Source organism: Gemmatimonadales bacterium, assembly GCA_036265815.1.
In the GTDB taxonomy this organism is placed as follows: domain Bacteria; phylum Gemmatimonadota; class Gemmatimonadetes; order Gemmatimonadales; family GWC2-71-9; genus CAVVWJ01.
The window spans coordinates 1-55,486 of the sequence record DATAOI010000062.1 but is presented as its reverse complement, the minus strand read 5'-3'; the positions used below and the strand labels follow the sequence as shown (position 1 = coordinate 55,486).

General features: G+C 68.1%; 57 protein-coding genes and 4 tRNA genes. 42 read left to right on the top strand and 19 right to left on the bottom strand.

The genetic code is table 11. The features are described from left to right. The first annotated feature begins 129 nt into the window (after positions 1-129). A complete protein-coding gene (locus VHR41_14025) occupies positions 130-633 on the top strand; it encodes a phosphoribosyltransferase family protein (protein ID HEX3235311.1) in 504 nt (167 codons plus the stop codon). Between the two features lie 66 nt (positions 634-699). Then, complete coding sequence (locus tag VHR41_14020; GenBank protein HEX3235310.1) at positions 700-1,755, top strand: DUF4097 family beta strand repeat-containing protein; 1,056 nt, start codon at positions 700-702, stop codon at positions 1,753-1,755. On the opposite strand, the gene VHR41_14015 is transcribed toward VHR41_14020, so the two are convergent. Genes VHR41_14015 through VHR41_14005 form a run of 3 tightly spaced genes read right to left on the bottom strand, consistent with a single transcriptional unit; the run spans position 1,730 to position 5,127 of the window. After that, the gene (locus tag VHR41_14015; GenBank protein HEX3235309.1) at positions 1,730-2,308 is read right to left on the bottom strand and encodes a V4R domain-containing protein; all 579 of its coding nucleotides are present in this window, start codon (positions 2,306-2,308) and stop codon (positions 1,730-1,732) included. The two genes, VHR41_14020 and VHR41_14015, sit on opposite strands and share 26 nt — an antisense overlap. Positions 2,309-2,335: 27 nt before the next feature. Then, complete coding sequence (ligA, locus tag VHR41_14010; protein ID HEX3235308.1) at positions 2,336-4,351, bottom strand: NAD-dependent DNA ligase LigA; 2,016 nt, start codon at positions 4,349-4,351, stop codon at positions 2,336-2,338. Continuing rightward, the gene (locus VHR41_14005; protein HEX3235307.1) at positions 4,348-5,127 is read right to left on the bottom strand and encodes a GAF domain-containing protein; all 780 of its coding nucleotides are present in this window, start codon (positions 5,125-5,127) and stop codon (positions 4,348-4,350) included. Before VHR41_14005 ends, ligA begins: the two co-directional genes overlap by 4 nt. Before the next feature lie 178 nt (positions 5,128-5,305). Between VHR41_14005 and VHR41_14000 the strand changes: the two genes are divergently transcribed. Then, complete coding sequence (locus tag VHR41_14000) at positions 5,306-5,620, top strand: YtxH domain-containing protein (protein ID HEX3235306.1); 315 nt, start codon at positions 5,306-5,308, stop codon at positions 5,618-5,620. On the opposite strand, the gene VHR41_13995 is transcribed toward VHR41_14000, so the two are convergent. Then, positions 5,617-6,429, bottom strand: a complete 813-nt coding sequence (locus VHR41_13995) for a tetratricopeptide repeat protein (GenBank protein ID HEX3235305.1) — start codon at positions 6,427-6,429, stop codon at positions 5,617-5,619. The genes VHR41_14000 and VHR41_13995 overlap by 4 nt on opposite strands. A gap of 30 nt (positions 6,430-6,459) precedes the next feature. Between VHR41_13995 and VHR41_13990 the strand changes: the two genes are divergently transcribed. The 3 genes from VHR41_13990 (at position 6,460) to VHR41_13980 (ending at position 9,233) form a co-directional block, all read left to right on the top strand. Continuing rightward, positions 6,460-7,794: a thymidine phosphorylase gene (locus tag VHR41_13990; GenBank protein HEX3235304.1), complete on the top strand. Its 1,335-nt coding sequence runs from the start codon at positions 6,460-6,462 to the stop codon at positions 7,792-7,794. 1 nt (position 7,795) lies between these two features. Continuing rightward, positions 7,796-8,050 carry a hypothetical protein gene (locus VHR41_13985; protein ID HEX3235303.1) on the top strand — a complete coding sequence of 85 codons (255 nt, stop codon included), beginning with the start codon at positions 7,796-7,798 and terminating at the stop codon, positions 8,048-8,050. A gap of 406 nt (positions 8,051-8,456) precedes the next feature. Then, positions 8,457-9,233, top strand: coding sequence for a hypothetical protein (locus tag VHR41_13980; protein HEX3235302.1), 777 nt, complete (start codon positions 8,457-8,459; stop codon positions 9,231-9,233). Between the two features lie 22 nt (positions 9,234-9,255). Here VHR41_13980 and VHR41_13975 read toward each other — a convergent pair whose 3' ends face one another. The 8 genes from VHR41_13975 to VHR41_13940 form a co-directional block, all read right to left on the bottom strand. Continuing rightward, positions 9,256-9,816, bottom strand: coding sequence for a dihydrofolate reductase family protein (locus tag VHR41_13975; protein ID HEX3235301.1), 561 nt, complete (start codon positions 9,814-9,816; stop codon positions 9,256-9,258). Between the two features lie 2 nt (positions 9,817-9,818). Continuing rightward, positions 9,819-10,307 carry an SRPBCC family protein gene (locus VHR41_13970; protein ID HEX3235300.1) on the bottom strand — a complete coding sequence of 163 codons (489 nt, stop codon included), beginning with the start codon at positions 10,305-10,307 and terminating at the stop codon, positions 9,819-9,821. Beyond that, on the bottom strand, positions 10,307-10,645 hold the full coding sequence (locus VHR41_13965) for a metalloregulator ArsR/SmtB family transcription factor (GenBank protein ID HEX3235299.1): 339 nt from the start codon (positions 10,643-10,645) through the stop codon (positions 10,307-10,309). Before VHR41_13965 ends, VHR41_13970 begins: the two co-directional genes overlap by 1 nt. A 112-nt stretch (positions 10,646-10,757) precedes the next feature. After that, positions 10,758-12,701, bottom strand: a complete 1,944-nt coding sequence (gyrB, locus tag VHR41_13960) for a DNA topoisomerase (ATP-hydrolyzing) subunit B (GenBank protein ID HEX3235298.1) — start codon at positions 12,699-12,701, stop codon at positions 10,758-10,760. A 12-nt stretch (positions 12,702-12,713) separates the two neighbouring features. After that, a complete protein-coding gene (locus tag VHR41_13955; GenBank protein HEX3235297.1) occupies positions 12,714-13,034 on the bottom strand; it encodes a DUF721 domain-containing protein in 321 nt (106 codons plus the stop codon). Further along, a complete protein-coding gene (recF, locus tag VHR41_13950) occupies positions 13,031-14,104 on the bottom strand; it encodes a DNA replication and repair protein RecF (protein HEX3235296.1) in 1,074 nt (357 codons plus the stop codon). Before recF ends, VHR41_13955 begins: the two co-directional genes overlap by 4 nt. Further along, positions 14,104-14,544 carry a hypothetical protein gene (locus tag VHR41_13945; protein HEX3235295.1) on the bottom strand — a complete coding sequence of 147 codons (441 nt, stop codon included), beginning with the start codon at positions 14,542-14,544 and terminating at the stop codon, positions 14,104-14,106. The genes recF and VHR41_13945 overlap by 1 nt, the downstream gene beginning before the upstream one ends. Next, positions 14,541-15,323, bottom strand: a complete 783-nt coding sequence (locus tag VHR41_13940; GenBank protein ID HEX3235294.1) for an enoyl-CoA hydratase-related protein — start codon at positions 15,321-15,323, stop codon at positions 14,541-14,543. The genes VHR41_13945 and VHR41_13940 overlap by 4 nt, the downstream gene beginning before the upstream one ends. 117 nt (positions 15,324-15,440) lie before the next feature. Here VHR41_13940 and mtnA point away from each other — a divergent pair, with 117 nt between their 5' ends. From mtnA to VHR41_13910, 6 genes are all read left to right on the top strand, one after another. Beyond that, a complete protein-coding gene (mtnA, locus tag VHR41_13935) occupies positions 15,441-16,454 on the top strand; it encodes an S-methyl-5-thioribose-1-phosphate isomerase (protein HEX3235293.1) in 1,014 nt (337 codons plus the stop codon). A 16-nt stretch (positions 16,455-16,470) separates the two neighbouring features. After that, complete coding sequence (gene glpK, locus VHR41_13930; protein HEX3235292.1) at positions 16,471-17,970, top strand: glycerol kinase GlpK; 1,500 nt, start codon at positions 16,471-16,473, stop codon at positions 17,968-17,970. 79 nt (positions 17,971-18,049) lie between these two features. Further along, positions 18,050-18,463 carry a cytochrome c maturation protein CcmE gene (locus VHR41_13925; GenBank protein HEX3235291.1) on the top strand — a complete coding sequence of 138 codons (414 nt, stop codon included), beginning with the start codon at positions 18,050-18,052 and terminating at the stop codon, positions 18,461-18,463. A 10-nt stretch (positions 18,464-18,473) separates the two neighbouring features. Beyond that, the gene (locus VHR41_13920) at positions 18,474-20,513 is read left to right on the top strand and encodes a heme lyase CcmF/NrfE family subunit (GenBank protein ID HEX3235290.1); all 2,040 of its coding nucleotides are present in this window, start codon (positions 18,474-18,476) and stop codon (positions 20,511-20,513) included. Next, on the top strand, positions 20,510-21,163 hold the full coding sequence (locus tag VHR41_13915; protein HEX3235289.1) for a cytochrome c-type biogenesis protein CcmH: 654 nt from the start codon (positions 20,510-20,512) through the stop codon (positions 21,161-21,163). Before VHR41_13920 ends, VHR41_13915 begins: the two co-directional genes overlap by 4 nt. Further along, positions 21,163-21,732: a zinc ribbon domain-containing protein gene (locus tag VHR41_13910; GenBank protein ID HEX3235288.1), complete on the top strand. Its 570-nt coding sequence runs from the start codon at positions 21,163-21,165 to the stop codon at positions 21,730-21,732. The genes VHR41_13915 and VHR41_13910 overlap by 1 nt, the downstream gene beginning before the upstream one ends. Before the next feature lie 62 nt (positions 21,733-21,794). On the opposite strand, the gene VHR41_13905 is transcribed toward VHR41_13910, so the two are convergent. Together VHR41_13905 and VHR41_13900 are read right to left on the bottom strand one after the other, a co-directional pair. Further along, positions 21,795-22,400 carry a hypothetical protein gene (locus tag VHR41_13905; GenBank protein HEX3235287.1) on the bottom strand — a complete coding sequence of 202 codons (606 nt, stop codon included), beginning with the start codon at positions 22,398-22,400 and terminating at the stop codon, positions 21,795-21,797. A 5-nt stretch (positions 22,401-22,405) separates the two neighbouring features. Next, the gene (locus VHR41_13900) at positions 22,406-23,611 is read right to left on the bottom strand and encodes a hypothetical protein (protein ID HEX3235286.1); all 1,206 of its coding nucleotides are present in this window, start codon (positions 23,609-23,611) and stop codon (positions 22,406-22,408) included. Between the two features lie 203 nt (positions 23,612-23,814). On the opposite strand from VHR41_13900, the gene VHR41_13895 reads away from it, so the two are divergent. After that, entirely contained in the window at positions 23,815-24,399 is a 585-nt protein-coding gene (locus VHR41_13895) for a hypothetical protein (GenBank protein HEX3235285.1), read from the top strand. Between the two features lie 15 nt (positions 24,400-24,414). Here VHR41_13895 and VHR41_13890 read toward each other — a convergent pair whose 3' ends face one another. Genes VHR41_13890 through VHR41_13875 form a run of 4 tightly spaced genes read right to left on the bottom strand, consistent with a single transcriptional unit; the run spans position 24,415 to position 28,043 of the window. Beyond that, a complete protein-coding gene (locus tag VHR41_13890; GenBank protein ID HEX3235284.1) occupies positions 24,415-26,127 on the bottom strand; it encodes a hypothetical protein in 1,713 nt (570 codons plus the stop codon). Then, on the bottom strand, positions 26,120-26,878 hold the full coding sequence (locus VHR41_13885; protein ID HEX3235283.1) for an ABC transporter ATP-binding protein: 759 nt from the start codon (positions 26,876-26,878) through the stop codon (positions 26,120-26,122). The genes VHR41_13890 and VHR41_13885 overlap by 8 nt, the downstream gene beginning before the upstream one ends. Further along, entirely contained in the window at positions 26,875-27,372 is a 498-nt protein-coding gene (locus tag VHR41_13880) for a macro domain-containing protein (protein HEX3235282.1), read from the bottom strand. Before VHR41_13880 ends, VHR41_13885 begins: the two co-directional genes overlap by 4 nt. Beyond that, a complete protein-coding gene (locus tag VHR41_13875) occupies positions 27,369-28,043 on the bottom strand; it encodes a tetratricopeptide repeat protein (protein ID HEX3235281.1) in 675 nt (224 codons plus the stop codon). Before VHR41_13875 ends, VHR41_13880 begins: the two co-directional genes overlap by 4 nt. 144 nt (positions 28,044-28,187) lie before the next feature. Here VHR41_13875 and uvrA point away from each other — a divergent pair, with 144 nt between their 5' ends. Next, positions 28,188-31,031, top strand: coding sequence for an excinuclease ABC subunit UvrA (gene uvrA, locus VHR41_13870; protein HEX3235280.1), 2,844 nt, complete (start codon positions 28,188-28,190; stop codon positions 31,029-31,031). A 30-nt stretch (positions 31,032-31,061) separates the two neighbouring features. Here uvrA and VHR41_13865 read toward each other — a convergent pair whose 3' ends face one another. Beyond that, positions 31,062-31,859: a sulfocyanin-like copper-binding protein gene (locus VHR41_13865; protein ID HEX3235279.1), complete on the bottom strand. Its 798-nt coding sequence runs from the start codon at positions 31,857-31,859 to the stop codon at positions 31,062-31,064. 155 nt (positions 31,860-32,014) lie between these two features. Between VHR41_13865 and VHR41_13860 the strand changes: the two genes are divergently transcribed. From VHR41_13860 to rpoC, 28 genes are all read left to right on the top strand, one after another. Beyond that, positions 32,015-34,306 (top strand): S9 family peptidase, encoded by a 2,292-nt coding sequence (locus VHR41_13860; GenBank protein ID HEX3235278.1) that lies wholly within the window; start codon positions 32,015-32,017, stop codon positions 34,304-34,306. Between the two features lie 52 nt (positions 34,307-34,358). Further along, positions 34,359-34,574: a hypothetical protein gene (locus VHR41_13855; protein HEX3235277.1), complete on the top strand. Its 216-nt coding sequence runs from the start codon at positions 34,359-34,361 to the stop codon at positions 34,572-34,574. Between the two features lie 112 nt (positions 34,575-34,686). Continuing rightward, positions 34,687-34,938, top strand: a complete 252-nt coding sequence (locus VHR41_13850) for a hypothetical protein (GenBank protein ID HEX3235276.1) — start codon at positions 34,687-34,689, stop codon at positions 34,936-34,938. 32 nt (positions 34,939-34,970) lie between these two features. Further along, complete coding sequence (locus tag VHR41_13845; GenBank protein HEX3235275.1) at positions 34,971-35,267, top strand: hypothetical protein; 297 nt, start codon at positions 34,971-34,973, stop codon at positions 35,265-35,267. 42 nt (positions 35,268-35,309) lie between these two features. Then, positions 35,310-35,570 (top strand): hypothetical protein, encoded by a 261-nt coding sequence (locus VHR41_13840; protein ID HEX3235274.1) that lies wholly within the window; start codon positions 35,310-35,312, stop codon positions 35,568-35,570. Further along, positions 35,567-35,962: a hypothetical protein gene (locus VHR41_13835; GenBank protein HEX3235273.1), complete on the top strand. Its 396-nt coding sequence runs from the start codon at positions 35,567-35,569 to the stop codon at positions 35,960-35,962. Before VHR41_13840 ends, VHR41_13835 begins: the two co-directional genes overlap by 4 nt. A gap of 6 nt (positions 35,963-35,968) precedes the next feature. After that, positions 35,969-36,742 (top strand): PspA/IM30 family protein, encoded by a 774-nt coding sequence (locus VHR41_13830; GenBank protein ID HEX3235272.1) that lies wholly within the window; start codon positions 35,969-35,971, stop codon positions 36,740-36,742. Further along, positions 36,742-37,863 (top strand): AI-2E family transporter, encoded by a 1,122-nt coding sequence (locus VHR41_13825; GenBank protein HEX3235271.1) that lies wholly within the window; start codon positions 36,742-36,744, stop codon positions 37,861-37,863. The genes VHR41_13830 and VHR41_13825 overlap by 1 nt, the downstream gene beginning before the upstream one ends. A gap of 4 nt (positions 37,864-37,867) precedes the next feature. Next, entirely contained in the window at positions 37,868-38,944 is a 1,077-nt protein-coding gene (locus VHR41_13820) for a DUF1611 domain-containing protein (protein HEX3235270.1), read from the top strand. After that, a complete protein-coding gene (locus tag VHR41_13815) occupies positions 38,944-40,065 on the top strand; it encodes a DUF2157 domain-containing protein (protein ID HEX3235269.1) in 1,122 nt (373 codons plus the stop codon). The genes VHR41_13820 and VHR41_13815 overlap by 1 nt, the downstream gene beginning before the upstream one ends. Next, positions 40,062-40,556, top strand: coding sequence for a hypothetical protein (locus VHR41_13810; GenBank protein ID HEX3235268.1), 495 nt, complete (start codon positions 40,062-40,064; stop codon positions 40,554-40,556). The genes VHR41_13815 and VHR41_13810 overlap by 4 nt, the downstream gene beginning before the upstream one ends. 283 nt (positions 40,557-40,839) lie before the next feature. Beyond that, the gene (locus tag VHR41_13805; protein ID HEX3235267.1) at positions 40,840-41,088 is read left to right on the top strand and encodes a hypothetical protein; all 249 of its coding nucleotides are present in this window, start codon (positions 40,840-40,842) and stop codon (positions 41,086-41,088) included. A gap of 65 nt (positions 41,089-41,153) precedes the next feature. Beyond that, positions 41,154-42,098 (top strand): mechanosensitive ion channel family protein, encoded by a 945-nt coding sequence (locus VHR41_13800; protein HEX3235266.1) that lies wholly within the window; start codon positions 41,154-41,156, stop codon positions 42,096-42,098. Further along, a complete protein-coding gene (gene cysS / locus VHR41_13795; protein ID HEX3235265.1) occupies positions 42,095-43,603 on the top strand; it encodes a cysteine--tRNA ligase in 1,509 nt (502 codons plus the stop codon). Before VHR41_13800 ends, cysS begins: the two co-directional genes overlap by 4 nt. A 71-nt stretch (positions 43,604-43,674) precedes the next feature. Further along, positions 43,675-43,747, top strand: a tRNA-Thr gene (locus VHR41_13790). A 94-nt stretch (positions 43,748-43,841) separates the two neighbouring features. Further along, positions 43,842-43,926: transfer RNA gene (locus VHR41_13785), tRNA-Tyr, on the top strand. A gap of 62 nt (positions 43,927-43,988) precedes the next feature. After that, a tRNA-Gly gene (locus tag VHR41_13780) sits at positions 43,989-44,061 on the top strand. A 52-nt stretch (positions 44,062-44,113) separates the two neighbouring features. Beyond that, a tRNA-Thr gene (locus VHR41_13775) sits at positions 44,114-44,186 on the top strand. A 79-nt stretch (positions 44,187-44,265) separates the two neighbouring features. After that, positions 44,266-45,459, top strand: a complete 1,194-nt coding sequence (gene tuf / locus VHR41_13770) for an elongation factor Tu (protein ID HEX3235264.1) — start codon at positions 44,266-44,268, stop codon at positions 45,457-45,459. Positions 45,460-45,469: 10 nt separating this feature from the next. After that, the gene (gene rpmG / locus VHR41_13765; GenBank protein HEX3235263.1) at positions 45,470-45,622 is read left to right on the top strand and encodes a 50S ribosomal protein L33; all 153 of its coding nucleotides are present in this window, start codon (positions 45,470-45,472) and stop codon (positions 45,620-45,622) included. Between the two features lie 2 nt (positions 45,623-45,624). Beyond that, positions 45,625-45,870: a preprotein translocase subunit SecE gene (gene secE, locus VHR41_13760; GenBank protein ID HEX3235262.1), complete on the top strand. Its 246-nt coding sequence runs from the start codon at positions 45,625-45,627 to the stop codon at positions 45,868-45,870. A 4-nt stretch (positions 45,871-45,874) separates the two neighbouring features. After that, positions 45,875-46,417: a transcription termination/antitermination protein NusG gene (nusG, locus tag VHR41_13755; protein HEX3235261.1), complete on the top strand. Its 543-nt coding sequence runs from the start codon at positions 45,875-45,877 to the stop codon at positions 46,415-46,417. An 84-nt stretch (positions 46,418-46,501) separates the two neighbouring features. Continuing rightward, the gene (gene rplK / locus VHR41_13750) at positions 46,502-46,927 is read left to right on the top strand and encodes a 50S ribosomal protein L11 (protein HEX3235260.1); all 426 of its coding nucleotides are present in this window, start codon (positions 46,502-46,504) and stop codon (positions 46,925-46,927) included. Beyond that, complete coding sequence (gene rplA, locus VHR41_13745; protein ID HEX3235259.1) at positions 46,927-47,616, top strand: 50S ribosomal protein L1; 690 nt, start codon at positions 46,927-46,929, stop codon at positions 47,614-47,616. The genes rplK and rplA overlap by 1 nt, the downstream gene beginning before the upstream one ends. Then, positions 47,613-48,101: a 50S ribosomal protein L10 gene (rplJ, locus tag VHR41_13740; protein ID HEX3235258.1), complete on the top strand. Its 489-nt coding sequence runs from the start codon at positions 47,613-47,615 to the stop codon at positions 48,099-48,101. Before rplA ends, rplJ begins: the two co-directional genes overlap by 4 nt. An 18-nt stretch (positions 48,102-48,119) precedes the next feature. Continuing rightward, the gene (rplL, locus tag VHR41_13735) at positions 48,120-48,506 is read left to right on the top strand and encodes a 50S ribosomal protein L7/L12 (GenBank protein ID HEX3235257.1); all 387 of its coding nucleotides are present in this window, start codon (positions 48,120-48,122) and stop codon (positions 48,504-48,506) included. Between the two features lie 211 nt (positions 48,507-48,717). Beyond that, entirely contained in the window at positions 48,718-53,199 is a 4,482-nt protein-coding gene (rpoB, locus tag VHR41_13730; GenBank protein ID HEX3235256.1) for a DNA-directed RNA polymerase subunit beta, read from the top strand. Between the two features lie 11 nt (positions 53,200-53,210). After that, the coding region (gene rpoC, locus VHR41_13725) for a DNA-directed RNA polymerase subunit beta' (protein HEX3235255.1) at positions 53,211-55,486 on the top strand (2,276 nt) is incomplete at its 3' end.

The following is a 55,486-nucleotide window of genomic DNA, read 5'->3' as shown; positions in this document are numbered from 1 at the left end:
CAAACGGGCACAACGCCTTGGGCTGCCGCAAAGATAGTCCTCGTGGGCGACGGCCGCAACGCATCGTGGACTCGGTTGCCCGGCTGCCATAAGCGGCGTAGGTTGGGGATGTCCCGTCCGGAGGTCCCCATGCGCCGTCCCACGCCGGCCGGTCCCAAAGGCGTGCTCGAGGTCGACTGGCCGTTCTTCGGCGAGCTCTGCCGTGCCCTCGCGCTTCGAGTGGCCCACCAGTACCAGCCCGAGATCGTGCTCGGCATCGCCAAGGCCGGCGTCATTCCGGGCGTGGTGGTCGCCTCCATCCTGCAGTGCGAGTTCAGCTCCATGGCCGTCACCCGGCGGGAAGCGGGGGCGCAACCGGTGCTGGTCTCGGGTCCGCCGCCCACCATCCGAGGGCGGCGCGTGTTGATCGTGGACGAGACCTGCGATACCGGCAGCACCATGAAGCTCGCCCTCCACGAGGTCCGGGCGCTCAAGCCGGCCGAGGTCCTGACCGCGGTGTCCTTCAAGACCGGCGAGTACACCCCCGACTTTCATGCCTTCGAGAGCGAGAGCTTCATCATTCTGCCCTGGGACCGAGAGATCATCCAGGACGGGGAGCTGGTCGTTCGACCGGATTACGCCGCGCGACTCTAGGAAGCGCTGCAACCTTCTCGCCCGCGGCGCCGTCTAACGGCGGTCCCCTCCCGAGGAGTGCAGCCGATGCGGCTCGTCGCCATCCTTCCGTTTCTCATCGCAGCCCCCGCCATGCTCAGCGCCCAACAGGAACGCCACTCCATCGAGGGCGACAACGTCGCCATCTACAACCTGGTCGGTGAGGTGAGTGTCGAAGCCGGCCAGGGCTCGGTGGTGGTCCAGGTGACCCGGGGCGGCAGCGCGGCCGGCCAGCTCCGGGTCGAGCAGGGTGAGATCGATGATCGCCAGACTCTCCGGGTCATCTATCCGTCCAACCATATCACCTATGGCAAGCAGGGCAGCGGCTCCACCCAACTCGAGGTGCGGGACGACGGCACCTTCGGAGACGAGCACGGCCGGTACGAGCACGAGCACACCCACGGCCGGCGAGTCACCATCGAGGATCGGGGCGGCGGGCTCGACGCCCACGCCGATCTCCGGATCACGGTGCCGGCCGGGCAGCAGGTCGCCATTCACCTGGCGGTAGGCACCGTCACCCTCGCCAACGTAAACGGCCGTATCTCGGTCGACGCGCACAGCGCACCGGTGACGGCCACAGGGGCCAAGGGAGAGTTGAGCCTGGATGTCGGCTCCGGCACCGTGCGGGCCAGTCAGATCGAGGGAGACCTCATGGTGGACACCGGGTCGGGATCGGTCGAGGTGTCCCGTTATCACGGCAGGACGCTCTCGGTGGATACCGGGTCGGGAGACGTAACGGGCACCGAGCTGGAGGCCGCGGAACTCTCGATCGATACCGGGTCGGGGAGCATCCGGCTTACCGGGGTCACGGCGCCCGAGGTGTCGCTGGAGACGGGAAGCGGCTCGGTGAACACCGATCTCCACCGCGAGATTCACACGTTGAGCGTGGAGACCGGCTCCGGCAACATCGCCATTACGGCGCCGCCGACGTTGAGCGCCAGGGTGGAGATCCAGACAGCGAGCGGCGACATCGAGAGCGACTTCCCGCTGACGGTCACCCGCCGAGCCCGGGATCACGTCGAGGGACAGATCGGTGACGGGAAGGGGTCGATCGCGATCGAGACTGGGTCGGGCGGAGTCAGGCTGCTGAAGAGCTCGCAGTGAGCCCGAGCGCGTCGGCGTAGCCCGAGCCCTGGGCCATGCGGTCGTACAGGGCGCTCAAGGTTTCGGGAGCGCCCGCGAGGAACCGGCAGCGGGCATCACCCCGGGATCGGCACTCCACCTCCATAACCGCCACCAGGCCATCCGACAGTCTTCCGAGAAAGTCCGCCAGCAGTCCGCAGGTCAGATGGCACGAGGGGAACTCACCGCGGCTCTCATCCGAGGCCTCCGCCCACTCGGCGGAGTCGAGGGCCAGAACCGCCGGGCCCAGCGGAGTGACGGCGAGCGCACCCCATCCCTGCTCGCTGAAGAACTCGGAGAGCACCTCGCTCAGAAACTGCACGTCGAGGTCGCCCGCGTGCTCCACGCCGCGGGCGGCCACCAGCCAGTCACCGAACTCGCGAAACAACTCCTCCCCGCCCGCGAATCCTGCCTCCTGCAGGTAGCCGGCCGCCTGGAGGCCGGTATCGCGCTCCAGTGCCGTGCGAAGCTGATGAATCACTCGGCGGCCGAGTCGAAGCCCCGGGTGGTGCGGCCTGGGTGGCTGGGTGCTCATGGGTGACCGGGTTGAAGGTGCTGCATCTTAGGCCGTGCGCCCGAGTCGACGCAAGAGCTCCGCCTCATCGATGATCTCGATCTCCAACGCCTTGGCCTTCTCCAGCTTGCCACCCGCCTCCTCTCCGGCCACCACGGCGTCGGTCCGCTTGCTCACGCTGCCGGCCACACGGCCGCCGGCCGCCTCGATGAGCTCGATGGCTCGAGCCCGCGAGAGCGTCGGCAAGCTGCCGGTGAGCACCAGCGTCTTGCCCGCGAGCGCCCCGTCCGCGTCGTGCGCCCGCGGCTCCGCGAACGTGAGGCCGGACGCCTCCAGCCGCTGCAACAGCCGCCGGTTGCGTGGCTCCCGAAAGAAGGCCGCCACCGCCTCGGCGATGGCAGGGCCCACTCCGGGGGCGGCGTTGATGGTCTCCTCCGAGGCCTCCATCAACGCGTGCATGGTGCCGAACCGGCGGGCCAGCAACACCGCCACGGTCTTGCCGACGTGCCGGATACCCAGGGCGAACAGCAGAGACGACAGGGGTCGCGCCTTGGAGGCCGCGATGGCCGCCACCAGCTGCTCGGCGGACTGGCTGGCGAAGCGGTCGAGTTCGACCAGCTGCTCGGCGGTCAGATCGTAGAGATCGGCGACGTTTTCGATCAACTTGGCGTCGAGGAGCTGCCGCACCCGCTCGTAGCCAAGGCCGCGGATGTCCATCGCATCCCGGGATGCGTAGTGGACGATTCCCTCCAGCACCCGGCCGGGACAGGATACGTTGGGGCAGAAGCGCATGGCCTCGTCGGCGGGATGCTCCACCTCGGTGTTGCAGGCGGGGCAGCGGTCCGGCATGGTGAAGGCCCGCTCGCCGCCGGTCCGGCGCTCGATGAGTGGCCGCACGACCTGGGGGATCACCTCGCCGGCGCGGATCACCTCGACCCAGTCGCCGATGCGGATGTCCTTCTGGGCGATCAGCTCCTCGTTGTGCAGCGTGGCGCTGCTCACGGTGACCCCGGTGATCACCACCGGCTCCAGCGCCGCCCAGGGGTTGAGCGCGCCGGTGCGGCCGACGTTGATCAGAATGTCGTTCAGGCGGGTGACGGCGACTTCGGGCGCGAACTTCCGCGCGATGGCCCAGCGCGGCTCCCGCGCGCCGATGGTGCCGAGCTCGGCGTGCAGGGCGAGCCGGTTCACCTTGACGACCACGCCGTCGGCCTGAAAGGGCAGGGTGGGGATCAGCTCCTCGTAGCCCACCACCTTGGCCTGGACCTCGTCGAGCGTCTCACAGCGCTCGCGGTGCTCCTCCACCTGGAAGCCCCACGTCTGCAGCAGGTCCAGCAGCTCCCAGTGGGTCCGGGCGCTCAGCCGGCCCTCCATCGGCTCCGCCGCAAAGGCGAACATCCGGAGCCGCCGCTTCCGCACCAGCGCCGGATCCAGTTGGCGCAGCCCACCCGCCGCGGCGTTCCGGGGGTTGGCGAAGAGCAGCTCGCCGCCACGCTCGCGCTCCTGGTTCACCCGCTTGAACCCGGCGTACGGCATGTAGACTTCCCCCCGCACTTCCATGGCGCGGGGCCAGCCGGTGCCCTTGAGCGTGAGCGGAATGTCGGAGATGGTGCGGAGGTTGGCCGTGATGTTCTCCCCGATGACCCCATTCCCCCGAGTGGCGCCGACGGTGAGTCGGCCCTCCTCGTAGGTGAGGCTCACGGCGGCGCCGTCGATCTTCACTTCCGTGGTGTATCCTGCCTGGCGCACCTCGGGCAGCATCCGGGCGTTGCGCTCCTCCCAGGCGGTCAGCTCCTCGGGAGAGAAGGCATTGGCCAGCGAGAGCATCGGTTTGCGGTGGGTGAACTTGGGCAGCGCGCTCGCCAGCGGCGCGCCGACCCGCTGGGTGGGGCTGTCCGGACTCTGCAGCTCGGGGTGGGCCTGCTCCAGCGCCTGTAGCTCGCGGAACAGTCGATCGTATTCCGCGTCGGAGATCTCCGGGGCATCGATGACGTAGTAGGCGTGGTTGGCCCGATCGATCTGCTCCCGCAGCCGGGCCGCCTGCTCTGCCGCACTCCGACTCACCGCGAAGCGACCTCCTGGCCGAGCACCGCCTGCGCCACCCCGACCAGCCGCTCGATCTCGTCCGACGCGCTCACGCCCAGCTCGAGCTCGTCTTCCGGGCCGCTTCGGCGGGGATATCCGGCCAGGAGGCGGCGCATGAACTCGATCAGGGCGGCCTGCTCGTGCTCCCGCCGGCGTTGCGCGTCGCCCTCGCCCTGGCGCTGGCGCATCCGGTCGAAACGGTGGGCGTTCCTGAGGGCCTTCGCGGTCAGGTTGGCCACCACCTGGCAGAACGCCAGGTCATCGGCGGAGAAGGCCGGACCGTCGCGGAAGGTGCGGAGGAAGATCGCGCCGATCGCCGCGCCCCGCCACGTGATCGGAATGACGGTGATGGTCTTGACCTTGCGCGCGGCCAGCGCCCATCGAGCCGAGCCGAGCGACGGATCGGTCGAGGCATCGGCGATGAACACGGTCTCACCGGTCTGCAGGGCGCGCCGGAGCTCGGGGTAGCGGTCGAGATCCACCACGTAGTTGCGGATGCCGGGGTCCTCGTAGCTCGCCACCAGACGCACGCTGCGGCCACCGCGCTCCGCCAGGAAAATGGAGCAGCGGTCGAGGCCGAAGGTCTCGCCCAGCCGCAGCGTGACCGAGCGCACGATGTCGCCGAACTGCAGCGAGCCACCGATATCCTGCAGGATCTCGACTACCGCCAGCAGGTGCTTCCGCTCCTGCTCCAGCGCATTCAGCCGGGCCTGCAGCCGTTCGACCTCATCGATCGCCGTAGCTGCCGTCGTCATGGGAGGCATCCTGAAGGAATAGGTTAGCTGATAATAAGCCGCCGGCCCGCCGGGGAAAGTGGGTGAAGCAAGCTGCAGGGTGGCTGTCAAAAGTCTATGGTGTCTCGATGGTTGACGGCCTCCCCGATGTCTGTAGCTTGCAGGCAAGGTGCGCGCCCACATCCCCGGAGGGTGGACCATGGCAGCGGACGAGAGCGGCTTCGAGGAAGGAAACGAGCAGGAGCAGGGGCCCACAGGTGGTGGCCTGGGCGGCTTCGCCGTCGGCGTGATCTTCGGTGCCTTTCTGGGAGCCGGCATCGCGCTGCTCTTCGCGCCGGAGCGCGGGGACAAGACCCGCCGGAGACTCCGGCACCGGCTGCGCAGCCTGCGGGATGAGGCGGGAGACCAGCTGGAGCGCGCCGGCAAGCGGAGCGGGCGGGAGTTGCTCCGCCACCGCCGGCGGCTCGAGGCGGGCGTAGAGCGGGCCGTGTCGCGGGCTCGGGACGTACTCTAGGCGCCGGCTCGGGGCCGGCTCGAGTCCTTCCTGGCGATCCGCATGCTCAAGGCTGCGGCTTCCCGTTTGTAGACGCTGTCCATGATCTCCCGGTCCGGCAGGGCGGCCACCGCATCGAGCTGGGCCCTCGCCTCGGCATATCGCTTCCGGTCCACGTAGATCTCCGCCAGCTCCAACCGGTGGTAGAGGCGCTTGGGATCCAGCTCCACGGCTTTTTCCATGTTGGAGATGGCTCCCTCCCAGGAGGCCCGCTTGAAGACGCCCGCGCCGAGGAAGCTCCTGGCAAAGAACCGGCTGAAGCCCGAGAGCCGCATGATCTCGGCGTTCCACCGTCCCAGGATGTGATAGGCTCCGTCGTGCCGGGGGTTGAGCTGGATGGCCCGCTCGGCCTCGTCCCGGATCACCACAGCCCGGCGAATCCGGTCCTTCTTTCCCATCGTGAGCGAGGCGCGGCCGATCGAGGCGGCGAGAGCGAAGTGGCCGTCCGCCCCGTTCGAATCGGCTGCTACTGCGCGGCGGGCATGGCGTTCGGCCTCCGCATAGAGAGAGTCACGCTTGGGGCTCTTGATGCTGTCGGGGATCTGCTCGCCCTCATCGAGGAGCACCAGGGCGGCGCGCCAGTTGGCCTCGTAGTCGGTCGAATCGAGTGCCAGCGCGGCCTGGAAGTGGGCCAGTCCGGTCCGGAGATCGTGGGCGTGCACGGCGGCGGTGCCCATCGCCAGGTGGGCCGCCACGTCCTGCGCCTCCGCCGATCCTGTGGCCAGGGCCGTCGATATGAGACCGAACACTATGCGCAACGACTTGGGCACACGGCGATCCACGGTATCGGGTGATCCCGAATGGTGATCCCTTCCCTCATCGAGCACAAGCGCGACGGTGGCGCGCTCAGCCCGGAGCAGTGGGCTGAGCTGATCGCCCGGTACACCGCGGGCGAAGTGCCTGACTACCAGATGGCCGCACTCCTGATGGCGGTGGTCTGGCGGGGACTCGCCCCGGCGGAGCTGGCGGCGCTCACCGACGCGATGATCGCGTCCGGCGACCGGCTGCGTTTCGATGGATTCGAGCGGCCACTGGTGGACAAGCACTCCACCGGCGGCGTGGGCGACAAGGTCTCCCTGCTCCTGGCGCCGATGGTGGCGAGCTGCGGGGTCGGCGTGCCCATGATGTCGGGTCGGGGCCTCGGTCATACCGGAGGAACCCTGGACAAGCTGGAGTCCATCCCCGGCTTCCGGACCGCCCTCTCGCTGCGGGAGGCCCGGGCCCAAGTCGAGCGGATCGGATGCGCCATGCTGGGGCAGACGCCCGAGATCGCGCCGGCCGACAAGCGGCTCTACGCGCTCCGGGACGTGACCGGCACGGTCGAATCGATCCCGCTCATCGCCGCCAGCATCATGTCGAAGAAGCTCGCCGAGGGGCTCACCGGACTGGTGCTCGACGTCAAGACCGGAAGCGGGGCATTCATGCCCCAGCCGGAGCGGGCCGCGGAGCTGGCCCGCACCATGATCGAGCTGGGCGAGGTGCGCGGCTGTCCCACCGTGGCGCTGCTCACCGCCATGGATCGCCCTTTGGGCCGCGCCTGCGGCAACGCGCTCGAGGTGGAGGAGTCGATCCAGGGGCTCCGCGGGGACGGGCCCGAGGACCTCATGGAGGTCACCTACGCGCTGGGGGCCGAGATGCTGCTGTTGGTGGGCGCGGCCGCCGATCTGGGGGACGCGCGGCGGCGGCTGCGGGACGCCGTCGATTCGGGTCGTGCACTGGAGACCTTCGCCCGCATCATCGAGGCCCAGGGCGGCAATCCAGCCGTGCTGGAGGACCCCGGCATCCTACCACAGGCCCGGGCGGTGGAAGTGTTTCGGGCTCCGCGGAGCGGCGTCGTCTCGGCGGTCGAGCCGCGGCGGATCGGGCGGGCCATCGTGGAGCTGGGCGGCGGGCGGCGGACCGTCGAGGATGAGATCGATCCCGCGGTGGGCTTCGTGATCACCGTCAAGCCGGGCGACCCGGTGAAGGCCGGCGAGCCGGTGGCCTCGGTGTTCGCCGGCGACGAGCGCGGGATCGCTGGCGGACTCGCCGCGCTGACCGAGGCCATCACCATCGGGGGGGAGCCCAAGCGGTGCCCGCTCATCTCCCACCGGATCACCCGGGCCGGCGTGGAGACGCTCCGGCCGGGGAGCTGACGTGCCGATCGTGAGCGGCCCGGTGGGCACCATCCTGGTGGCCTGCGCGGTGCTGGCCTCCGTGGTCGTTTGGCTGGCGCGCCGCCGCCGCTATCCCGGTCCGCGGCGGCTGCCGGAGGACGACCAGATCGACCGCGAGGCACTGGAGGCGGCCGAGCGCGAAGTGCGCGATCTGGACGCGACCCGTCGTCCGGATCAGGGCTTCGAGGGCGACGAGTGGGGACCCGGCGTACCCCGGCCCCGGGTCCGACGCTGACCGGCCCAACACTTCGGGAGCCCAGGCGTATATGACTTGGAAGCCAGGGCACGTCGAACATTCTCAGCTGCGCAGGAACGCACCATTCATCCCCACGCTCTTGGATACCCTGCCACTGGCAGCACCTGGGTTTTCGGCCTCGGCGCACCGGGGCAGCGTGACTCCCGGATAATGACGGCGGACCCGCGCGCGACTCTCGACATGATGCCGGGTGGGCCGGGTGGACCGCCGGACGGGCCTCCGCCACGATGAAGCGCCCGCACCCCGGCCGAGCCGAGGTGCGGCTGGCCCAACTGTTTCACCCCCCTCTCCGTATTCGGTGCATCGACATCCGGACAGCACGTCCGCATCGCGCATTCAAGACGCGGTATCGACCCACGCAACACCGAGTACTGGAGAAGTGGAAATGGAAAAGCTGATCGACAACGACGATGAACCGGTGGGACGGGTGCTCACCCGGCGGGACGCGATCCTGCTGCTGGGAGGGCTCGGGGCGGGAGGGCTGCTGTGGCTGGCCGGGTGCTCGGGCAGCGACACCACGGGCATCAGCGATACCGGAAACGGCGGCGGCTCACTCGACTGCGCGGTGAAGCCGGCGTTGACCGAGGGCCCATACTACGTCGACGAGAACCTGACTCGGTCGGACATCCGGGCCGACAGCTCCACTGGCACGCTGCAGGACGGGGCGCTGCTGGCGCTGACCTTCAACGTCTCCTGGATCGGCTCCAATGCGTGCAGCCGGCTGGCTGGGGCCATCGTCGACGTGTGGCACTGCAACGCGCTCGGAGTGTACTCGGATACGCAGGACCCCGGCTTCAACACGGTGGGGCAGGATTGGCTGCGCGGCAACCAGCTCACCGATGCCAGCGGGGTCGCCAGCTTCACCACTATCGTCCCCGGCTGGTACTCGGGCCGGGCCACCCACATCCACTTCAAGATCCGTTCGGCCGCCTCGGCCAGCTCCACGTACGAGTTCACCTCGCAGCTCTTCTTCGACGAGAGCTTTCTCACGGCGCTGTACACCGGACAGGCGCCCTACACCACGAAGGGAGACAGTGGCCGCTTGCGCAACGCGAGCGACGGGATCTACAACCAGGGCGGCTCGGAGCTGCTGCTCAGCACCACGGCGATCGGGAGCGGGTACGCCGCGGCGATCAACATCGGGCTGGATCTGAGCGCCTGAGTGGCGCTCAGACATCGGGCGGCTAGGCGGCCTCCTCGATCGGCGCGTAGCGGAGGACCACGGCTCCCGTCTTCAGCGCACGGGACTCGAGCAGCTGGAGCTTCTGGCCCTCCACACCGGGCTTGAAGAGCGGCTGGCCCTTGCCGAGCACGATCGGCGCGATACAGATGCGATACTCGTCGAACAGGCCGCGCCGCATCAATGAGGCGGACAGCCTGGCGCTGCCGAAGACGAAGAGATCCTTGCCGGACTCACGCTTGAGCTCCGCGACCGCGTCGCCCGCGTCGCCCTTCACCAGCCGGGTGTTGTTCCAATGCGCCGCGTCGAGCGTCTTGGAGAAGACCACCTTGGGTACCGCGTTCATGAGGTTGGCGATCTCGCCGGTGGCAGTCGACCAGTAGTCGGCCATCCCCTGATACGTGGTACGGCCGAAGAGCAGGGCGCCGACCTCGTGTAGCTGATCGGTCGAGAACCCCTCCAGCTCCTCGCCCCAGGCGGTGTTGTGGAACTCGAGGTCCCACGGCTCCGCCCCCTCGAAGTAGCCATCCAGGGTCTGCAGATTCCACATCACGAGCTTGCTCATGGTCATCGCCCTCCCGAGGCGAGGCTCTGGACATAGGTCGCCAGCCGTCCCAGCGTCTGCTTGCCCCCCTCGATCGCTCCGTACCGCTCGACGACCTCGTCACGCTGCCTCTTGGTGTTGAAGACCGATCGCAGCGTGACCTCCGTGTTCTGCCCTTTCTCGGTGAGGGTGATCGTCCCCACGAACGAGTCTGGGTCCCCTGCCCGCGTGCCGTGCAAGAGCACGATGCGCTCCGGCGGTACGATCTCGCGCCACTCGATCCAGTTCGGGTAGTCGGTGCCGTCGGGACCGTGCATGATGAAGTCCCACGTTCCGCCGGGACGAAACTCGAACGAGCGCGTCGTGGTGGTGAATCCATTCGGCCCCCACCAGCGTGCCAGGTGCTGCGCGGAGGTGTAGGCCTCGAACACCAGAGCTCGAGGTCCCTCGATCGTGCGCGAGACGACGATCTCGCGGTCTGCGTCGGGCCGCATATTTGTGGCGGATGGCATCACTCGGTCTCCCTCTCCTGAAGCGCTTTCACGTAGGCGTTGAGTCGGTCGAAGCTTTCGTTCCAGAACTGCTCGAATCCGCCAACCCACGCGTGGATCGGCTCGAGCCCCTTCGCGTTCAGCGTGTAGAGCCGCTGCTGTCCCGCCCCGCGCACCGTCACGAGCCCCACCTCTCGGAGCACCCGGAGATGCTTGGAGGTCCGTGGCTGGGTGACGTCGAGAGCGCCCGCGAGCTCGTTCACCGAGCGCTCCCCATCCCTCAGCAGGGTGAGGATGCGTCGGCGCTGAGGCTCGGCGATCGCGTTGAAGGTGTCCGAGGTGGTCGCGGCTCGTGCCATGGCCGCAATATATTCCGATATGGGAATACAGCAAGGGCCCGTCGCAAGCCCAAAACGAAGCGGGCGCCATCCCGGCGCCCGCTTCCAGAAAACCTTTGCTCCGGCAGGCGGCCTAGACGTCCAGGTTGCTGACGTACCTCGCGTTCCGTTCGATGAACTGGCGGCGCGGCTCCACGGCGTCGCCCATGAGCTCGTCGAAGAGCTCCGAGGCCGTCGCGGCATCCTCCATGGTGACCCGCAGGATGGTGCGGGAGGCGGGGTCCATGGTCGTGCGCCAGAGCTGCTCCGGGTTCATCTCGCCCAGCCCCTTGTAGCGCTGAATGTTGATGGAGCCCTTCCCCTCGCCGTTGGTCATCCGCTTGGCGTATTCGTCGCGCTCGACGTCGGTGTAGGCGTAGAACTCCTCCTTGCCCTTGGCCACCCGGTAGAGGGGGGGCTGCGCGATGTACACGTAGCCCGCCTCGATCAGCTCCTGCATCTGCCGGAAGAAGAAGGTGAGCAGCAGCGTCCGGATGTGGGCGCCGTCGACATCGGCGTCGGTCATCAGGATGATCTTATGATAGCGTGCGTCGTCGAGCTTGAAGTCATCCTTCACGCCGGTGCCGACCGCCGTGATGATGGCCCGGATCTCCTCGTTGCCCAGGATCTTGTCGATCCGGGCCTTCTCCACGTTTAGGATCTTGCCCCGGAGCGGCAGGATCGCCTGGAAGGAACGGTTGCGGCCCTGTTTGGCGCTGCCACCGGCCGAATCGCCCTCGACCAGGTAGATCTCCGAGTGCGCCGGGTCGTCGATCGAGCAGTCGGCCAGCTTGCCGGGGAGCACCATGTTCTCCAGCCCCGACTTCTTGCGAACCAGGTCGCGCGCTTTCCGAGCCGCCTCGCGGGCCCGGGCCGCGCTCACGGCTTTCTCGATGATGTTTCTCGCGACCGGCGGGTGCTCCTCCAGGTAGTTGCCGAGGTGCTCGTTGACCAGGGTCTTGACGATGCCCTCCACCTCGGAGTTGCCCAGCTTGGTCTTGGTCTGACCCTCGAACTGCGGCTCCCGCACCTTGACGTGCAGCACGCAGGTCAGTCCCTCGCGGATGTCCTCGCCCGAGAGGGTGAACCCCTCCTTCTTGAGGAAGTCCCGCCGCTTGGCCACGTCGTTGATGGTCCGGGTGAGCGCCGCCTTGAACCCGGTGAGGTGGGTGCCGCCCTCGTGGGTGTTGATGTTGTTCACGAAGGTGAAGGTGTTCTCGTTGTACCCGTCCTCGTACTGCAGGGCCACGTCCACTTCGACGTCGTCCTTGGTGGCGGTGAAGGTGATCGGCTTGGGGTGGAGCGGCTTCTTGTTGCGGTTGAGCCACTGCACGAACTCCGCCAGGCCGCCCTTGGCGAAGAAGACCTCCTCCTTCTTCTCCCCTTCGCGCTCGTCCTTGATCGTGATGGTGATGCCCTTGTTCAGAAACGCGAGCTGCCGCAGGCGGTCCGCCAGTGTCGAGTAGTGGAACTCCAGCACGGTGAAGATCTCGGGATCGGGCTTGAACCGGACGGTGGTCCCGGTGCCTCGGGCCTTGCCCAGGATCTCGAGCTTCTTGACGGTCTTGCCGCGGACGAAGGCCATCCGGTAGCGGCTGCCGTTGCGGTCGACCACCACCTCGAGCCGCTCGCTGAGCGCGTTGACCACCGACACGCCCACCCCGTGGAGACCGCCCGACACCTTGTAGGTGTTCTTGTCGAACTTGCCGCCCGCGTGCAGCATGGTGAGCGCGACCTCGACCCCCGACAACTTCTCGGTGGGGTGGATGTCCACCGGGATGCCGCGCCCGTTGTCTGCGACAGTGATCGAGTTGTCGGCGTGGATGGTGACGGTGATCGCGTCGCAGTGGCCGGCGAGCGCCTCGTCGATCGAGTTGTCCACCACCTCGTACACCAGGTGGTGCAGGCCGTTCTCGCTGGTCGACCCGATGTACATCCCGGGGCGCTTGCGCACGGCATCCAGCCCCTTGAGGACCTGGATCGATTCGGCTTGGTAGTCGGGCTTGCCGTCTGCGACGGCGTTCGGATTCTTGGCCATGGTCTCCATCGCTCAGGGCCGGGGCCGGTCCAAGAGGCCGGGCACCCAGCGGATTTCCTTCACTCTCCCGGTCCGGCCGGCATTGAGCCGGGCCAGGATCTTGGGGGTCATCAGACTCAGCTCGTTGGCCCAGGGCGCGGTGGCGACGCGGACGCGGAGCACCCCGTCCTGGGTGACCGACTCCGGCGCGGTGACCGCCGCGATCTGCGGCCCCACCAGGCTGGCCCACTCCTCGATGATGCCCGCCTGCTGCATCCGCTTGGAGAAGCCCGACTGCCGGAGGTAGCTCGCCAGCGCATCGGCCAGCGAGGTGGGACGGCGCTTCTCGGTCACTGCTTGAGTCTCCCCGCGTCCACGGTCCAGACCGGCAGTGCCAACTCGGCCGGCAGCTCGTCGGGACGAGGCGCGGTGACGAACACCTGCCGGCCCGCTCCGCCCAGTAGCCGGCGCGCCAGCCGGCGCTGGCGCTCTCGGTCGAGCTCGGCGAAGACGTCGTCCAGCAGCAGGGCCGGCTCGGTGCCGGTGGCACTCCGGAGCGCCGTGAGCTCCAGCAGCTTGAGCGCCACCGCGGCGCTCCGCTGTTGGCCGGTCGAGCCGAAATTGCGCAAGGCCTTTCCGCCGATCTCGAGCACCAGATCGTCCCGGTGGGGACCGATGCTGGTCATGCCCCGCGCCCGGTCTTGCGGCACCACGGCCTCCAGCGCCGCCGGCCAGGCCGCCGGGTCGGCAAGCTCATCGGTGCTCCGATAGACCAGCCGCGTCGGCCCGGGTTCCCCGAGGCACTCCAACTCCGCGGCGAACTGCCCGGCGGCCTCGGCGGCCCAGAGCTGCCGAGCCCGCACCACCTCCGCGCCTGCCGCTGCAAGTGGAGCATCGAACGCCCGGGCCAATTCGTCCCGCTCCTGCCGTAGCGCGCTGTTCCGCTGCGCCAGCGCCGCCCGGTAGCGGGAGAGCGCCCGCAAGTAGGGACGCTGGGCCAGAGACAGCAGCCGGTCGAGATACTGCCGTCGCTCCCCCGCGGGCCCCGACGCGAGTGCGACGTCGGTCGGAAGGAACACGACCGCGAGCCAGCCGCCCACTGCATCGGCCAGGCGGACCGTCTCCTCGCCGTCTACCACGATCCGCTTCCTGCGGCCCGCCGCCTGGTACGAGCTCACCAGCGACTGCACCCGCCCTCCGCCCACGGCGGTCTCCACCCGAAACCCGGGGCCGTCGAAGCGGGCCACCTCTTGATCGGGCGCTCCGCGAAAGGAGCGGAACAGCACCGCGTAGTAGATGGCCTCGAGCAGACTGGTCTTGCCCTGTGCGTTGCTGCCGAGAACCGCCGCACCGGCGTCAGGGGGCTCGCAGTCGAGATCGGCTAGGTTACGAAACCCGCGGACCACCAGCCGGCGAAGCCGCACTATTCGATGCGGAACTGGCGGCTGGCGGGTTCGCCCTGCTGACCCAGGAGATCGACGGCGTAGACCCGCACGACCACGGTGACGCCGGAGTGGCCGAAGGTGGGGATCGGCACGCCGAAGAACGTGGTATCGGCGCCACTGGCCTTCAGTGGCGACAGCTGCTCGGGCACGCCTTGGACATCGAAGTACACCGAGTCCACCCCATCCAAGTCGGATGACCGTCCACTCACGACAAAGGGATCACCCTGGCGGATGACACTGTCATCGACAGCCGGAGTCAGAATTTCGGTGACCGGTCCGACCTCGTCGCTGCCGGTAGGGAAGGTGAGCCGCTCGCGCTCGCCGCAGGCCGCCAGCACCAGGGCGGCCATCGCCCATCCAGAAGCGCTCTTGGGCATCACCCAAAAATAGCCGGGTCGGAGGTGAAATTGCAGGCTCATTTACCCTCGAAGGAAGGCTTCCGCTTCTCCAGAAAGGCCCGGGCTCCCTCCCGCATATCCTGGGTGGCGGAGAGCAGGCCGAAGTAGTTGGCCTCGAACAGCAGGGCGTCGTCCAGGCCCATCCCCAGCCCGGCATCCACCGATTCCAGGCAGGCGCGTACGGCGAGCGGTCCGTTCTCCAGAATGGTGCGGAGCAGCCGCGTGGCTTCCTCCAACAGCCGCTCGGCGGGCACCACCCGGTTGACCAGGCCGATGCGGAACGCCTCCTCCGCGTCGATCATCTCCCCCGTGAGCAGCAGCTGGAGGGCCCGGCCCCGGCCGACGAGCCGCGGCAGCCGGACCGTGCCCCCGTAGCCGGGTCCGATGCCCAGTTTCACCTCAGGCTGGCCGAACCTGGCGCCCTCGCTCGCGATCCGGAGATGACAGGCCATCGCGAGCTCGCACCCCCCGCCGAGCGCGAATCCGTTGACGGCGGCGATGACCGGTTTGCCACACCGCTCCAGTCGCCGCATCATCGCCTGCCCGGCGAGCGAGCGGGCGCGCCCGCCCATGGCGTCCTGGCCGGCGATCTCGCCGATGTCGGCACCGGCGACGAACGCCTTGGGGCCGGCGCCGGTGAGAATGACGCCGCGAACGGTGGCATCGGTCTCGATTCGGGTCACGGCTTGGTCGAGCTCGGCGATGACGGTGGCGTTCAGCGCGTTGAGCTTGTCCGGACGGTTGATGGTGATCTGGGCGATGCCATCGGTGAGATCGAAGAGCAGTGTCGAGAAGGCCATGATGACCGCTGAATGAAGGGAGGTCCTGGAGCGCCGGTGGCCCGGAACAGTCTGAAAGTCTGTCTCTCCTCCGGCCCGGTGTCGAGGGGCGCGGGGCGCTATCTTCCCGGCATGACCATGCCGACACCGATTGATTGGACCAGGAGCCAGGGCGTCCGGATCCTGGACCAGACGCTCCTGCCGGACCAGGAGCGCTACCTCGATCTGGAGACCGTGGAGCAGGTGGCCGAGGCGATCCGAATGCTGCGAGTGCGCGGCGCCCCGCTCATCGGCATCGCGGCAGCGATGGGGGTGACGCTCGACACGCGAACCAGCAACACGCTCGGCAGCGTGGAGGCGGCCGCCGCCACCCTGGGTGCCACCCGTCCCACCGCCGTCAACCTGCGCTGGGCGCTGGACCGCATGGTGTGCCGCGCCCGGGACGCCGCGGCCCAGGGGCAGGACCTCCGGCAGGCACTGCTGGCCGAGGCGCGCGACATCTGGGACGAAGATCGCGCCATGTGCGCCCGGATCGGGGCCGCGGGCCTGCCGCTCCTGGGGGAGGAGGCCACGGTGCTCACCCACTGCAACGCCGGGGCGCTGGCCACCGGCGGCATCGGGACCGCGCTCGCCCCGGTCTACACCGCGCACCAGGCCGGCAAGCGGGTCGCGGTGATCGCGGACGAGACTCGTCCGCTGCTGCAGGGCAGCCGGCTCACCGCCTGGGAGCTCACCCGGGCGGGCATTCCGGTCACCGTCATCGCCGACGGGATGGCGGCGAGCCGGCTCCGCCGCGGGGATGTCACCTGCGTCATCGTCGGGGCCGACCGGATCGCCGCCAATGGCGACGTGGCGAACAAGATCGGGACGTACGGCGTGGCCCTCGCGGCGCGGGCGCATGGGGTGCCGTTCTACGTTGCCGCGCCGAGCTCGACGGTCGATCTCGCCACGCCCGACGGCGCGGCGATCCCGATCGAGGAGCGGGGGCGCGACGAGGTCGCGGGTTGGCGCGGCCACCCTGCGGCGCCGGCCGGCGCGGGGGTCTGGAATCCGGCGTTCGACGTGACGCCGGCCGAGCTGGTGACGGGTATCATCACCGATCGCGGGGTCTTTGTTCCGGGAGACCTCTCGCGCGCGCTGGTCTCGGACTGAGAGACACTCTTCCCCCGTGCCCTCCATTCTCGCCCTCGATCAAGGCACCACCGGCTCCACGGCCCTCCTGATCCACCAGGACGGCACCCTGCTCGGCCGCGGCTACCGCGAGTTCACCCAGCATTATCCCCAGCCCGGCTGGGTGGAGCACGACCCGGAGGAGATCGTCCGCGTCTCCATCGAGGCGATGCGCGAGGCCCTCGCCGCCGGGGGCGACCAGCCGCTAGGACTTGGGATCACCAACCAGCGGGAGACCGCGGTGTTGTGGGACCGGCGGACGCTGGTGCCGGTGGCCCCGGCCATCGTCTGGCAGGACCGCCGGACGGCGGACCGCTGCCGCGAGCTGCGGGAGGCAGGGGTCGAACCGATGCTTCGCCGCCGCACCGGGCTCGTGGCCGACCCCTACTTCACCGCCACCAAGCTCGAGTGGCTGTTGCGCGATCCGGCACTCCGCCGTCGTGCGGAGAAAGGGGAGCTGGCCGCGGGCACCGTGGAGAGCTGGTTAGTGGCCAGGCTGACCGGTGGCCGGGTGCACGTCACCGATCACACCAACGCGTCTCGCACGCTGCTCTACGACCTCGCTGCCCGTGACTGGGAGACCGAGCTGCTGGGCACCTTCGGCGTGCCTCGGGAGATTCTTCCGCTGGTTGTGCCGTCCGCCGGAATCGTGGGCGAGACCGACCCGGAACACCTGGGGATCAGTCTTCCCATCGCCGGGCTCGCGGGCGACCAGCAGGCCGCGCTCTTCGGGCAGGGGTGCTGTATCGATGGACTGGCCAAGAACACCTATGGGACCGGGGCCTTTCTCCTGGTCTACACCGGTCAGCATTTGCCGGAGCCGGCTCGGGGAGTGCTCGCGACCGCCGCGTGCGGCCCGCGCGGCGAGCCGGCGTACGCGCTGGAAGGCAGCGTCTTCATCGCGGGGGCAGCCGTGCAATGGCTGCGGGACGGGCTGGGGCTCATCATGAGCGCGCAGGAGACCGAGGCCATGGCGCGCACCGTCTCTGACAGCGGGGGCGTGCACTTCGTCCCCGCCTTCGTGGGACTGGGCACTCCCCATTGGGAGGCCGAGGCGCGCGGGACGATCACCGGGATAACCCGGGGCACCGGCCGCGCCCACCTGGTCCGCGCGGCCCTGGAGGCGATGGCCTTCAGCAGCGCCGATCTGCTGGACGCGATGACCGCCGATGGCAGACACCGGGTCCCGGTCCTCAGGGTCGATGGAGGCGCCGCCGCCAACGACTGGCTGATGCAGTTCCAGGCAGACGTGATGGGCGTGCCGGTTGAACGCCCCGATATGGTGGAGACCACCGCACTCGGGGCGGCGGGCCTGGCGGGGATCGCCCTCGGCGCCTGGCGGGATACGGCGGAGTTCCTTCGCGGGCGGCGCTTCGATCGGTTCGAGCCGGGAAGCACGGACAGCGAGCGAGGGCAGCGGCGGCGGGGCTGGGACCGGGCGGTGTCCGCGACGCTCGCCTGGGCCCGGGACGGTCGCAGGGCCGGAGGAGACCGCTAGCCCGGCCGACCACCGGCGCTGGCACCTTGCTAGATTCAGCGGTGGGTCCCTCCGACATCCAAGCGCCGGGGAACGCGTCATGAAGGCTGGTCACAAATTCCTGCTCGGTGCCGCACTCATCGTCGGCAGCGTCGGGTTCCTCATCGCCGAAGGCGTGAAGGAGACCGGGGTCTACTTCCTGACGCCCGCGGAGCTCGCCGCCAAAACTGCCAGCGATCCCACCTTCGTCGAGAACGTCGGGTTCAAGGTAGGCGCCAAGGTGGTGCCGGGCTCGGTCCACCGCGACAACGCCAGCCGCACGATCGATTTCAAGGTCTCGGACGGGGTGAAGACCTATCCGGTCACCTACCACGGGCTGGTGCCGGACACCTTCACCGATGCCAACGATATCGAGGTGGTGGTCGAGGGCCGGCTCGGTCGAGACGGCGTGATCCGGGCCACCGACGTGCTCGCCAAGTGCGGCTCCCGCTACGAGGCCGTTCCCAAAACCTGAGATCCTTCCGATGACGCTGCTGGGACAGTTCGCTCTCTGGGTCGCCCTCCTCCTCGGGCTCTGGTGCGTCGCGATCGCGTTCACCGGGCGCTGGCGCGGGCGGCCCGAGCTGTCGGCCACCGTGGTGCGCTCGGTGTACGCCATCTTCGGCTGCCTGGTGGTGGCGTCGATCTCGCTCTGGAAGGGGCTCATCAGCCACGACTTCAACATCGAGTACGTGGCCGCGTACACCAGCCGGAACCTGCCGCCCTACTTCATCGTCTCCGCGTTCTGGGCGGGACAGAAAGGCTCGCTGCTCTTCTGGGCGGTGGTCCTCTCGCTGTTCGCCAGTCTCGCCCAGCTGCTGACGCCTCGGCGGTACGCGGAGCTCATGCCCTACGTGGCCGGTGTCACCTCCGCGGTAGTGGCCTTCTTCGTGAGCGTGATGGTGTTCGGCTCCAGCCCGTTCGAGCGCCTGCCGTTCACCCCGGCGGATGGCCGGGGATTGAATCCGCAGCTGCAGAACGTGGGGATGGTGATCCACCCGCCGATGCTCTACCTGGGCTATATCAGCATCACTATTCCGTTCGCCTTCGCCGTGGCGGCGTTGCTGTCCCGGCGGCTGGATACCGGCTGGATCCAGGCGATCCGCAAATGGACCTTGGTGAGCTGGCTCTTTCTCTCGATCGGCATCACCCTGGGCATGTGGTGGGCCTACGTGGAGCTCGGCTGGGGAGGCTACTGGGCATGGGACCCGGTGGAGAACGCCAGCCTGCTGCCCTGGCTCACCATGACCGCGTTTCTCCATTCGGTGATGATCCAGGAGAAGCGGGGGATGCTCAAGCGGTGGAACCTGGGCCTCATCGTGGGGACGTTCCTGCTGAGCATCTTCGGCACCTTCATCACCCGGTCGGGCGTGATCGCCAGTGTGCACAGCTTCACCCAGTCCAACGTGGGCTACTTCTTCCTCAGCTTCCTGGTGCTGGCCGCGGTTCTGTCGTTCACCCTGCTGTACACCCGCTGGCCGCTGCTCCAGGCCGATGTCCAGCTCGAATCGATGCTGAGCCGCGAGGCGGCGTTCCTGTTCAACAACCTGCTGTTCGTGGGGATCGCGTTCTCGGTCCTGTGGGGCACCCTCTTCCCCATTCTCTCCGAGGCTGTGCGGGGCACCAAGATCACGGTCGGCCCGCCGTTCTTCAACCGCGTGAACGTCCCGCTCGGCCTGCTCCTCCTGGGGCTGACGGGGGTGGGCCCGCTCATCGCCTGGCGCAAAGCATCGGCGGCCAATCTGCGGCGGCAGTTCCTCGGACCGCTGGCCGCGGGTGGTCTCGTGCTGGCCGCGCTCCTCGCGGGCGGCATGCGCGACCTCTACCCGATGATGGCGCTGGCGCTCGCCGCCTTCGTGGCGGGGACCATCGTGCAGGAGTTCTATCGCGGCGTCCGTGCCCGCCGGCGGATGCATGGAGAGTCGACTCCGGTGGCCTTGGCCCGTCTGGTCGCGCGGAACCGGCGACGCTACGGGGGCTATGTGGTGCACACCGGGATGCTGATCTACTTCGCGGCGTTCGCGGGGATGGCGTTCAAAGTGCAGCAGGAGGCCACCCTCCGGCCCGGCGAGTCGGTCGAGCTCCGCAGCCCGTTCGGCCACGTATATCGCTTCACTCACGTCGGCATCTCCCAGTACGAGGCACTCAATCGGGTGGTCTCCGCGGCGACGGTCGAAGTGGAGAAGGACGGGCACAAGGCGGGCCTGCTAACCTCGGAGAAGCGGCAGCACGTGGACAGCTTCAAGCGGCCGACGTTCGAGCCCTCCACCGAAGTCGGCATCCGCAGCAACCTGCAGGAGGATCTGTATCTGGTGTTCGCCGGCGCAGTGGACGGCACGGAGCAGGCGGTCTACCGATTCAATATCAATCCGCTGGTCTGGTGGGTTTGGTTCGGCGGACTGGTCCTGGCCTGCGGCGGGCTGCTGACGATGTGGCCCGGTGGCGGGCCGACGGTGTCCGCTCCGCGCCAGGCGCAGGCGGGATATCGGGTGACGCTGGTCGGAGCAGGGAAGGATGAGGCATGAAGGATCGCGATGAAAATGCCGGGTTGGGCCGGCGCGCCTTTCTTCGGACGGGGCTCGCGGTGCTGGCAGCGCCGCTGGTGAGCCGGCCTATGGGCGCATCGATGCCGCACATGGCGGCCCTGCTCCAGGCTCCCGCGGTTCAGGATTCGCTCTCGGGCCGGGGCATCATGGGAACCGTGCGTGATCCCGACGCGTTGGGTCGTCCGAGGCAGCCCACCCGTGCTGGCGAGGACGGATCCGAGATTCAGGCGATCGAACAGCGCCTGGCCTGCAACTGTGGCTGCACGCTCGACGTCTTCACCTGCCGCACCACGGACTTCTCCTGCACCTACTCCCCCCGGCTGCACCGCGAGGTGCTGGCGCTGCGGCAGCAGGGGCTCACGGCCCAGCAGATTCTCGATGCGTTCGTGGCCAAGTACGGCGAGAAGGCCTTGATGGCACCGAAGCCCGAGGGGTTCAACCTGGCGGGCTACTTCGTACCGGGCATTGCCATTGCGGCGGCGGGCGCGGCGCTGTTCGCGGTGATCAGCCGCCGGCGCGCCGCGCTGGCCGGTGCGGGTCCACCCGCGCTGGCCGAAGATCCGGGGCATCGCCCCAGTCCCGAGGAGCTCGAGCGGCTCCAGCGGGCCTTGGACGAGGTCGAGGACTGATGACCTGGGAGGCGGCCGTGGCGGCGCTGGTAGGGCTGGCGGCGGTCTGGACGGTGCTGCAGCCGCTCCTCCGCCCGGCCCGCAACGTGGCTCCGGTGTTCGAGCCGCTCGATCCGGAGGAGACTCCCAAGGGCATTGCGCTGGCCGCGCTCAAGGAGATCGAGTTCGACCGGGAGACCGGCAAGCTATCGGACGCCGACTACGAGCTGCTCAAGTCCAGGTACACCGCCGCCGCCCTCGACGCGTTGCGCGCCGAGTCGGCGGTGGCGCCCGACGATCTCGAGCTCATGATCGCTGCCAGGACTCGCGTCCTCCGCTCCGCTGCGAGGCTGGGCTCGCCGGGCGATCCGCTACCGCGCGATCTGTCGCCGGGCGATCTTTCGCCGGCCGACGCGTCGCCGGGCATGCCCTCGTGTTCGGTGTGCGGCCCGCGGCCGGAGCCGGACGCGGTGTTCTGCTCTTCCTGCGGCCGCCGCCTTCCGGTGGCCGGCACCTGCGACCGCTGCGGTGCCCCGCTCGGTCCGGACAGTCAGTTCTGCGAGCAGTGCGGCAGCCAGGTGGCGGCGTGACCCGCGGCCCAGGGCTGCGTGCCTGACGTTGCCGAGGTGCTTCAGTAACTCTTCGAGCTTCACTAGAGGCGATACGTCAGGCTGGCGCTGAGCGTGCGCCGCCACAACGCCCGGGGCTCGAAGCTTGGATCCAGGTCTTCCCGGGCGAAGGGCGACGCGGGTGTGACGGCCATTCCTGCCCGCATGTTGCCGGCCAATCGATTGCCCAGCGGCACGTCCAGACCGAGCGCCGCCGAGACGCCCAGCCGGAGGTGCGACGTCTGGCCCGCCAGCTTCCACAGCTCGAGCAGCGGGCCGGCGTAGAGCCTGACCCGGCTCGCGGGACCGAGCCGGGTAACCCCGAGTGCGATTTCCGGGGAGATGCCGTACACGTCGAGGGCACCCTTGGCAGCCACGACGGCGTCATCTCCTTCCAATGCGAGGCTCGACCCCGCGTACTGGAACCGCAGCCCCACGCCCACGCCCCCTCGCGAGTAGGCCAGGCCAACTCCGACCACGGTGGGCCGGTACGGCCGGAACGAGTGGCGTCCGCCTATCTCCGCCGACGCGCCCCAGAACCGGGCGGACCCGATCTCCGCCGCCACGGCCCACTGCGCGACGCTGGGACGGGGCAACCCCGCCACGGCGAACAACGCGGACAGGACGGCGCGAGCGTGGAATGCGTGCATGGGGCTCACCGCATTTGAAGTTTGAGCCACCCGTTGGTGACGTTGTTCTCCCCGCGGACGATCCAGTTGAAGCCGCTGTGGTACTCGCCAACCACCACGTCCTCGATGGCGTTGCCGATCAGATCGTCCTGCGAGGTGATGAACGAGTAGGCCGCCCGCAGGATCTTCTGCAGCGCGTTGGCCCGCTTGATGAGCTTGGTCAGGCCGCCGGTGAGCGTGTCCTTTCCGCCGGTCAGATTGGGGTAGCTGTTCTGCAGGGTGTTCTGAAACGTCTTGAACCGCTCCCCGTCGAGCCGGATGCTGCAGGCGCCGTCATCGTCCTCGAACGCGACGATCCGGAAATTCTGTCCAGGATGCTGGCTCTTGTACGAGTTCAGCTGGGTCTGGGTGAAGAGCAGCACGCTGCCGGTCCACTCCAGGCTGTTCTGGTCGAAGGCGTAGTAACCGCCGGCGTGCTCTCCGGCGCATTGATAGCTGGTGAGCGAGTCGGTGGCGCCCGACTGGCCCAGGATGTGGATCTCATATTCTGGGCTGCCCTTCAACCAACCTTCAAAATCCTGGACGAAGTGGCTGGCGGTCATGTAGAGACCCGGGGGCGCAGTCGTGCCGCCCGTGGAGCAGCAGATGAACGGGGCGGCAGCGGGGTGGTCGAAGTCGGTCTCGACCGGAACCAGGGCGAGGACGGGCATGTCCGGTGGCTGGTCGGCGCGCAGGATCCGCCGGCGCCCCCGAATGTCATACGCCACCGGAGCTTCACGATCCTCCCGCTCCGTGGCCACCAGGATGTTTTCCCCGCCGGTCCACCGCGCCCGGTGCGCCGGCACCGGCAGGTAGAGCTCCAGCGAAATGGCCTGGCGCGCATCCGTTTCGACGCCGGCCTCCGCTTCGCCATTCAACCGTGCCACTTGGCGCAGCGCCCGCCGGTTGCCACCGGCGAGGAACCGCTGAAACTGTACCTTGTGCTCTCGGACGGTGGACCGATCCAGCTCCGACTTGAGGTAGGCACGGAATCCGGCATCCGCCATCGCGCGGGCGAGGCGGTGGGCGAGGCGCTCGCGGATGGCCCGCTCGTCGGCGGAGCGTCCGGGTGTGGCCGCGTGAGTGGCTCCGACGGCGACGCCGTCGACCGGCTGGGTGGGTGTGCCACGCTCGCCGCAGCCGATGGCCGCGGCCAGCAGGGTGAAAGTTGCGAGTCGAATGAGGCGGGGCATGGCTCCTCCTTGAGTGGGTCACTCGCGCTGACGGCCCGCGCAGGGGTTCGACGGCGCGCCCAAGGTACGAGCGGTGGGATCGTGGTCCGGGATCGGGATTCTGCCGAGCGGAACCGAAAAGGGGGCGAAGCGGCTGGGATTGCGGTGGCGGCGCTCAGGCCGCATGCTCCAGCAGTCTGATCACCAACCCGAGGAAGGACGCTATGAATCCAGGACTCTCGGCCGGCGTACTGGCGCTGGCGCTCGGTACCGCAACCGCATGCGCCCAGGTGCCGCCGGCAGAGCAACAGATCGCCGCAGCCGTGCTCGCCCTGCCCAAGGAGTTACGGCAGGACGCGACGGTGCTGGGCTACGTCTCGAAAGGGAAGCTGGTCGAGCTGCGGAAGGGCACAGGGTCGATGGTGTGCCTGGCGAGCAATCCTGAGGAGAAGCAGTTTCATGTCGCCTGCTACCACCGCTCGCTGGAGCCGTTCATGGCTCGAGGCCGTGCATTGCGCGCCGCGGGGGTGACCGGTGACTCGGTGGACAGCGTCCGCTTCGCCGAGGCTCGCAGCGGCAAGCTCGCGATGCCGGCCAGCGCGGCCATGCTGTACTCGCTCACCGGTCCTGCGGGAAGCTTCGACCCGGCCACCGGCACCGCGCCCAAGGCGAGGCCGCTCTTCGTGGTCTACATCCCCAACGCCACCGCCGCCTCGACCGGCCTCTCGGCGGAACCGGTCCAGGACGGGCCCTGGATCATGTTTCCGGGCACGCCGAAGGCCCACATCATGATGCCGTCGGGCATGTAGCCTGGAGCCGCCCGGCTACCACTCCATTCGTTCCAGTCGCCGGGCGCTCATCCGGAGCGGCACCAGGGTCGCGCTCACGCAGACCGCCACCACCGCCCCTCCCGCCAGGACCAGCTCCGGCGTGATCCCCACCGCGTCATGCCGCTGCCAGGCCCGCAGGACCGCGGTCACCGGGATCGCCTCGATCATGATGATCGTCGCCAGCAGGATCATGCTGCTCATCATGTAGACCACGCCGCCGAAGCTGGTGGGGATCTGAGCGGCGTTGGCGGTGCCGAACTGGGGATAGAACACCCCGAAGGTGAGGGCCATGGCGCTCACCGCGAGAGTGTAGAGCACGATGGTGCCGACGCTCAGCGCCATCATGAAGGGGCTCACCTGCAGCAGGTAGTTGGTGAAGATGGTAATGATCAGCGCGAGCAGCAGCAGCGGCACGGTGCCGATCCAGTACTTGCTCCAGAGCATCGCCTCCGGATCCAGCGGGCTGGAGCGGAGCAGCCACATCTGACGCCCCTCGAGCGAGATCCCCGGGAACACGAAGCGGGCGGCCACCGCCGCCAGCACGAACCCCGCGAGACCCATGTTGAGGAAGGAGACGATGGTGACCAGGCCGAACGGCACCCGCTCCCCCGAATGGATCGGGAGGGAGTTGATGTTGAAGAGGTAGACCAGCAGCAGCACCGCCAGCAGGATCAGCTGGCTCCACTGGGAGTTGTCGCGGAAGAAGAGCCGCAGGTCCTTGAGGATGAACTCCCGCTTGATCGGCGGCAACCAGCGGAGCGCGGAGGAGAGCGGCCCCCGCAGAGGGCGGCGCACCTTCCGCTCGGCCCCTTCCTGTGCCTTCGAGAATCCCGAATAGAAGAGCTCCCGATGCACCGCCGCCCCGGCCGCCAACACCAGCACCGCGGCGCCCCAGATCCGCATGATCGGCAGTGGGTCCCCCACCCGGGTGAGCCAGTTCATGAGGATCGCCGACGCCCACTCGCTGGGCAGCCAGGGACTGGTCGGCGTGCGGAGCACGGCGAGATAATCGACGAAGTTGCGGAATCCCTCCGGTCGGGCGAGCTGCTCCGGCCGGATGAAGCGGAGCAGCAGCACCGCGACTGCCAGGCCGCTGATGGCCACCAGGCCGAGCAGCTCGCGGGTCCGGCGGGCGGGAAAGACGTTGACCAGGAGCACTGTGAACACGGTGCCCACCGCCGCCGGCAGCACCAGGAACGGGACGAATGCCACGAGGGCCACCAGCGGGAAGAGTGGTCCCCCGTGATAGGCCATGCCGTAGGCCGTGAGGATCGGCAGCGCCAGCAAGGCCACCATCCAGGACGAGTGCACCACGGTCTCGCCCAGCTTGCAGAGGTACAGCCGGTACCAGCCGATCGGAGCGCTCACCAGCAGGTCCAGGTCCTTGGCCAGGAAGAAGGTCGAGAGCGCCGTGATCACGTTGGAGAGGAGCAGAATGGAGAGAAAGGCCAGCAGGATGATGCCGAGCACCTTGGCGGCGAGGAGGTCGCCGATGTCGGCCACACCGCGGGTGTAGTACAGCACCCGATAGGCCACACCGAAGAGCGCCGACCAGAACCCGATCCCGGTCACCCCGAGCAGCAACAGCTTGGGCCAGGAGGCGTTTCGCTCCTGCCGCATACGGGCCGCCGCCCCGCGCCAGATCGGCGTGAGGATGGTCCACAGGCTGGGCTGAGGCGGTAGACGTCTCGCGGAGGGCTCAGGCATCGAGCACGGCGTCGAGCTGGTGGGCCTGCAGCCCGCCCGTGAGCTTGAGGAAGAGGTCCTCCAGGCTGGTCTGTCCCGACGCGGTCTGCTCCCGCAGCTCGGCCATGGTGCCCTGCGCGGCGATCTTTCCCCGATATACGATGGCGATCCGGTCGCACATGACCTCCGCCACCTCCATGGTATGCGTGCTCATGAGGACCGTCCCGCCCCGGTCGACGAACTGGCGAAAGAGGTCCTTGAGCAGCCGGGCGCTCTTGGGATCCAGTCCGACCATCGGCTCGTCCACCACGATCACCTCGGGGCGGTGCACCAGCGAGCCGCAAATAATCAGCTTCTGCCGCATGCCGTGGCTGTAGGCCTCGGTCAGCTCGTCCTTCCAGGGCGCCAGCTCGAAGAGCTCGAGCAGATCGTCGATCCGCCGCTCGATCGTCGGCCCCTGCTGGCCGTAGAGCGCCGCCGCGAAGCGGAGAAACTCCCGGCCGGTAAGCTTGTCGTACACGAAGGGCCGGTCGGGGATGTAGCCCAACCGGGCCTTGGCCTCCAGCGGCCGCGTCTGAATATCGATGCCGCCCACCGTGATGGTGCCGCTGGTGGGCCGGAGAATACCGGCGATCATCCTGAGCGACGTCGTCTTGCCCGCGCCATTGGGCCCCAGCAGCCCGAAGAGCTCGCCCCGCTGGACATCGAGATCGAGGCCGTCCACCGCGGTGAACTTGCCGTAGCGCTTGGTGAGCGCGGTCAACCGGATCACGTCATCCTCCGTACGATGGCCTCGACCACTTCCCGTTCCGCTTCACCAGCCACCACGATGCGCAGCTCCGCCGGGCAGCCCGCCGGTCCATGCCGGGGAAACGTCTCGGCCAGCAGCGCCGCGGACTCCTCCACCGAGAGCTGTCCCGCCCCGGCCCCGATCAGCGGCGCCGCCAAGGTGGCGAGTCCCCAGTCGCTGGCGCGCTGCCAGGCGGAGATCAGCGCCCGGCGGACCACCTCCCGGCCCACCGGCGCGTTGCCGTCGAGGATGACGGCGTGCACCACGTAGTCCGCCGCGAGCTCACCGCTCCCGGTGACGACCGCGGCCCCGGCCTCCAGCGGCATGCTGATTCTGCGCTGGAGCGCGAACCGGTCCCCGGCGAGTCCGTCGATGCGGGAGGCGGCCGCCGTGGCCGGATCGAGGCTCGCGTTCGCCGGCCGGACCACCGCGTCCACCGCGAGGGCCGCCAGATCATCCACGACGACCCGGATCACGACTCGGCGAGCTCACGCCCGCGTCGATACATCTCGCGAGCCTCTTCCGGGCGGCCGAGCCGATCGAGGATGCGGCCGAGCAACTGGTGGGTCTTGGCGTCGGCCGGGTCCAGCTCCAATGCCCGCGACACCGCGGTCCGCGCGCCGATGAGATCGCCGGCCTGGTTGAGCGCCTCTCCCAGGTAGTAGTGGGTCCGCGGATTGTCGGGCTGGAACTCGAGCGAGCGGCGGAAGTGATGAGCCGATTCCGCGATGAGTCCCTTGCGCCAGAGGAGGAGCGCCAGCTCAAAATGCGCCGGCGCGTGCGACGGATGCAGCCGAAGCGCCCGCCGAAGATCCGTCTCGGCTTCCAGGTAGTGGCGGAGCCGCCCGTGGAGCCCGCCCCGCAGCACTAGAAGCTCAGTTTGGTCCGGCGTCATGGTGAGCCCGTCGGAGAGGACCTGCAGGGCCTCCGCGGTGTCGTCGAGACTCACCAGCAGTCTGGCCAGGTGGAGACGGGCTTCCAGCTGATCGGGCGCCGCGGCGAGCAGCGCACGATACACGGGCACGGCCGCTCCGGGAAGCGGTCCCCGCGCGAGCGCGTCCGCCCGCTCAAGACCGCTCGGCTCGGCCACGGCGGGACCGCTTCCGGCCGGCGGGGGATCGGCGGAGCCGTCAGAGAAGAATGTCATTGAGATGCCCGAATGCTAGAAGCGCAGCTTCGAAACGGGAAGAGAGCCCATCGCCCACCCACGACGATACTGTGACCGCTGCCGGCATTTTCCGATCGGGCACCCGTTGACCCCCGGTGCGGGCTTCGGGTAGCTTTCGGGGCTATGGCTCAGGAATTTCTCGTTGTGCGGGGCGCGCGGGAGCACAACCTCAAGAACATCTCGGTGGCCATCCCGCGCAACCGACTCACCGTGATTACCGGGCTCTCCGGCTCGGGCAAGTCTTCGCTCGCCTTCGACACCATCTACGCGGAGGGACAGCGCCGCTACGTCGAGTCGCTATCGGCGTACGCCCGGCAGTTCCTCGGCCTGATGGAGAAGCCCGATGTCGACGCCATCGAGGGCCTCTCGCCCGCCATCTCGATCGAGCAGAAGACCACCGGACAGAATCCCCGGTCCACCGTCGGCACCGTCACCGAGATCTACGACTACCTGCGGCTGCTCTGGGCCCGGGTGGGCATCCCCCACTGTCCGAACGACGGCACGCCGGTCACCCGGCAGAGCGCCGCGCAGATCACCGACAGCGTGCTCGGCTGGCCGGAAGACACCCGGATCGAGGTTCTCGCGCCGATGGTGCGGGGCCGGAAAGGCGAGTTTCGCGAGCTGCTGGAAGACGTGCGGAAGCGCGGGTTCGTCCGGGTGCGGGTGGATGGAGAAACCTACGATCTGGGCAGCGTGCCCGTGCTCCAGCGCCGGCGGAATCACGATATCGGCGTGGTGGTGGACCGGCTGGTGGTGCGGGCACAGGACCGCTCGCGGCTCAACGACTCGATCGAGACCGCGCTCAAGACGGCCGACGGGGTCGTGGAGGTGGTTCGCTACGGGCGCGCGGGCGAGCGCGAGTCCGTGATGTTCTCGGAGCGGTTCGCCTGTCCGGCGTGCGGACTCTCGCTGCCCGAGCTCGAGCCGCGCCAGTTCTCCTTCAACTCGCCGTTCGGCGCCTGTCCCGACTGCCACGGCGTCGGCACCCGGCGCGAGATCAACGCCGATCTGGTGCTGGGTGATTCCAGCATCTCCATCCTGGAGGGCGTGATCCTTCCCTGGGGGGAGCCCAGCGGCTATCTCCGGAAGGTCGTCCTCCCGACCCTCGCCAAGGCGTTCAAGTTCGACCTCAATGCGCCCTGGGGCGAGATCAGCGAGTCGGCCCGGCAGGCGCTGCTCTATGGAGCGCCAGGACGGTTCCGCTTTCAGACCGATGGAGCCCGGGGGCGTGGCGAGTACGAGAGCGAATGGGAGGGGATCCTCAAGAACGTCGAGCGTCGCTATCGCGAGTCCAGCAGCGACGCAGTGCGGACCGCGCTCGAGGAGTTCATGATCGAGCAGCCCTGCCAGACCTGCGGCGGCAAGCGGCTCCGACCCGAGAGCCTGTCGGTCCTGATCCATGGGCGGAGCATCGGCGACGTGGTGGACCTGCCGGTGGAGCGGGCGATCGACTTCTTCGAGGCCATCCCGCTCCGCTCCAACGGGAGCTCGGGGATCGACGCGGACATCGCCGGACCTATCCTCAAGGAGGTCATCGACCGGCTCCGGTTCCTCCGGGACGTGGGCCTCGACTACCTCACGCTGGGACGCGGCGCTACCTCACTCTCCGGTGGAGAGACCCAGCGGATCCGGCTGGCCACCCAGATCGGCTCCCGGCTGGTCGGGGTGCTCTATATCCTGGATGAGCCCAGCATCGGCCTGCACCAGCGCGACAACGAACGCCTGCTGGGGACCCTGCGAGGCCTCCGCGACCTCGGCAACACCGTGATCGTGGTGGAGCACGACGCCGAGACCATCGAGTCGGCCGACCACCTGATCGACCTCGGGCCGCGGGCCGGCCGCTTCGGCGGAGAGGTGGTGGCGGAGGGTACGTTGCAGGAGATCGTCCGCCATCCCGAATCGCTCACCGGCCGCTATCTCCGGGGCGAACTCCGGGTGCCGGTGCCCCGGGGCCGGCGGGAGGCGCCGGCCAAGCACCGGCTCAAGATCGTGGGGGCGCGCGCCAACAACCTGAAGAACCTCACGGTGGAGATTCCGCTCGGGCTCTTCGTCGGGGTGACCGGCGTGTCGGGCTCGGGAAAGTCCTCGCTGGTTACCGACATTCTGTACCAGGCGCTGGCCCGGCATTTCTATCGCGCCAAGGTCGTGCCCGGGACACACACCCGGATCGAGGGGCTGGACCAGATCGACAAAGTGATCGACATCGACCAGAGTCCCATCGGCCGTACGCCGCGGTCGAACCCCGCCACCTACACCGGCCTGTTCACCCCGATCCGCGAGCTCTTCACCCAGCTTCCCGATGCCAAGATGCGGGGGTACGGACCGGGGCGGTTCTCCTTCAACGTCAAGGGAGGGCGCTGCGAGGCCTGCCAGGGCGATGGCCTGGTCAAGATCGAGATGCACTTCCTGCCCGACGTGTACGTGCCGTGCGAGGTCTGCAAGGGCCGGCGCTACAACCGGGAGACGCTCGAGGTGCGCTACAAGGGGCGCAGCATCGCCGACGTGCTGGACCTGACCGTGGCCGACGCACTGGAGTTCTTCGCCAGCCAGCGCCGGATCGCAGAAAAGCTCGAGCTGCTGAACGACGTGGGCCTGGGCTACATCCACCTGGGCCAGGCGGCCACCACCTTGTCCGGCGGCGAGGCGCAGCGGGTGAAGCTGGCTACCGAGCTGGCCAAGCGCGACACCGGCCGCACCCTCTACATCCTGGACGAGCCGACCACCGGTCTGCACTTCGAGGACGTCCGCTTGCTGCTCGAAGTGCTGCACCGCCTGGTGGACAAGGGCAATACCGTGGTGGTGATCGAGCACAATCTCGACGTCATCAAGACGGCCGATTGGATCATCGACCTGGGGCCTGAAGGGGGCGAGCGTGGGGGTACCGTCGTGGCGGCCGGAACGCCCGAGGAAGTGGCCGCCGTTCCGGGCAGCCACACGGGGGAATTCCTGCGCAAGGTGCTCGACTAGTGAGCGCCGCGCGCAGGCGTCGGGCCGCTGCTACTTCTTGGTCGCTCCGAAGGTCGGCGTCTTGGCCGCCGGATCGATCTTGAACCAGAGCCACATCCCTGAGAGCGCGTGTCCCGGCACACCGCAGATGATCCGATAGCTGCCGGACTCCGGCGCCTGGAGCCGGACGACGTCCTTGGCACCCTGCGGCAGGCCCTCCACCACCTTGTTGGTGTAGGCCCGGGGAATCGCCGGATCCACGCCCGAGTTGGGCAGCGGACCTTCCCCGGAGGCCACCTCGGCGCTGTGGGGCGTGCCGTCGTTCTGCACGAAGTTGATGACCACGGTACTCTTGGGCGGGACCGTCAGGGTGGCGCCGCCGTTGGTGAAGCCATTGAACGAGAAGGGTCCGGCCTCGAGCTTGAAGGTGACCGTGTTGCTGGCGGCATCGTAGGTGACCCATTCGTCCCCTTGTGCCGGGGCGGCTGGAGCCGCGGAGTCAGCTGGGGCTCCAGGGTGCTCCGCCGGCGCGGCGGGCTGCTGCGCCGGAGCCGACGGCTTCTTCGCGGAAGACGCCGCTTTCCTTTCCGCCGGAGCACTCTTGTTGACCGCGGCCGTGACAGGCGCGGCCGCCGCTGGCGCCGGCGCTTCCGCCGCGGAATCGGAAGCGCTGGCGCTGCTCGCGCCACCGAGCGCCGTCTGGGAGTCGGCGGGCTGCCCGGGGGACGGTGTGGCAGCAGCCGTCCGCTCGCCGGCGGTCTGGTCCTCATGACGCGGCGAGCAGGCCAGGCCCAGGCACACTGCGATCATGAGCGATCCCCGACCGGGCAGAATGGAGTTGGCGCGCATTCGGTCCTCGCAGTCCAGACGTTTCCGCCTTGAAACAACAGCGCGCCGAGGCACGAAGTATCTCCAACAGCTTCCGCGCTCGACCCGATGAGATCCCCCGAAGGGATAGCCCTGGCCGATCCAATTCTCAACCAACATCACACCCGAGAGCATCCGTGATCCGTCGCCCGCGCCTCGCGCTCGCCTGTCTGCTGCTGCTCTGCCCGCTCGCCGCCGTCGCTCAGCAGGCCGACTCGAGTCTCCTGACCATCGGCCGGGTGTTCGGCTCGGGGGAGTTCGCCACCCAGCCGTTCGGCCCTTCCCGCTGGCTATCGGAAGGCTCCGCCTATACGACGCTGGAGCCCGATTCGGGAGGGGACGGGCAGGACCTGGTCCGCTACGATGTGGAGAAGGGCACCCGGTCGGTCCTGGTCGCAAGCCGCGCGCTGGTGCCACCCGGCGATAGCGTGCCGCTCGAGGTGGAGGACTACAGCTGGTCGCCCGACGGCAACCTGCTCCTGGTCTTCACCAACACCCAACCGGTGTGGCGGCTCAACACTCGGGGCGACTACTGGGTGCTCGACCGGCAGTCCGGCAAGCTCCGCCGGCTCGGCGGCGCGCAGGCGAAGCCGTCCACTCTGATGTTCGCCAAGTTCTCGCCCGATGGCCGCCGGGTAGGCTACGTGCGGGAGAACAATCTGTATGTGGAGGATGTGGCGACCGGCACCATCACGCCCCTCACCACCGATGGCTCGCGCACCATGATCAACGGGACCTTCGACTGGGTCTACGAAGAAGAGCTGATGAACAATTACGCGGACGGCTGGCGGTGGAGCCCGGATGGCCGGAGCGTCGCATACTGGCAGCTCAACGCAGACCAGGTCCGGAACTACGACCTCATCAACGACACCGATTCGCTCTACAGCCGGGTGACGCCGGTGCAATATCCCAAGGTCGGGCAGGCCAACTCGGCGGCCCGGATCGGCATCGTGAGCGCCGCTGGCGGGCCCACCCGGTGGCTCGAGATCGCGGGCGACCCACGCGAGCACTACATCCCGCGGATGGATTGGGCGGCGAGCTCAGACCAGGTGCTTCTCCAGCGCCTCAACCGGCTGCAGAACACCGACGAGGTGATGCTGGGCGACGCGCGCACCGGCCAGGTACGGACGGTCCTGACAGAGCGCGATTCTACCTGGGTCGAAGTCGTCAACGAGGTGGTCTGGCTCAACGGCGGAAAGAGCTTCACCTGGGTGAGCGAGCGCGACGGGTGGAATCATGTCTACGTGGTGTCTCGGGACGGTACCTCCACCCGGCTGGTGACCAAGGGCGCGTTCGATGTACTGGAGATCAAGGGCGTGGACGACAAAGGCGGCTGGCTCTACTTCATCGCCTCGCCGGACAATCCGACCCAGCGCTACCTCTTCCGGGCACGGCTCGACGGGAAGGGCGCGCCCGAACGGCTCTCGCCCGCGGGGGAGCCCGGCACCCATGGATACGACCGCGCGCCGAACTTTCGCTACGCCATCGAGACCTACTCCCGCCTCGGCACTCCGCCGGTCACCCGGCTGGTGCGCCTCCCTGGTCATCAGGTGCTGCGGACGCTGGTCGACAACCAGCGGCTCCGCGACCGGCTGGCCGGGGTCCAGAGAGGTACCGTCGAGTGGCTCAGCCTGCCGGCCGAGGACGGCAAGAAGATGCCGGGCGTGCTGATGAAGCCGGCCGGCTTCGACTCGACCAAGAAGTACCCGCTCCTGTTCTTCGTCTATGGTGGTCCCGGAAACACCGAGGTCGACGATCAGTGGGGCGGCTATTACCTGTGGAACACCATGCTCAATCAGAAGGGCTATCTGGTGGCCATCGTGGACAACCGGGGGACTCCGCAGCCGCTGGGCCGCGCCTGGCGCAAGACGATCTACGGCCAGATGGGCGTGCCGGAGACGCGGGACCAGGCGGCCGCCGCTCAGGCGCTGGCCAAGCGCCCGTACGTGGATACCAGCCGGATCGGCATCTGGGGCTGGAGCTACGGCGCCTTCATGAGCCTGAACGAATTGTTTCAACACCCGGAGATCTATCGGATGGCCGTGGCCGTCTCACCGGTCACCAACTGGTCGTTGTACGACAACGTCTACACCGAGCGCTTCAACGGCCTCATCACCGACAACCGGGACGGCTACGATCGCGGATCGCCCATCAGCTACGTGAGCGGGCTTCGGGGCGACCTGCTGCTGGTGCACGGCAGCGGCGACGACAACGTGCACTTCCAGAACAGCGAGATCCTGATCAACGCCCTGGTGGCCGCGAACAAGCCGTTCACCATGATGGACTATCCCAACCGGACCCACTGCGTCTGCCAGGGCAAGAACACGACGGTCCATCTGTTCTCGCTGATTACCCGCTTCTTCGATCAGCATCTGCTGCATCCGGCCGCGGCGCCGGTGGCCGACGCGCAAGCCGCCGTGGGTCGGTAGCGGGACCCGGGGATCAGCCCTACATTTCAAGGTCCCTCCATGGGAGGTCCGCATGACGTACGAAGACATCGTCTCCCTGCTGGGTTACGCGGGCGGCCATGAGCAGGTGGTCCGCATCATGACCTCCGACCGCACCGAAATTGTCGGTATTCCGATGAGCGTGGACACCCACGTCACGGCCCACGAGGTCTACCTGCGTCCGACCGGCAGTGACGACACCGAGATTGCCGTGTCCCTCGGCGCAATCGAGGCGGTAGAGCTGGTGTAGTAGACGACCGCCTCCCCTCTGACGTCCTGTTCAGGCCCTACGCGTTTCGTGGTGAAACATCCGCCGCGACCCCGCCGTAGGGCCTGACCACAGGCACCGGGGAAGTAATGATATGGAAGGGATCCTTGCCATCATCTTCATTTTCGGGGGAGCGACGCTCTTCCTGCTGGCCATCAGTCCGGTTGGTCGGGCGCTGGCCGAGCGCATCCGGGGACAGGCGCTAGCGTCAGCCGACCCCCAGCTCCTGGCCGACGTGGACGCCCTCCGGCACGACGTCGCCGAGCTCCAGGAGCGGGTCGACTTCACCGAGCGACTGCTGGCCCAACGGGAGCACGGCCAGGTGGAAGGGGGTAAGCCCGGATGATCGCGCAGACCCCGATACCGCCGATACCCCCGATGCCACAGATGCCGTTCGATCCCGATCTGATCGTCCCGATCGTCGTCGCCGCCCTCATCGCAGTCACGGTCATTCTCTGGCCGCTCATGCGCGCGCTCGCCCGGCGGCTGGAGGGGAAGGGCAGCCTCGACGCCAGCCTGAAGGCCGAAGTGGAGCAGCTGCATCAGCGGCTGGGCGAGGTCGATGCGCTGCAAGGCCGCCTCGCGGAGCTGGAGGAACGGCTCGACTTCACCGAGCGGATGCTCGCCCGGGCACCGGAGGCGCCGGGACAGCTGCACCGAGGGGATGGACCGTGAGCCGGGAGCGCGGCCGGCACCAGCGCTGAGGAGTGCAACCCGATGGTTGATCTCGGACCTGGAGTAGCCATCCCGCTGATCGTCCTGGCGCTGGGGCTGCTGAGGTTGGGCAAGGGCCCGGTTGGCGCGGCCCTGGCGGACCGCATCAGGAAGCGGCCGGTTGAGCACGATGCCGAGCTGCTGGGCGAGATCGACCAGTTGAAGACCCGATTGGCCGAAGTGGAGGAGCGGTTAGATTTCGCCGAGCGGCTCCTCGCGCGGAAGGAAACGAACGACCAGCTCCCGGGGGGAGTCCATCGATGATCACCAAAGACGACATTCAATCGTTTCTCGACCGGCTGGAGGGCGGCGCCCTCACCGTCACGGAGATCGAACCCAACCTCTGGCTCGCCCGCACGCCGGACGAGGCCGAGGTGGTGGTGCACTACGCGCCTCCGGTGGTGGTCCTCCGGGTCCGGGTCATGGAGCTGCCCGCCAGTGACCCGCGGCGCTCGGAGCTCTTCCGCCAGCTGCTGGAGTACAACGCCCGGGAGCTGGTGCACGGGTCCTACGGCGTCGAAGGCGACCATGTCGTGCTGACCGACACGCTCGAGCTGGAAAACCTCGATTTCAGCGAGTTCGAGGCGAGCTTCGACTCGATCACGCTGGCGCTGGCTTCGCACCTGGCCACGCTGGCGCCTTACCGGGAAAGGTGAAGCGACATGGGAATCTTTGACCGTCTCTCGACCATGCTCCGGTCGAACATCAACGACCTCATCTCGCGGGCCGAAAACCCGGAGAAGATGCTGACCCAGCTCATCGTCGACATGAAGACGCAGCTGGCCAAGGCCAAGCAGCAGGTGGCTTCCGCGATCGCCGACGAGAAGAAGCTCCAGTCGGACGCGGAGAACATGAAGAAGCAGGCGGAGGACTGGGAGCGCCGGGCCATGCTGGCGGTGCAGGAGGGGCGGGACGACATGGCCAAGCAGGCGCTGGGGCGTTACAACGAGCAGCTGCAGGGCGCCCAGCAGCTGCACGAGACCTGGCTCAAGCACAAGGCGGAAACCGACCAGCTCAAGCTGTCGCTCCGCCAGCTCAACGACAAGATCGAAGAGGCCAAGCGGAAGAAGAACATCCTGGTGGCCCGGGCCAAGCGGGCCGAGGCGCAGCAGCGGATCCAGGAGACCATGTCGGGGATGTCGGACAAGAGCGCCTTCGAGTCGTTTGAGCGGATGGCCGAAAAGATCGAAGCCACCGAGCGGAAGGCGCTGGCCTCGGCGGAGCTGAACGAGGAGGTCTCGGGCGACCGGCTGGCCCGGCAGTTCGAGGTGCTGGAGTACAAGGGCAGCTCCGATCAGCAGCTCCTCGAGCTCAAGGCCAAGATGGGTCTGCTCCCGGCCGGCGGCGCCGGGCAGACGCGGCAGCTCAACAAGGGTGCCGGTGACGTGCACGACGCCGAGTTGGTCGAAGAAGGAGACGAGGGGACCGGACGCTGATGCAGCTGGCAGGAACCCCCCAACGGCGAGGGTTCCCCCTGGGGTGGGTCATCCTCGCGGCCACCCTGGTGGCGCTGGCGATCCGTACGATCGACGTGCTCCTGGTGCTGTTTCTGGCGGTCATCCTCGCCGTCTATCTCAACGCCATCGCCGATTACCTCCACCGCAGATTCGGCGTGCCGCCGACCGCCGGCCTGCTGGTGGGGGTCGTGCTCAGTCTCGGCGCCCTCACCGGCGTGGTAGTGCTCATCGCGCCCGCGGTATCCCAGCAGGTGCAGGACCTGCTGGGAAATCTTCCCGCCTTTCTCTCCGAGCTGGACCAGAGCATCACCCGGATTATTCGGGGGATTCCCGTGCTGGGACGAAGTCCGAGCGCTGGAAGCACCTCGCTCTTCGCCAGCGCGCTCAACGAAATCCTTGGGTTTCTGCGCGGCGCGGCCGTTCCCTATCTCAAGGGGGGAGCCGAGATCCTGATCGAGGCGGTGAGCGTCCTGGTGATGGCGGTCTATCTCGCTCGCACTCCTGCGATCTATACCGAGGGAATCATCGCACTGGTGCCCCCCTCACACCGGGTGCTCACCCGCGCCATCCTGCTCGATCTGGGGATAACCCTCCGGGCCTGGGTGGTCGGCCAGCTGGTGGCGATGATGCTGTTGGGACTGCTCACCACGCTCGGTCTCTGGGTGCTGGACGTCCCCTACTTCCTGGCGTTCGGAGTCTTTGCCGGTGTGGCGGCGATCGTCCCGTTCTTCGGCACCCTGCTCTCGACGGTGCTGCCGGCGCTGTTCGCGCTGGGGGTGTCCGGCCTTGGCAAGGCCTTCGCGGTGGCCGCCGTGGGCGTGGGCGTCCATCTCATCGAGGCCAATTTCGTGGGGCCCTACGTGATGGAGCGACAGGTCAACATCCCGCCCGTGCTCACCATCGCAGGCGTGCTGCTGATCGGGAAACTGTTCGGGTTGGCGGGGCTGGTCGTGGCCGTGCCGATCCTCGCCCTGGTGATGGTGCTGGTCCGGCACATCCTGCTGGGAGAGGTTTACGGCGACCCCGTCGAGGAGATACAACCGTCCGGCACCGTCCCCGCGGAGTCGGAGCCGGTCATCACCCACTCTGCTACCTCCTGAGCGCATGACCACACCGCGATACCTCATCGTCGCCGACGGCGACTTCGGCCCGATGACGTCCAAGACCGCCAACTCGGTAATCCGCTATCTCCCCGAGCGCACCGTCGGCGTGCTCGACCGGCAGCACGCCGGCCGGCCCGTACAGGAGGTGCTCGGATTCGGCGGAGCCATCCCCATCGTCGGTTCGATGCGGGAAGGGTTGGCCCTGGGGCCGACGGCGATCCTGATCGGCATCGCTCCGCAAGGCGGACGACTGCCGGAGGAATGGCGTGCGTGGCTGGCCCAGGCGCTGGATCACGGCTGCGATCTCTGGAGTGGGTTGCACACCTTCCTGAGCGACGACCCGCTGCTGGCGGCCAAGGCGCACAGCAACGGGCGGTCGCTGCACGATCTCCGGCGCCCGCCGGCGGACCTGCCGATCGCCTCGGGGCTGGCCAAGAAGGTGGAGCCGCTGGTGGTGCTCACCGTCGGCACCGACTGCAACGTCGGAAAGATGACCGCACAGCTCCAACTCACCCGGCGACTGAACCAGCGGGGCATCCGCACCCGATTCGTGGCCACCGGGCAGACCGGTATCATGATCGAGGGCTGGGGGATCGCGGTGGACGCCGTGGTGGCCGACTTCGTCGCGGGCGCCGCGGAGCGCCTGGTGCTCGAGGGCAGTCGCGATGCGGACGTGGTGTTGGTGGAGGGGCAGGGGAGCATCAACCACCCGGGTTATTCCGGCGTCACCCTCGGGCTGCTCCACGGCGCCTGCCCCGACGCGCTGATCCTCTGCCACCAGGCCAGCCGGGAATATATCGGCGACTATCGCAGGGAAGCGTGGCTCCGGATTCCTCCGCTGACCGAGTACATCCGTCTGTACGAGACGATCGGCTCCGCGGTCCACCCGACCGAGGTGATCGGGGTCTCACTCAACACCTACGACCTGTCCGAGACGCAAGCGCTCCGCGCCTGCGAGCAGGCGGCGCGCGACACCGGTCTCCCGGTGACGGACCCGGTGCGGTTCGACCCGGGCCCGTTGCTGGACGCGGTGGCCGGAGTGCGGGACCGCTATCTCCAATCACGGCGAACGGCCTGATGCCCGCCGCCTGGGAGCGGCCGCTGGTCCGATGGGCCAGCGCCGGGCTGGTGGACGCCGCCGCCGTCGAGCGCATCAGGGCCTGGGAATCCGCGCACCACGGCAAGACCGGTCTCCGGTGGCCGGTCCGGCTCGCCCTGGGGCTCGGCGGGCTGATGATCTCCGCCGGCGTGCTGCTGTTCGTGGCGGCTCACTGGGATGCGCTGGGGCCGTGGCAACGGTTCGCGCTGGTCGTCGGGACGGTGGGCGCGCTGCACATGGCCGGCGCCGCCCTCGCCGAGCACGCGGGCGGGGTTGCCGCCGCGCTGCACGCCTGCGGCACCGCCGCGCTGGGTGGTGCCGTCTTCCTCACGGGACAGATCTTTCACCTGGAGGAGCACTGGCCCGGGGGGCTCCTGCTCTGGGCGCTGGGCGCGTGGATTGGCTGGGGTCTCCTGAGGCAGTGGCCCCAGGCACTCCTGGCGGCGTTGCTCACGCCGGCCTGGCTTACTGGTGAGTGGATCGTGCGGACCGAGCAACAGCATGGCGAGCTGATCCTGTCCGTAGGGATCCTCCTGTTGGCGCTGACGTATCTGGTCGCGGAGTCAGATGCCCGGGCCGGCGGCATCGCACTTCGTCGCGCGCTGGTCTGGACCGGCGCGCTCGGCTTGATCCCGGCCACCCTCGGATTCCTCCTGGCGGTCCACGGCTTACGACACTATTCGAGCGGTCCGTCGATCGAACTCGCTGTGATGGGCTGGGGCGCGGCGCTCGTGCTGCCGCTGGCGCTTGCCTGGTGGATGCGGGGTCCTGGCGCCGCCGCGAATCTGGCCGCCGCGCTCTGGGTCATGGCCGGAACCTGGCTGGCGCGAGGCGATGGGGTGCAGCCCTACCTCTGGAGCTTGGCGTTCAGCCTTGGCCTCGTCGCCTGGGGTCTGGTGGAGCGGCGCCCGCTGCGGATCAACCTGGGTGTGGCGGGATTCGCGCTGACCGTGGTGGTCTTCTACTTCTCCAGCGTGATGGACCGCCTGGGCCGCTCGGCCAGCCTGATCGGGCTCGGGGTGCTGTTCCTCGGTGGGGGATATCTGCTGGAGCGGGGTCGTCGGCAACTGCTGACCCGGGTCGGGGGAGCGAACGGGTGACTCGGAGAGCGGCGGGCGTGGCCCTGGCCGTAGTCCACATGGCGCTGGTCGGCGCCCTGGGGCTCAAGCTGATGGTGGACCGGGCCCGCTTGCCTCGCGCCTGGGCCCGCACGGCACCCTACGACCCGAGTCTTCCCATCCGAGGCCGCTATGTCCGGCTTCGCCTCCAGGTGCCGATCGCCGGTGCGCCGAGCGCCGCCGGGCTGGACCCCGTGCGCGGCGTCCGCTTGCGCGAGGCCGGGGGACGGCTCGTCGCCGAGGTCGACGACAGCTCCGGCCGGCCAACCGCACGGTGGCAGCCTGGCCAGGGCTCGGCCGTGCTGAGCGAGCCGGTCGTGTACTTCATCCCCGAGCACGCCGCGGATCCGTCGGTGCGCCCAACCGGCGAGCAGCTCTGGGCCGAGGTCACCATCCCGCCGCACGGGCCGCTGCGTCCGATCCGGCTCGGCGTCTGGAAGGATGGACAGCTGAATCCACTCGACCTCCGCTGACCGGTTGGGGCCTTCCCGGCGCGCTGTTTCGCGCCTGACCGGGTGCGGAGGGTGACGTCCGATCGGGAGCAGAGCGCCATCGTGGGCCATGCTCCCGGGCGCACCAGGTCAACTCCTTCCTCGCGTTTCCCTCCTCGCAGTCCTCGGCCATGCTCGGCCCGGAGAGCTCCTCGGGGCGTGGCTTCGAAGCTGCTCGCGTCCGCTCCGCCTCCGGGCGGGGCGGCGCGCCCTCCTGGCCAGCGCCGATCTTGGCTGGCTGCTGCGTCGCTGCGGCCGAGTGGCGGTGCGGGACAGCGGGCACATCGCGGTGCTGGAGGGTCAGCGGCTGATCGGCTGGCGCACACTGCAGATCGTCACCGGCGCGCCGTTCCTGCCAGGCCTGGCAGAGCTCCGGCTGCTGTTTCCGGATCTTCGCGTGAGCGGCGGCCGGATCGCGGTCCCGCTGGCGTCGGGGTCGGCGGAGGAGGCGCTCGCGCTCTGTGTCGCAGAACGCGTCCCGGTCCTCGCCTCCTGGATCGATTATCGCGGGTAAGCAGCGCGGTTGACGCGGCGCGGGCCGGTCCTCTAGGTTAGGGGCCGTGCGATCACCCCGCCTGTATGCTCACAGCTAGCAGCCTTCCGCTCTTCACCGTCGGTGAAGTTCTCCGCCGCCTGGCAGAGATCCTCAAGATCGATGGGGAGGAGCTGGTGCGCGACGGCGCGCGGGTGCTGGGGATCTGGCTCCTCGCGTGGTTCGCCTACCGGGTAGTCCGGCTCACCGCCCGGCGGATCGAGCTCGCCGTCGACGACGGCGACGACTCGGTTACCACGCTCCGGGAGCGGCGGGGCCACACCATCGCCCAACTCCTCCGGAGCGTCGGGCGAGTGGTCCTCCTGGTCATCGCCCTGCTCCTCACCTTCAACGTCTTCATCAATATCGGGCCGATCCTGGCCGGGGCCGGCATCCTGGGACTGGCGATCTCCTTCGGCGCCCAGAGCCTGGTGAAGGACGTGATCTCGGGCTTCTTCATTCTGTTCGAGAATCAGTTCGCCATCGGGGACGTGATCGAGATCGCCGGCAAGAGCGGCGTGGTCGAGAAGATGACCCTCAGGGTCGCGGTCCTCCGGGATGGCGAAGGCGTCATGCACGTGGTGCCCAACAGTGAGATCAAGGTCGTCAGCAACAAGACCCGGGGCTGGTCCCGGGCGGTGATCGACGTGGGGATCGGCTACGACGAAGACATCGACCGGGCGCTTGGCATCGTGCGGGACGAGGCGGCGCAGCTCGCCACGGACCGGGTGTGGAGCCTGCAGCTCGACGGCGCGCCCGACGTGGTGGGGGTGGAGTCCCTGGGCGACAGCTCGGTGGTCGTTCGGACCCTGATCCGCACCCAACCCGGCTCCCAGTGGACCGTGGCCCGGGAGTTCCGCCGGCGGATCAAGAATCGGTTCGACCGGGACGGGGTCGAGATTCCGTTCCCGCAGCGCAAGGTGCACGTCCGGGTGGAGGGTGGCTCCGCCTCTGACGCCGTCACCGCGTCGGCTGGAGCGGCCGGCGCGTGACCCTTCGGCTCTACAACACGCTCTCCCGCCAGATCGAGACCTTCGAGCCGCTTCAGCCGGGCCGGGTCTCCATGTACACCTGCGGGCCCACCGTCTACAACTACGCGCACATCGGCAACTTCCGCACGTTCCTCTTCGAGGATCTGCTGCGTCGTTGGCTGGAGGCGAGCGGGTACGACGTCTTCCACATCATGAATCTGACCGACGTGGACGACAAGACGATCGGCGGCGCGCTCGAGGCGGGCGTGCCGCTGCGCCGCTATACCGAGGGGTTCGTGGAGGCCTTTCACGAGGACCGGCGCTATCTCCGCATCAAGGACGCGAGCGTCTATCCCCGGGCCACCGACTACATCGCGGCGATGATCACGCTGGTCGAGGGGTTGCTGGCCAAGGGCATCGCCTACCGCGCGGAGGACGGGTCGGTCTACTTCGCCATCGCCAGGTTCCCCGCCTACGGCAAGCTCTCGCAGGTGGACCGCCGGGAGCTCAAGACCGGGGCCAGCGAGCGGGTGAGCGCCGACGAATACGCCAAGGAGGACGTCAGGGATTTCGCCGTCTGGAAGGCGGCCGGCCCGGCGGACGAGAAGGTGGGAGCGGCCTGGGACGCGCCGTTCGGCCGGGGCCGGCCGGGCTGGCATCTCGAGTGCTCGGCGATGGCGCTGGAGCTGCTCCGCCGCACGCAGGGCACCGAGGTGCTCGACATCCATGCTGGTGGGGTGGACCTGATCTTTCCCCACCACGAGGACGAGATCGCTCAGAGCTGCGCCTTTACCGGGCAGGAGCTCTTCGCCCGCTTCTGGGTGCACGGCGAGTTCCTCAACGTGCGGGGCGAGAAGATGTCCAAGCGGTTCGGGAACATCACCACGCCGCGGGACCTGAGGGAGGACGGCGTCGACCCCGGCGCCATCCGGCTGCTCATGTCCCAGGTGCACTACCGGCAGCGGCTCGACTTGACCGACGAGGGCTTGGCCAGCGCGGCGGAAGGCTCCCGCCGGCTGGGCGAGCTGCAGCACCGGCTGCTGGCGAGCCGGTCCGAGGCCGACGCGGCGCCGTTCGCCGAGGCCGCCGAGCGGCTGGGGCGCGAGCTCGCCGACGCGCTGGACGATGACCTCAACGCTCCGCGCGCGGTGGCGGCGATGTTCGCCTTTGCCAGCGCGGCCAACGCGGCGCTCGACGGTGGGCAGCGACCCGGACCACGGGCGGTGGCCGCGTGGGAGCGCGCGGAGGGCGTGCTGGCGGTCACCTCGGCGGTGCAGGTGCTGAAGGTGGGCGCGTCGGCGGTGCTCGCCGAGCGGGGGGATGAGAGCGCACTGGCGGAGCTTCCGCCCGAGGGAGGGAGCGAGGAGGCTCTCCGGGGCTGGGCCCTCCGCTGGGCCGTTCGCCGGCGGGAGGCGAAGGCCGCCCGGAACTACCCGGAAGCGGACCGGATACGGGCCTTGCTGAGGGCGTCCGGGTGGGAGGTGCGGGACGGTCGAGACGGCTCGGTCGAAGTCGTCCGGTCGTAGGGTCTCAGGCCATTGACTCACGCCAACTTGCCCTCTATCATACGGGTCTGTCAAATTCGGCCTGTTCTCTTGCTGACGTAGCTCAATTGGTAGAGCAGCTGATTTGTAATCAGCAGGTTAGGGGTTCGATTCCCCTCGTCAGCTCGGTGGTGCCGACACCCTCGCACGAACGGACCCCGCTTCTTCGCCGGCGGGGTTCTGTCTCAGATGCGGGTGACTCGCAGGCGAGAGCACATCGGGTGGGGTGACCGAGTGGCTAATGGTAGCAGACTGTAAATCTGCCGGGCTAACGCCCTACGTAGGTTCGAATCCTACCCCCACCACTCACGGCGGGACGCGACGGTCGATCGGGCGGACAGTCGGTTGGACGGGCAGGGTAGGAGACGCGGGTGTAGCTCAGTTGGTAGAGCATCAGCCTTCCAAGCTGAGGGTCGCGGGTTCGAGTCCCGTCGCCCGCTTGCATACTGTGGACGCAGCCGGTGGACGCGGAAGGACTGAGATGAGAGGGTCGCTCGCGTAGCTCAGTTGGTAGAGCGCATCCTTGGTAAGGATGAGGTCCGCGGTTCAATCCCGCGCGCGAGCTTGGACTAGGACGGAACGGACGGAGACGACGCACTGCTCCGTCGCATCAGGACTCACACGAGATACTGGAACGACGCGACATGGCCAAGGCCAAATTCGAGCGGACGAAGCCGCATGTGAACGTGGGGACGATCGGGCACGTGGACCACGGGAAGACGACGCTGACGGCGGCGATCACGGCGATCCAGGCGAAGAAGGGGCTGGCCCAGTTTACGGCCTACGACCAGATCGACAAGGCGCCGGAGGAGCGGGAGCGGGGGATCACCATCGCGACGGCGCACGTGGAGTACGAGTCGGCCAAGCGGCACTATGCCCACGTGGACTGCCCGGGGCACGCGGACTATGTGAAGAACATGATCACCGGGGCGGCGCAGATGGATGGGGCGATCCTGGTGGTGTCGGCGGCGGACGGCCCGATGCCGCAGACCCGGGAGCACATTCTGTTGGCCAAGCAGGTGAATGTGCCCTACATCGTGGTGTTCATGAACAAGGTGGACATGGTGGATGACCCGGAGCTGCTGGAGCTGGTGGAGCTGGAGGTGCGGGAGCTGTTGAGCAGCTACGACTTCCCGGGGGACGACACGCCGATCATCAAGGGGAGTGCGCTGCAGGCGCTGCAGAGTGGGGATCCGGCGAGCGAGCAGGGGCAGAAGATCCAGGAGCTGCTGGATGCCTTGGACAGCTACATCCCCCAGCCCAAGCGGGAGATCGACAAGCCGTTCCTGATGCCGGTGGAGGACGTGTTCTCGATCACCGGGCGGGGCACGGTGGCGACGGGGCGGATCGAGCGGGGGGTGGTGAAGGTGTCGGAGGAGGTGGCGGTGGTGGGGTTCAACAGTGCCAAGAAGACGGTGGTGACGGGGGTGGAGATGTTCCGCAAGCTGCTGGACCAGGGGGAGGCGGGGGACAACGTGGGGCTGCTGCTGCGGGGGGTGGAGAAGACCGAGATCGAGCGGGGGATGGTGCTGGCCAAGCCGGGGTCGATCACGCCGCACACCCACTTCGAGGCCGAGGTGTATGTGCTGACCAAGGAGGAGGGGGGGCGGCACACCCCGTTCTTCAAGGGCTACCGGCCCCAGTTCTACTTCCGCACCACGGACGTGACGGGGAGCGTGGAGCTGCCGGCGGGGGTGGAGATGGTGATGCCGGGGGACAACGTGCAGATGACCATCGAGCTGATCACCCCGATCGCCATGGACGAGGGGCTCCGCTTCGCCATCCGCGAGGGCGGCCGCACCGTCGGGGCCGGCGTCGTCACCAAGATCCTGAAGTAGGACGCGATAGATGCCGAGAGACAAGATCATTCTCGAGTGCACCGAGTGCAAGAACCGCAACTTCTTCACGGACAAGAACAAGCGGAAGCATCCGGAGCGGGTGGAGCGGCGGAAGTACTGCCCCCACTGCGATACGCACCGGGTCCATAAAGAGTCCAAGTAGCCGTGGAGCGCGTGCAGGCGGCGGCGCAGCCCGGCAATCGTCTGGTCGGCTGGTTCGGCCAAACGCGGCACTTCCTCGTGGCCGTGCGGGAAGAGCTGCGCAAGGTGACCTGGCCCACCCGGGACGAGCTGATCAAGGCCACGCGGATGATCGTGATCCTCTCGATCGTCCTGGGGATCACGATCGGTCTGCTCGACTGGATCCTCCAGGCCATTCTGGTGAACGGAGTCGCGCGGCTCGCGCGGTAGCGATATGGAATACCGGTGGTACGCGATCCAGACGACGGCCGGACACGAGAACAAGGTGCGCAGCCTGCTGCAGCGGCGCATCGAGGACGATCCGCGCCCGGCGGACCAGAAGCTGATCCGCCAGGCGCTGGTCCCGGTCCAGGAAGTCATCGAGATCAAGAACGGCAAGAAGGTGAACGTCGAGCGCAAGCTGTATCCCGGCTACGTCCTGGTGGAGATGGCCATGAGCCAGGAGGCGCTACACGTGGTGAACAGCATCCAGGGCGTCATCAAGTTCGTGGGCACCGGCAAGCTCCCGCAGCCGCTCCGGCAGGACGAGGTCAACCGGCTCCTGGGCATCGCCGAGGCGGTGGCGGAGACCGAGCCGAAGGAAGAGATCCCGTTCATGATCGGGCAGGTGGTGGAGATCACCGAGGGACCGTTCTCCGACTTCAGCGGCACGGTGGAGGAGGTCATCGCGGACAAGGGGAAGGTCAAGGTGTCGGTGAGCCTGTTCGGGCGGCCGACGGCGGTGGAGCTGGACTACATGCAGCTGAGAGGGCATTAGCGCGTTGTCCGCTCAGCCCGCGACCGCGCGGGTCATCGCGGCAGGATCGGGCGCACCGACGCGCCCGCCGAAACGAGGAGTGTCATGGCAAAGAAGATCCAGGCGTTGGTGAAATTGCAGTGCCCGGCCGGAGCGGCCACGCCCGCCCCGCCCGTGGGCACGGCCCTGGGTCCGCACGGCGTGAACATCATGGAGTTCGTGAAGCAGTTCAACGCCCGGACCCAAAGCCAGAGCGGGATGGTGATCCCGGTGGTGGTGACGATCTTCGCCGATCGTACCTTCACCTTCATCACCAAGACCCCGCCGGCCCCGAATCTCCTGCTCAAGGAGGCGGGGGTGGAGAAGGGGAGCGGCAACCCCAACCGCACCAAGGTGGGGCGGGTGACCCGAGCGCAGGTCAAGAAGATCGCGGAGATCAAGATGGCCGATCTCAACGCCTCCGATCTGGACAGCGCGATGCGGATGATCGCCGGCACGGCCCGCTCGATGGGGTTGGAGGTGATCGACTGATGCCCGCCGCCGGAAAGAAGTTCCGCGCCGCGGTCAGCAAGGTCGACCGCGGGAGAGAATATCCGATCGCCGACGCGGTCGCGCTGGTGAAGGGCACCTCGTTCGCCAAATTCGACGAGACCGTCGACGTCGCCGTGAACCTCGGCGTCGATCCCCGCCACGCCGACCAGGTGGTGCGGGGCACGGTGGTGCTGCCCCACGGCACCGGGAAGCCGGTGCGGGTCCTGGTCGTCACCCAGGGCGACCGGGTGCGTGAGGCCGAGGCGGCGGGGGCCGACTTCGTGGGGATCGAGTACATCCAGAAGATCAAGGACGGCTGGCTGGAATGCGACGTCATCGTCGCGACGCCCGACGTCATGGGTCAGCTGGGCCAGTTGGGGCGGGTGCTGGGTCCCCGCGGCTTGATGCCCAATCCGAAGGCGGGCACCGTCACCATGGACGTGGGCAAGGCGGTACGCGAGATCAAGGCCGGCAAGATCGAGTTCCGGGTGGACAAGACCGGGAACGTGCACGCGCCGGTGGGCAAGGTGTCGTTCTCGCCCGACCAGCTCGCGGCCAACGTCTCGGCGTTCATGGACACCATCGTGCGGGCCAAGCCGGCGGCGGCCAAAGGCACGTATATCCGCTCGGCCACGGTCTCCAGCACCATGGGGCCGGGCGTGAAACTCGACACGGCGGTGTATCGATGAACAAGACCCAACGGCAGGAGACGGTGGAGACGCTGACGGCGCTGCTCAAGGACGCGCCGCACGTCTACGTGACCGACTTCAGCGGGCTCAGCGTGCTGCGCATGACCGAGTTCCGCCGCCGGCTGAGGACCGCCGGGGTGTCCTACGTGGTAGTGAAGAACACGCTGGCCCAGCGGGCGTTCGCCGCGAACGGCATCAACGCGCTGGACGAGCACCTGGCCGGCCCCACCGGCCTGGTGCTGACCAAGGATCCGCTCGCCGCCGCCAAGGTGCTGAACGACTTCGTCAAGGAGTTCGAGCGGCCGGCGGTCAAGATCGGACTGGTGGACGGCAAGGCCGTGGGACCGGCCCACGTCAAGCGGCTGGGCGAGATCCCGTCGCGCGAGGTGCTGCTGGCTCAGGTGGCGGGCTGCTTCAACGGTCTGCTGTATTCATTTGTCGGCGCCCTCGAGGCCCTCCGCGAACAGCGCGGTACCGCTTCTTAACCGTACGGAGATCAGGACATGGCAACGACCACGCTGAGCAACGAAGAGATCCTCGAAGCGATCGGCCAGAAGACCGTCATCGAGCTCGCGGACCTCATCGACGCCTTCAAGACCAAGTTCAATGTGACCGTCGCGGCGGCCCCGGCGGGCGGCGGCGGCGGTGGCGGCGCGGCGGCGCCGGCGGTAGAGGAGAAGACGGAGTTCGCCGTCATCCTCAAGGAGGGTGGCGCCAAGAAGATCCAGGTGATCAAGGTGGTCCGCGAGATCACCAGCCTGGGACTCAAGGAAGCCAAGGATGCCGTAGACAACGTGCCCAGCACCATCAAAGAGGGCATCTCCAAGGCGGAGGCGGAGGAAATCAAGAAGAAGCTGGAAGATCAGGGTGCGGTCGTCGAACTGAAGTAGCCGTCCGACCTGGTACGCCCTCCCGCCATTCGGGCGGGAGGGGTCCTCTCGGCGCTATTTCAGTGAGACGCATGCACCTGAGACGCACTCGGACGTTCCTGAATCTGCCGAGCCCCGGTGGTCATCCCACTTCCGGTGGGGGACCCACGTTGGGGCCATTTGTGTTGCACGCATACGCGCACGGATCTCGCGTGCGTGAGAGTGAGACTCGATGACCCAGAACCGATCGCTGATCACGTTCAGCAAGCGCGAGGGCGGCATGCCGATGCCGCACCTCCTCGACATCCAGACCGCGGCGTTCCAGACCCTGCTGGTACCCGACGACGTCCATGGCGCGCGTCAGGACGTCTCGCTCGAGCGCGTCTTTCGGGACCTGTTCCCGATCACCGACGTGAACGAAAAATACAAGCTGGAGTTCCTGGGCTACTCCCTGGGCGAAGCCAAGTACGCGGTCGAGGAGTGCATCGAGCGCGACATGACCTACGCGGCGCCGCTCAAGGCCAAGCTCCGGCTCGATGTGTACGAGGAAGTCGAGGGCCAGAAGCGGCTCAAGAACGCCATCGAGAAGGAAGTCTATCTGGGCGAGCGGCCCATCATGACCCCGCTCGGGACGTTCGTGATCAACGGCGCCGAGCGGGTCGTGGTGAGCCAGCTGCACCGGTCGCCGGGCGTGGTGTTCGAGGAGGACACCCACCCCAACGGCCAGCGGCTGTTTTCGGCGCGGATCATTCCGTTCCGGGGCTCCTGGGTCGAGTTCACGATCGACATTCACGACGTGATCTACGTCCACATCGATAAGAAGAAGAAGTTTCCCGCCACCGCGCTGCTCCGGGCGTTCGGCCACGGGAACAACGCGGACATCCTGAAGCTCTTTTTCGCCACCAAGGAGCTCAACATCACCGGCAAGCTGGAGGGCCGGCAGGAGAAGCGCGAGGTCCTGGGCTCGCTGTTGGCCGTGCAGGTCCTCAACCCAGAGGACGCGCGGGGCGAGCCGCTGGCGGAGGTGGGCGACGAGCTCACCCAGGAGCGGCTGAACGAGATGCGCCACAAGGGGGTGAAGAGCGTCACCGTGTTCGCCGGGTATACCACGCTCGACGTCCGGGAGGAGGAGCAGCCGACCACCACCCGCGACCGGCACAACCATGTGCTGGCCTTCGACGCGGCCGATCCGGAGACCGGCGAAGTCATGGCCGAGGGCGGGGCGGAGCTGACCGATGCGCTCAGGAAGAAGCTGATCAAGGCGGGCGTCCACAAAGTGGAGGTGCTGCTGCCGGCCGGCCGGTCGGAGTCGCCCCTGATTAAGAACACCCTGGCCAAGGACCCGACCCACAGCGAGGCCGAGGCCCTGGAGCAGATCTATGCCCTGCTCCGGCCGGGCGACGCGCCCAACCTGGAGACCGCGCGGCAGCAGCTCCAGAAGCTGTTCTTCAACCCCAAGCGGTACGATCTGGGCCGGGTGGGCCGCTACAAGATCAACCAGCGGCTCAAGCTCAAGACCGATGCGAACCACACGGTCCTGACGGAGGACGATTTCGTCGCCATCATCCGTTACCTGATCGACCTGCACGACGGGCGCGGCTTCACCGACGACATCGACCACCTGGGCAACCGGCGGATCCGGAGCGTGGGGGAGCTGATCGCCAACCAGTTCTCGGTGGGCTTGAGCCGGATGGCGCGGCTGGTCAAGGAGCGAATGAGCATCAACTCGGATCCCGAGAAGATCTCGCTGGATGACCTGGTGAACGCCCGGACGGTAAGCGCCGTCATCCAGGCGTTCTTCGGGAGCTCGCAGCTCTCCCAGTTCATGGACCAGACCAACCCGCTGGCGGAGCTGACCAACAAGCGGCGGCTCTCGGCGCTGGGCCCGGGCGGGCTCACCCGCGAGCGTGCCGGGTTCGAGGTCCGCGACGTGCACTACTCGCAGTACGGCCGGATGTGCCCGATCGAGACCCCGGAAGGTCCGAACATCGGCCTCATCACCAGCCTCTCGACCTACGCCCGGATCAACGATCTCGGGTTCATCGAGACGCCGTACCGGGTGGTCAAGAACGGCAAGGTCACCGACGAGATCCGCTGGCTCTCGGCCAGCGACGAGGAGGATTACACCGTCGCCCAGGCCAACGCGGTCATCACGCCGGATGGGTCGTTCGTCGACCAGCTGGTGCTCTGCCGCAAGGGCGACGACTACCCGCTGCTGCCGCCGGAGCGAATCGACTTCATGGATGTGGCGCCGGAGCAGCTGGTCTCGATCGCGGCGGCGCTCATCCCGTTCCTGGAGCACGACGACGCCAACCGCGCGCTGATGGGCTCAAACATGCAGCGGCAGAGCGTGCCGCTCCTCTTTCCCCAGGCGCCGCTGGTGGGCACTGGGCTGGAAGAGAAGGTGGCGCGCGACTCGGGCGCCTTGATCGTGGCCCGGCGGGCCGGGGCAGTTACCCGGGTCACCGCGGACGAGATCATCGTCGACGCCGGCGCCAACGGTGCCGCCCTGGGCGACACGCCGCTGGCCCGGCTGCACCAGCACGACCGCTACCGGGTCAAGAAGTTCTGGCGCACCAACCAGGACACCGCCATCAACCAGCGGCCCCTGGTCCAGCTCGGTCAGAAGGTGGACGCCGGCGAGATCATCGCCGATGGGGCGGCCACGGAGGGCGGAGAGCTCGCGCTCGGCAGCAACGTGCTGGTGGCGTTCATGCCGTGGTACGGGCACAACTTCGAAGACGCCATCGTGCTGAGCGAGCGGCTGGTGAAGGACGACGTCTACTCCTCGATCCACATCCAGGAGCTGGAGCTGCACGTCCGCGACACCAAGCGGGGCCAGGAGGAGATCACCCGGGAAATCCCCAACGTCTCGGACGAGAGCGTCGTCGACCTCGACGAGCGGGGCATCGTCCGGATTGGGGCGCACGTCAAGCCGGGCGACATCCTGGTCGGCAAGATCACGCCCAAGGGCGAGACCGAGCTGTCGCCCGAGGAGAAGCTGCTCACCGCGATCTTCGGCGAGAAGGCCAAGGACGTGAAGGACAGCTCGCTCAAGGTGCCGCCCGGCATGGCCGGCGTGGTGATCGACGTCAAGATCTTCAGCCGGATCGAAGATCAGGTGGTCGAGAAGGACCGGGGCGAGCGGATCGGCGAGGTGCGCCGGATCGAGAACGACGAGAAGGCGCGGATCAATACGGTCATGCTGGACGAGCTGGGTCATCTCCTGGCGGGCCAGGAGGTGGCGCTCATGCTCAAGGCCGGCACCGTGGAAGAGTACCTGCCGAGCGGCACCAAGCTCACCGCGTCCGCGCTCGAGGGGGTGGACCTGGGCGATGTCGACCTCAAGACGCTCCGGGTGGCCAACAAGGCGGCCAACGAAAGGATCCGCCAGAGCATCGACATGGCCGGGCGGGAGCGGGCCAAGGTGGAGGAGAAGGCGGAGGACCAGATCGACAAGATCCTCCAGCCGGACGAGCTGCCGCCCGGCGTCATTCAGCTGGTGAAGGTGTACATCGCCGAGAAGCGGAAGATCTCGGTGGGCGACAAGATGGCGGGCCGGCACGGCAACAAGGGCATCGTCGCCCGGATCGTGCCGGAGGAGGACATGCCGTTCCTGCCGGACGGCACGCCGGTGGACATCGTGCTCAACCCGCTCGGCGTCCCCAGCCGGATGAACGTGGGTCAGATCCTGGAGACCCACCTGGGCTGGTGCGCCCGGATTCTGGGCTTCGAGGCGAAGACTCCAGTGTTCCGGGGAGCGGATGAGGCGGAGATCGGGGTGCTGCTTCGCCTGGCGGGCTTCCGCTGGGCCGCCGAAGGTCTCCGGCTCCGCCACGCGGCGCCGGTGCTGCCGCCGGCGGCGATCACCCGGTTGGTGGCCGACCTCAAGCGGGTGGCGCCCAAGGGCGAGCACACCACCCTGGGCGAGGCGGGCATCGCCATGCTGGGAGCCCGGAACGCCTCGGCGGAGACCCGGGAGATCTTCGGCAGCGTCCGGAGCTTCATGGTCGAAGCCGCCAAGGAGCTGGCGGAGCGGGAGCTGACCCAGCGGCGGCAGGAGCTGGAATTCCACCGCGCGCAGAGTGAGCGCGACGACCTGGGCAAGGAGCAGCACAAGGCGTCAGCCAAGGCGGTGAAGGATCTGGAGAAGGCGGCCGCGGCCAGCCCGGCCGAGGCGCTGGAGGCGGCAAGTCACCCGGCGCTGGCCGGGCTGCTGGGGCCCAAGGGTGAATCCGACGTCGACGCGGCGGCCGACGAGCTGCTTCGCGCGGCGGGACTGACGCCTGGTGGCAAGGGGCGGCTCCGCGACGGACGCACCGGCCAGTTCTTCGAGGGCGAGGTGACCGTCGGTTCGATCTACATGCTCAAGCTGAGCCACCTGGTCGACGACAAGATCCACGCGCGCTCGATCGGTCCGTACTCGCTCGTCACCCAGCAGCCGCTCGCCGGCAAGGCGCAGTTCGGCGGCCAGCGGTTCGGGGAAATGGAAGTGTGGGCGCTGGAGGCATATGGTGCCGCGCACGTGCTGCAGGAGATGCTCACGGTCAAGTCGGATGACGTGAACGGCCGCAGCAAGGTGTATGAGGCGATCGTGAAGGGGCAGAATCTCCCCGAGCCGGGGATTCCGGAGTCGTTCAACGTGCTCGTGAAGGAACTGCAGGCGCTCGGCCTGAAGGTCACGCTCGGGACCACCGAAGCCGGCGACGAATAAAGAGGGACGACATGATTGATTTTCGCAGCGGCCGCGAGCCCAAGAGCTCGAGCTTCGACTATATCAGCATCCGCATCGCCAGCCCCGAGGAGATCCGGGGCCCGCGCGATCCCAAGGAGCGCGAGCGCCTGGAGCTCCAGGGGCAGCGCGCCTGGTGGTCGTGGGGCGAGGTCACCAAGCCGGAGACGATCAACTACCGATCGTTCAAGCCGGAGAAGGACGGCCTCTTCTGCGAGCGCATCTTCGGTCCGGTCAAGGACTGGGAGTGCCATTGCGGCAAGTACAAGCGGATCCGCTATCGGGGCGTGATCTGCGATCGGTGCGGCGTCGAGGTGACGCTCTCGAAGGTCCGGCGCGAGCGCATGGGCCATATCGAGCTCAGCGTGCCGGTGGCGCACATCTGGTTCTTCAAGACGCTGCCCAGCCCGATGGGGAACCTGATCAACATCACCCTCCGCGACTTGGAGCGGGTGATCTACTACTCGAGCTACATCGTCATCGAGCCGGGGAAGCAGGAGGTCGAGGCCAACCAGCTGCTCGATGAGGACGAGTATCTCACCCTCCGGGGCAAGGCGCGGGAGGAGGGAGACACCGCCTTCCGGGCCGACATCGGCGCGCCGGCGGTGCGCGAGCTCCTGAGCCGGATCGACGTGCGCCAGCTGGCGGACCAGCTCCGGGCCGGCGTGGCCACCGAGACCAGCCAGCACCGCAAGAAGCAGATGCTCAAGCGGCTCAAGATCGTGGACGCGTTCCTGAGCTCGGGCGACTCGGGCGATCTGCCCAACAACCCGGGCTGGATGATCCTGGACGTGATCCCGGTCATTCCGCCGGATCTCCGGCCGCTGGTGCCGCTCGACGGCGGGCGCTTCGCCACGTCCGACCTCAACGACCTGTATCGCCGGGTGATCAACCGGAACAACCGGCTCACCAAGCTGATCCAGCACAAGGCGCCGGAGGTCATCCTTCGGAACGAGAAGCGCATGCTGCAGGAGGCGGTGGACGCGCTGTTCGACAACGGGCGGCGCTCCAAGGCCATCCGGGGTCGCGGCAAGCGGCCGCTCAAGAGCCTCTCCGACATGCTCAAGGGCAAGCAGGGCCGGTTCCGCCAGAACCTGCTGGGCAAGCGGGTGGACTACTCCGGCCGGTCGGTCATCGTGGTCGGCCCGGAGCTCCGGCTGCACCAGTGCGGCCTGCCCAAGGCCATGGCGGTCGAGCTGTTCAAGCCGTTCATCATCCACAAGCTGGTGGAGAAGGGCATCGCCGAGACGGTCAAGCGGGCCAAGAAGATCGTGGAGAAGGAGTCACCGGAGGTGTACGAGATCCTGGAAGAGATCATCCAGGACCATCCGGTGCTGCTGAACCGCGCGCCGACGCTGCACCGCCTGGGCATTCAGGCGTTCGAGCCGGTGCTGGTCGAGGGCAAGGCCATCCGGATCCATCCGCTGGTCTGCGCGGCGTTCAACGCCGACTTCGACGGCGACCAGATGGCGGTGCACGTGCCGCTCTCCTTCGAGGCCCAGCTGGAGGCGCGCCTCCTGATGATCTCCTCGAACAACGTCCTGAAGCCGTCCGACGGCCGGCCGGTGGCGGAGCCGTCCCAGGACATGGTGCTGGGGTCGTACTTCCTGACCAAGCTCCCGGCCGGCTTCGAGGAGGAGCTCCGGAAGGGCGGGGTGGGCCGGACCGAGGACACCAAGGGGCGGCTCTGGAAGGATGCCAAGTACCTGGGCTCCCTGGCCGAGATCGAGATGGCGCTCTTGAACGGCAGCATCGGCTACCACTCGGCCATCTGCTTCTGGTACGTGCCGCCGCAGGAGACGGCGGATCCCGAGGCCCGGCGGCCACGCTGGCTCCGGACCACGGTGGGCCGGGTGCTCTTCAACAGCATCCTGCCGCGCAGGCTGGTCACCGAGCTCGGCTTCCGGGACGACCTGATGAAGAAGAAGATCCTCTCGGAGCTGGTGCTGCAGAGCTACCGCCGGGCGGGGCTGGCCGACACGGTCACCTTCCTCGACCGGTTGAAGGACTTCGGGTTCCGCTTCGCCACCATGGGCGGCGTGTCGATCGGCATCGAGGACCTGGAGATCCCGACCGAGAAGGCCGAACTGCTGACCGAGGCGGATGCCCGGGTCAAGCGGTTCCAGCGGGCGTACAACACCGGCCAGATCACCTTCGGCGAGCGGTACAACAAGGTGATCGACGCCTGGACCCACGCCAACAACGACGTGGCCGAGGCGATGATCAACTCGATGCGGGTCTCCCGCGGCGGGTTCAACCCGGTGTTCAT

What these genes read in the sequence shown, in the direction of transcription:
- VHR41_14025 (HEX3235311.1), top strand. Translation starts at nt 130, where the DNA reads ATGCGCCGTCCCACGCCGGCCGGTCCCAAAGGCGTGCTCGAGGTCGAC.
- VHR41_14020 (HEX3235310.1), top strand. Translation starts at nt 700, where the DNA reads ATGCGGCTCGTCGCCATCCTTCCGTTTCTCATCGCAGCCCCCGCCATG.
- VHR41_14015 (HEX3235309.1), bottom strand. Translation starts at nt 2,308, where the DNA reads ATGAGCACCCAGCCACCCAGGCCGCACCACCCGGGGCTTCGACTCGGC.
- VHR41_14005 (HEX3235307.1), bottom strand. Translation starts at nt 5,127, where the DNA reads ATGACGACGGCAGCTACGGCGATCGATGAGGTCGAACGGCTGCAGGCC.
- VHR41_14000 (HEX3235306.1), top strand. Translation starts at nt 5,306, where the DNA reads ATGGCAGCGGACGAGAGCGGCTTCGAGGAAGGAAACGAGCAGGAGCAG.
- VHR41_13990 (HEX3235304.1), top strand. Translation starts at nt 6,460, where the DNA reads ATGGTGATCCCTTCCCTCATCGAGCACAAGCGCGACGGTGGCGCGCTC.
- VHR41_13980 (HEX3235302.1), top strand. Translation starts at nt 8,457, where the DNA reads ATGGAAAAGCTGATCGACAACGACGATGAACCGGTGGGACGGGTGCTC.
- VHR41_13975 (HEX3235301.1), bottom strand. Translation starts at nt 9,816, where the DNA reads ATGAGCAAGCTCGTGATGTGGAATCTGCAGACCCTGGATGGCTACTTC.
- VHR41_13970 (HEX3235300.1), bottom strand. Translation starts at nt 10,307, where the DNA reads ATGCCATCCGCCACAAATATGCGGCCCGACGCAGACCGCGAGATCGTC.
- VHR41_13965 (HEX3235299.1), bottom strand. Translation starts at nt 10,645, where the DNA reads ATGGCACGAGCCGCGACCACCTCGGACACCTTCAACGCGATCGCCGAG.
- gyrB (HEX3235298.1), bottom strand. Translation starts at nt 12,701, where the DNA reads ATGGCCAAGAATCCGAACGCCGTCGCAGACGGCAAGCCCGACTACCAA.
- VHR41_13945 (HEX3235295.1), bottom strand. Translation starts at nt 14,544, where the DNA reads ATGAGCCTGCAATTTCACCTCCGACCCGGCTATTTTTGGGTGATGCCC.
- VHR41_13940 (HEX3235294.1), bottom strand. Translation starts at nt 15,323, where the DNA reads ATGGCCTTCTCGACACTGCTCTTCGATCTCACCGATGGCATCGCCCAG.
- mtnA (HEX3235293.1), top strand. Translation starts at nt 15,441, where the DNA reads ATGCCGACACCGATTGATTGGACCAGGAGCCAGGGCGTCCGGATCCTG.
- VHR41_13925 (HEX3235291.1), top strand. Translation starts at nt 18,050, where the DNA reads ATGAAGGCTGGTCACAAATTCCTGCTCGGTGCCGCACTCATCGTCGGC.
- VHR41_13920 (HEX3235290.1), top strand. Translation starts at nt 18,474, where the DNA reads ATGACGCTGCTGGGACAGTTCGCTCTCTGGGTCGCCCTCCTCCTCGGG.
- VHR41_13915 (HEX3235289.1), top strand. Translation starts at nt 20,510, where the DNA reads ATGAAGGATCGCGATGAAAATGCCGGGTTGGGCCGGCGCGCCTTTCTT.
- VHR41_13910 (HEX3235288.1), top strand. Translation starts at nt 21,163, where the DNA reads ATGACCTGGGAGGCGGCCGTGGCGGCGCTGGTAGGGCTGGCGGCGGTC.
- VHR41_13905 (HEX3235287.1), bottom strand. Translation starts at nt 22,400, where the DNA reads ATGCACGCATTCCACGCTCGCGCCGTCCTGTCCGCGTTGTTCGCCGTG.
- VHR41_13900 (HEX3235286.1), bottom strand. Translation starts at nt 23,611, where the DNA reads ATGCCCCGCCTCATTCGACTCGCAACTTTCACCCTGCTGGCCGCGGCC.
- VHR41_13895 (HEX3235285.1), top strand. Translation starts at nt 23,815, where the DNA reads ATGAATCCAGGACTCTCGGCCGGCGTACTGGCGCTGGCGCTCGGTACC.
- VHR41_13890 (HEX3235284.1), bottom strand. Translation starts at nt 26,127, where the DNA reads ATGCCTGAGCCCTCCGCGAGACGTCTACCGCCTCAGCCCAGCCTGTGG.
- VHR41_13875 (HEX3235281.1), bottom strand. Translation starts at nt 28,043, where the DNA reads ATGACATTCTTCTCTGACGGCTCCGCCGATCCCCCGCCGGCCGGAAGC.
- uvrA (HEX3235280.1), top strand. Translation starts at nt 28,188, where the DNA reads ATGGCTCAGGAATTTCTCGTTGTGCGGGGCGCGCGGGAGCACAACCTC.
- VHR41_13865 (HEX3235279.1), bottom strand. Translation starts at nt 31,859, where the DNA reads ATGCGCGCCAACTCCATTCTGCCCGGTCGGGGATCGCTCATGATCGCA.
- VHR41_13855 (HEX3235277.1), top strand. Translation starts at nt 34,359, where the DNA reads ATGACGTACGAAGACATCGTCTCCCTGCTGGGTTACGCGGGCGGCCAT.
- VHR41_13850 (HEX3235276.1), top strand. Translation starts at nt 34,687, where the DNA reads ATGGAAGGGATCCTTGCCATCATCTTCATTTTCGGGGGAGCGACGCTC.
- VHR41_13845 (HEX3235275.1), top strand. Translation starts at nt 34,971, where the DNA reads ATGCCACAGATGCCGTTCGATCCCGATCTGATCGTCCCGATCGTCGTC.
- VHR41_13840 (HEX3235274.1), top strand. Translation starts at nt 35,310, where the DNA reads ATGGTTGATCTCGGACCTGGAGTAGCCATCCCGCTGATCGTCCTGGCG.
- VHR41_13835 (HEX3235273.1), top strand. Translation starts at nt 35,567, where the DNA reads ATGATCACCAAAGACGACATTCAATCGTTTCTCGACCGGCTGGAGGGC.
- VHR41_13830 (HEX3235272.1), top strand. Translation starts at nt 35,969, where the DNA reads ATGGGAATCTTTGACCGTCTCTCGACCATGCTCCGGTCGAACATCAAC.
- VHR41_13825 (HEX3235271.1), top strand. Translation starts at nt 36,742, where the DNA reads ATGCAGCTGGCAGGAACCCCCCAACGGCGAGGGTTCCCCCTGGGGTGG.
- VHR41_13820 (HEX3235270.1), top strand. Translation starts at nt 37,868, where the DNA reads ATGACCACACCGCGATACCTCATCGTCGCCGACGGCGACTTCGGCCCG.
- VHR41_13815 (HEX3235269.1), top strand. Translation starts at nt 38,944, where the DNA reads ATGCCCGCCGCCTGGGAGCGGCCGCTGGTCCGATGGGCCAGCGCCGGG.
- VHR41_13800 (HEX3235266.1), top strand. Translation starts at nt 41,154, where the DNA reads ATGCTCACAGCTAGCAGCCTTCCGCTCTTCACCGTCGGTGAAGTTCTC.
- tuf (HEX3235264.1), top strand. Translation starts at nt 44,266, where the DNA reads ATGGCCAAGGCCAAATTCGAGCGGACGAAGCCGCATGTGAACGTGGGG.
- rpmG (HEX3235263.1), top strand. Translation starts at nt 45,470, where the DNA reads ATGCCGAGAGACAAGATCATTCTCGAGTGCACCGAGTGCAAGAACCGC.
- nusG (HEX3235261.1), top strand. Translation starts at nt 45,875, where the DNA reads ATGGAATACCGGTGGTACGCGATCCAGACGACGGCCGGACACGAGAAC.
- rplK (HEX3235260.1), top strand. Translation starts at nt 46,502, where the DNA reads ATGGCAAAGAAGATCCAGGCGTTGGTGAAATTGCAGTGCCCGGCCGGA.
- rplA (HEX3235259.1), top strand. Translation starts at nt 46,927, where the DNA reads ATGCCCGCCGCCGGAAAGAAGTTCCGCGCCGCGGTCAGCAAGGTCGAC.
- rplJ (HEX3235258.1), top strand. Translation starts at nt 47,613, where the DNA reads ATGAACAAGACCCAACGGCAGGAGACGGTGGAGACGCTGACGGCGCTG.
- rplL (HEX3235257.1), top strand. Translation starts at nt 48,120, where the DNA reads ATGGCAACGACCACGCTGAGCAACGAAGAGATCCTCGAAGCGATCGGC.
- rpoB (HEX3235256.1), top strand. Translation starts at nt 48,718, where the DNA reads ATGACCCAGAACCGATCGCTGATCACGTTCAGCAAGCGCGAGGGCGGC.